Here is a 57127-nt window from a genome sequence, read left to right as displayed (position 1 = left end):
ACGATCTCGGCCCCCAAGGCCGCGGCCGCCTGTTCGACGCCGGTGACAACCTCCTGCCCGTAATCGTTCGACGCCGCCTGCAGGCACAGCTTCTTCACGCCCTCATGCTCGACGAAATACTTCACCGCGCCCGAAGCCTGATCCTGATAGTCGAGATACAGCGAATAATGCAGCGGGTGCAGCGGCTCGGCCGCAATGCTCGCCCCGGTCACCGGGAACAGATGCGGGATCCCGGCCTTGTCCAGGATCTGCATCGCCGCCATCGAGGGCGGCGTGCCGATGGTGCCGATCAGCGCAAACACCCGGTCGCGCTGCACCAGCTTGTTGGCCGCCCGCACCGCCTGGGTGAGGTCGTATTTCATGTCCTCGACCCGCAGGTCGATCTTGCGGCCGTGGACCCCGCCCGCCGCATTCGCCGCGTCAAAGCGCAGCCTCATGCCATCGACGCTCGGCACGCCGCCCAGCGCCAGCGGCCCCGACAGGTCGCCAAGCGAGCCCAGCACGATGGTGTCGTCACTCACGCCCTGCGGATCGGCCCAGGCCAGGCTGGCCGAGGCGATGCAGGCCGCCACAAGCGGAAACAGTCGTTTCATCCGAATTCTCCTCCTCTGTGATGGTGGCCGGCCCGTGCCGGCCACCGGCATCTCCGCCCGCCCTCAGTAGGGCAGGTTCTCCTGAACGATGACCCAGCCGCCCGCCTTGCTCTGCGCCAGGTTCAGCGTGTCGGCGCCCGAATGCTTGGTGGCCGAATAGCTCTGCGTCGGCCCGCCGAACGGATCGACATATTCCGTGATCGCCTCCAGCCCCTTGGTCAGCGTCTCGACCGTCAGCTCCGGCCCCGCGTTCTCCAGCCCCCGCACCATCAGATCGGCCGCGACATAGCCCTGCTGCGACTGGATCGTCGGCACGGCGCCAAAGGACGCCTGATACCGCTTGGCGAAATCGGCCCGCCAGGGATCGCCATCGCCGAAATCCGCGATCTTGAGTGGCGTCACCACGTAAAGCCCGTCGGTCACGCCATCGCTCGCGGCCGCCACCAGCGGCGCATAGGCAACCATGTTCGCCACGATCGGCCTGTCCCAGCCCAGCTTGCGCAGCGTGGCGTACAGCGTGATCGTGTCCTTGATCGTGGTCCCCATCAGCAGCACCTCGCAATCGGCGTTCTTGATCGCCGTCGCGGCACCCGCAAAGTCCACCTCGGTCGTCTTGTGCTTGCCATGCAGGCTGACCGTCGCGCCCTGCGCCTCGATCTCACCCAGCGCGCCCTTGACGACCTCCTCGCCGTAATCCGACGCAACCGTCTGCAGGCAGTATTTGGTCACCCCCTGCCCAGCGAAGTACTTCACCGCCCCGCGCGCCTGGTTCTCGTAGGACACATATTGCGAGAAATGCAGCGCATTCAGCGGCTCGACGACCGACCCGGCGGCGGTCAGCGGAAACAGGTTCGGCACATTGGCCTTGTCCTGGATCTCCATCACCGCCAGCGTCTGCGGCGTGCCGACGTTCAGCAGACCGGCGAAAATATCGTCGCGCTCCACCAGCTTGCGGCCCATCCGCACCGCCAGCGGGATCTGATACTGCCCGTCCTCCAGCAGCAGTGTGATCTTGCGCCCGTGCACACCGCCCGCCGCATTCGCCTCCTCGAGGCGCAGCTTCATGCCGTTCGCCGCATCCACGCCCCACAGCGCCAGCGGCCCCGACAGATCGCCAACAGACCCCACGCGGATCTCCGTATCGCTCACGCCACGCACCTCGGCCGTGGCCAGACCCGCCAGGGCCGACACCACCGCGGCCAGTCCCGCTACCTTCAAGTTCACCATCGTTCCTCCTCCGTTCGGCCGGGCTGGCCGTCAGTACATCTGGTCGATCAGCGCGCCGTATTTCTTCTCGACAAAGCTGCGCTTGAGTTTCATCGTCGGCGTCATCTCGTCGTCTTCCGCGGTCAGCAGGATGTTGATCAGCTTGAACTTCTTGACCTGCTCCACCGGCGAGAAGTTGCGGTTGGCCTTCGCCACCTCGCTCTCGATCAGCTCGACGATCTCGGGCCGGGCGCACAGCGACCTGTAGTCGGTGAAAGGAACCGCCCGGCTTTGCGCGAAATGCTCGACATTCTCCTGATCGATCATGATCAGGCAGGTCAGATACTTGCGCTTGTCCCCGATGATGATCGCATCGGCGATATAGGGCGAGAACTTGAGCGCGTTCTCCATCAGGCTCGGCGTCACGTTCTTGCCGCCCGCCGTGATGATGATGTCCTTCAGCCGGTCGCGGATCCGCAGCGCCCCGTCATTGCCGATCTGCCCGACATCCCCGGTCCGCACCCAGCCGTCGACGATGGTCGAAGCCGTCGCCTCGGGGTTGTTGAGATAGCCTGAGAACAGGCTGGGGCTGCGCACCAGGATCTCGTCCTGCTCGCCCAGCCGCACCTCGACCGAGGGCAGCGCGTGCCCCACCGTTCCGGGGCTCGGCCGCGCGACCGAGGTCATCGTGGTCATGCCCGTCTCGGTCTGGCCATAGGCCTCGGACACTGGCAGCCCCAGCGCCAGATACCATTTCAGCAGATCCGCCGAAATCGGCGCCGCGCCCGACAGCAGGAACTGCGCCCGGTCCAGCCCCAGCAGCTGCTTGAGGTTGCGATAGACCAGCACATCCGCCAGCCGGTACTGCGCCGCCAGCAGCGGCGGAACCGGCCGGCCCTCCAGCAGATACTCCGCGCGGCGGGTGCCCACGCCCATCGCCCAGGCATAGCCCGCGCGTCCCAGCCAGGTCGCCTCGGACATCAGCGTCGCGACCCGCGAATAGAACTTCTCCCAGATCCGCGGCACCGCAAAGATCACCGTGGGTGACAGCTCGCGGATGTTCTGGAACACCGTCTCGGCGCTTTCGGCAAAGTTCAGCCGCGTGCCATGGCCCAGGCACATGCACAGCGACACCATCCGCTCGGCCGCGTGGCACAGCGGCAGATAGGTCAGGATCTCGTCCTCGGGCCCGATCCGGAACGGATCCGGCGAGGCGGTCATCGTATACAGCAGATAGCGGTTCGGGATCAGCGCGCCCTTGGGCGACCCGGTGGTGCCCGAGGTATAGATCAGAACCACGGTATCGTCGTTCTTCCCGCCGTCGATGGCCCGATCCAGCGCGCCCGGATGATCGTTCTGGAACTGCGTTCCGGCCTCGTACAGATGCCCGATCGGCTCGACCCTGGGGTCGCGGAACCCGCGCAGCCCCTTCCAGTCGATGACATAGACCTTGACGATATCGGGCAGCGCGTCGCGCACCTCCAGATACTTGTCCAGCTGCTCCTCGTCCTCGACGATCAGCACCTTTGCGGAACTGTCCTCCAGCATGTGCTTCAGCTGCGGCGCCTGATAGGTCGGATAGACACCGTTGACGACACAGCCCGCGATCTGCGCGCCCATGTCGGCAAAGACCCATTCCTTGTTGTCCTCGCTCAGGATCGCCACCACGTCGCCGCGCCGCAGGCCCAGCGCCATCAGCCCGCCGGCGACCTGCCGCGCATGGCGGTCGTAATCGGCCCAGGTGAAGGCCTCCCAGATGCCGAAATTCTTCTCGCGCATCGCCACGCGGTCGCCCCACGCCGCCACCCGCGCGCGGAACAGCTTGGCCAGGGTGTCATGCCCGTCCACCGAGACGAAATCGTTCCTGACGACAGACTCCACCGCTCACCTCCACGTCTTGCGCTTTTTCCAGCGCTTTTCGCCCCGGACGCCGGCCTCGGCCTGCCCGAGGTAGAATTCCTTGATGTCCTCCGAGGCCAGCAGCTCGCGCGACGGGGCGTCCATCACCACCCGTCCGACCTCCATGATGAAGCCATAGTCGGCCACGGCCAGCGCGGCACTGGCGTTCTGCTCCACCAGCAGGACCGACACCCCCTGCTCGCCGTTGATCCGCCGGATCACGTCGAAGATCGTCTTCATCAGCAGGGGCGACAGACCCAGCGACGGCTCGTCCAGCACCATCAGCCGCGGCCGGCCCATGAAGGCGCGCCCGACCGCCAGCATCTGCTGCTGCCCGCCCGACAGGAACCCGGCCATATCGGCCTTCTTGCGGGCCAGGTCGGGGAAATACGCATAGACCGTCTCGAAATCGCGGGCGACCTCGTCGCGGTCGCGCCGGCCCCAGGCGCCGACCCGCAGGTTCTCTTCCACGCTGAGGAACGGAAACACCTCGCGCCCCTCGGGCACATGGCCGATCCCCTTCGCCGCCACCCGGTCGGGATCGCGGTTCTGGATCTCCTCGCCCGCCAGCAACACCTGCCCCTTGCGGCAGTCGATGGCGCCCGAGATGGTCTTGAGCAGGGTCGTCTTGCCCGCGCCGTTCGCACCCAGAACGGTGACGATCTGCCCTTCCTCCACCGACAGGCTGACCCCGGCAATCGCCATGATCGGACCGTAGAAGGTCTCGACGTTGCGCACGTCCAGCAGCGCCCCCATCAGACCGTCCCCCCGAGATAGGCCGCCTGCACATGGGCGTCGCCCTGCACATCCGCGACCGACCCCACCGCCAGCACCTGCCCGTTGGCCAGCGCCATGCAGCGGTCGGCGATGCGCCCGACCAGGTTCATGTCGTGCTCGACCATCACCACGGTCACGCCCAGCTCTTCCTTGATGTCCTTGAGCCAGAACGACATATCCGTCGTCTCTTCGGGGTTCAGCCCCGAGGCCGGCTCGTCCAGCAGCAGAAGCTGCGGCTCGGCACACAGCGCGCGCGCCAGCTCGACGTTCTTGCGCGCCCCATAGGCCAGGTCGGCCACCTTCTCATAGCGATAGTGCTGCATGTCCAGCAGATCGAGGATCTCCTCGATCTTGCGGCGGTGGGCATGTTCCTCGGCCCGCACCCGGCGGGTGAAGAACCACTCCGACACCCAGCCCGTGCGCACCTTGGAACTGCGCCCCACCAGCAGGTTGTCCAGCACCGTCGCATTCTCGAACAGCTCGATGTTCTGAAAGGTCCGCGCGATCCCCAGATCGACGATCTGGTTCGCCTTGCGCTCCAGCAACGGCTGCCCGCGAAAGCTGATCGACCCGGCATCCGGCCGGTAGATCCGGCTGATCGCGTTGAAGATCGTGCTCTTGCCCGCGCCGTTCGGCCCGATGATCGCATAGATCTCGCCCGGCTCGACGCTGAAGGACACGTCCTTGATCGCCATCACGCCCCCGAAGGACAGGCTCAGGTTCTCGACGACAAGATCGCTCATCTGAACCGTTCCGTCTTCAGATATCGCTTCTGCCGCACGAAGGTGGCGCGCTTGTAATAGGGATAGGTCTCCAGGAAGAGCCGCAGCTTGCGCCAGCGGCCATACAGCCCCTCGGGTTCGAAGACGATGAAGGCCGCGATGATCAGCCCGAACAGGAACTGCTCCAGCCCCGCCGCCTCGGCAATCGCCGGGGGCAGGACTTCCCGCAGCAGCCCGATCACGTTGGGCAGCACGGTGACGAAGACCGCCCCGAAGATCGCCCCCGTGATCGTGCCCAGCCCGCCGACGATGACCATCAGCAGCAGCTTCAGGCTTTCCGGGATGCCAAAGGCCTCGGGCGCCAGGAAGAACAGCAGATGCGCCATCAGCCCGCCGGCCAGCCCGGTGATCGCCGCGCTGAGGAAAAACGCCAGGATCCGCGTCCGCGCGATATCGACTCCCAGCGAGCGCGCCGAGGTCTCGGAATCGCGCACCGCGATCATCCGCCGTCCGGTCGGCGACCGGCGCAGGTTCGCCACCCCCCAGATGCAGAAGACGACCACGGCAAGGATCAGGTAGTACTGCTCCCAGGCCTCGTACAGCTCGTGCCCGAAGATCACCATCGGCGGCACCTGCAGGCCCATGTGGCCGCCCGTCACCGGGGTCCATTCGCCGATGGCCGTCTCGATCAGGATGACGAAGGCCAGCGTCGCGATGGCCAGGTAGAACCCGTGCATCCGCGACACCGCCCGCCCCAGCGCCGCCCCGAGCACGCCGGCCAGCAGTGCCGCCAGCGGCAGCGACAGCAGGAACGGCACGCCCTGCCCCAGAAACACCGAATGGGCATAGGCGCCAATGCCCAGAAAGGCCGCGTGCCCGAAACTCACCTGCCCGGTGAACCCGGTCAGCAGCATCAGGCCAAGCCCGGCCAGGATGTAAACCAGGAAGATCGACAGCTCGCCCAGGAAATACGACCCCAGCAGCAGCGGCGCGACCAGCGCCAGCAGGACCGCCAGCGAAACCCGGATGCGTTCGCCCCGGTCGACCAGATGGTCGATGTCCTGATCGTACGAAGTCTTGAAGAGAACCTGCAAGGGATCACACCTTCTTCGTGAAAGTCTGCGGGATCAGCCCGTCGGGCTTGACGAAAAGGACCACCAGCATGATCGCATAGGCGTAGACGCCCTTGAGCGGCGGGAAGAGAAAGTCGAGGAACGGCTCGGCCACGCCGATCAGCAGGCAGCCCAGCAGCGCCCCGGGAATCGACCCGAACCCGCCCACCACCGCGCCCGCCAGCGCCTTGATCCCAAAGGCGCTCATGCCGGTGTCGACCTGCGTGACCGGCGCCATCATCAGCCCGGCAAAGGCCGCGACCATGGCCGCGATGGCCCAGACGATCGAGATCAGGCGCTTGACCGGAATACGGCTGTAATAGGCGGCCAGCTGGTTCTGCGACGAGGCCTGGATGGCAATGCCGATGGCCGTTCGGCTGAAGAAGAGATACAGCAGCACGCACAGCACCGCCGTCCCCAGGATCACCGCGATCCGGTCCATCCCGACGACGATTCCTGCCACGTCGAAGTCCACCAGGAACGGCACCTCCAGCCCCAGCGGCGACCAGCCCCAGATCATCCCGGCCAGCGAGCGCAGGATCAGCCCGATGGCAACCGTCAGGATAAAGATCGAGGCCTGCGACTCCCCGGCCATCCGCCGCATCACCACCGCGTCCAGCAGAAAGCCGAAGACCCCCAGCGACAGGATGCCCAGCGCCGCCGACACCCAGAAGTTCAGCCCCAGAATCTGCGAGAAGGTCAGCACCATGAAGGCGCCCAGCATCATCAGCTCGCCATGGGCGAAATTGACGATCTCCGTGGCGCGGTAGATGAACACAAAGCCGATGGCGATCAGCGCATAGGCACAGCCCTGCGAGATCCCGATCAGCGTCAGCTGCACCACGTCTGCGAATTCCATGCGGCCCTCCTCCCACGGTGCGCGCGGCGTTCGGGCATGACCTCTCCGGCCCCCGAATGCGGCGATCAGCCGGCCCCGGGGCGACAAGGATGTCCGATGTCCGTGCGCAGGCAGGGCCGCATCCCGCAGCCCGGCCACTCCTCCCTTGCGAGCGCGATCTTGCACTCTTCGGTTACATTCCCTCCGAAAATACACCGGGTCAACATAAATGTAACCGAAGGAAGTAAATTTTTGAAACCGGCCGAACGCCCCGGCCCCGCCACCCGCTACGGGGACCACCTCCGGTCCGGAAAGAGCTAACGCACCAGAAGCACCGACAGGACAGCCCTCAGCGGACGGCGCCGCAGAAGCCTGCCTGTCTCGTCGAAAGCCTTGTCCCTGACCTTAAATATCTTCCATCCACCTTGCGCGAACCACAGCCTTTCGCTTCAAGCCCAAATGAGATTTCTCCCGAGTCGGATATGTGCAGGGATCGCGCTTTGAAAAACCATGTGTAGAATACTTCAGATTATGTCAGGGTTGGCGAAAACCAGGAGAAAATGACAATGTTAGAGAGTTTTGAAGAGTGGTTTGCCATTAGGAACCGAAATAGCGACGAAGATATATGGCCCGGGAAACTGAAGTTCAGCGAAGACGCAGGAATCACGCTCGAAGCCGTTTGTCATCGAGCCGGGAGAGCCGATTCTAACGCTCCCTGCTGTGACGCAGGAACAATTACCGGCTACCTAGATTATCAACGACCCACGACAATCATTGACCCTTGGGTACAGTCGCAAGGTGGCGGCAGTAGTGGCTTGGACACGCCTGTGATGCGAGCCAAGTCGCGCATATTGGCCAGCGCTGTACTCAAGAACATTCATATGGAAAGTTCAAACGAGAAATGCTTCACAGCCATGCATATGGACATGCCTTCATTCAGCACATGGTACGCTCCTCAGCTAGTCAAAACGAGCAATGAGCATATTAAAGATAGCGCCCGCGCATTGTCCGTCGAGATTGGTGGTCCGACACGCGAAGAGTTCCTACTGAAAAGCAAAACGAACGTAATAGTTCAGAGCTTTGCAGCGGCTAATGAGAAGGGAGATGAAACCACGATAACCCAAAGAACATTTCTGACCTTTGAGTTTCCGGACGCCATCGACTATTCTGCTGTTCAAAACCTAATTGCGCGAGTGAATTCGATTTTTTCGTTTCTTCTCGGTCACCGCATGGCTCACAATCCGTATAGAATAAAAACCACCCACACAAGGAAGTGGAATAATCAAGACGAACACATTACAGCTGAGCTATTTTTCCAACCAGCCTTCAAAAGCACGACACATCATGTGAATTGGAACGATGCGATTTTTCGGCGGCAAGATTGCGCCCTCACCCCAGAAGACTTATTGAATGCCGCATCCGATCAGCCAGACGCAATTTTTTATTTGATGAATATGGTCCTTCTATTGGAAAATCCAGAAAAGCTATCTGCGAGCAGTTTTGGCGAACTTGTCGGATGCATTGAAGATTTTGACAATATGATCAACCGAAGCGGGTCGTCGGCGGATGTTAGGAGTGCGAGAAGAGCACTACGAAAAATTGTCAAAGAATACGGACGAAATGATGATTTACGGGCTTTGGATGAACTTATGAGGACACAGCCAAACCGCGTTTCACTAGCGGAACGACTTGACCGCTTACAGGCGAGCTGGTCAAAAAGCGGTTTTCGGGGGCGCATTAAAGCGTCTGAAATCACCAAAATCAGAAATGACGTAGCCCATGGTCGAGCTGTAAATTTGTCTCCCGAAGATTATCAACGGATCATTTGGCTTCAATATGACCTTTGCGCAATATCCCGCTTTCACATCTTTCGCGCGCTCGGCATTCAAGAACAGGAAATTGCGGCTGCCTTTAGACGCTTGGGTTTGAGATACGGCAGATACGCTCCTGAACGCTAAAAATGCCTCTGCTAAGAGGTTTGTTCACAATGGTCCACTTCGCTCTCAGAAAATCCGGTCCTTCATCTTGTAATACGCCCCCACCAGCGGCAGGAACCAGGGCATCCCGTTATACAGCGGGAAGGCAGGCCAGCTCATGCCCGCGGTCGGATTGGCCTCGCCGTCGCCCGTTGCCATCCGCGCCAAGATCTGGCCCATGTGGGTGCCCAGGTGCGCGCCGTGCCCGGAATAGCCCAGCCCGTAGAACACATCGTCCTGCACCCCGGCGCGGGCAACCACCGCCAGCTTGGCCATGGCCAAAGCACTATCTTCCGCACGACCCGCCGAAATCGGCACAACCTGCGGACCTGTCGCGGTTTTTTGGTCACCCCGGGGGCGGTCGCGGGGCCTAGGATAGGACCAGCTTTCAGACCACAGGACGCTGCATGAGCCAGATCGTTTCCCTCAGCACCGCGCCCGCGGCCGAGCCGCTCGACGTCGTGGTCGCCCCCGACCGCATTCTCGACGGCGCCCCGACCTTCCGGCGCTGGGAACTCGACAGCGCCAGGGACGGCCAGGTGCGCACCGGCATCTTCTCGGGCAGCGAGGGCAGCAACGCCTCCATCAAGGGCGAGACCTTCGAATTCTGCCACCTGCTGGAAGGCGAGGTCGAGATCACCGAGACCGGCGGCGAAACCCACACCTACCGCGCCGGCGACAGCTTCCTGCTCAAGCCCGGCTTCACCGGTGTCTGGAAGACCCTCAAGCCCTATCGGAAGATCTACGTCGCCGTCGCGTGACGTCCCGGCCGGAAGAATACAGCGAAAGATCCAATGACCGACTCCCTCACGATCACCGCCTTCGAACCCCGGCACATCCCCGGCGCGCTGCGCCTCTCGCAAGAGGCGTCCTGGCCTCATACGGCGGACGACTGGGCCTTCGCCCTGAACGTCTCCCGCGGCGTCGCCGCGCTCGAGGGCGATCGCGTCGTGGGCACGGCACTCTGTTCCGAATTCGGCGATTTCGTCACGATCAATATGATCATCGTGGACGCGCGCCTGCGCGGCCGCGGTCTGGGCCGGCGCCTGATGAACGAGGTGCTCGCAATCGGCGGCACCCGCGGCATGACCCTCTGCGCCACCGAGGACGGGCGCCCGCTGTATGAAAAGCTGGGCTTCGTCGCCTATGGAGAGATCACCCAGTTCCAGGGCATCGCCACAGACGTCCCGCAAGGAGCCGCCCCCGCGCTGACGCTGCAGGACAAGGCCGACCTCGGCCATGTGATCGCGCTCGACCGCAAGGCCTATGGCGCCGACCGCAGCCGCATGCTGATCCGTCTGGCCGAGACCGGGCGCCTCTACGCCGGCGACGCCGGTTACGTCGCCATCCGCGACTTCGGGCGGGGTCAGGTCATCGGCCCGGTCGTGGCACAGGACGCCGACACCGCCTGGGCGATGATCGCCGCGGTCGCCGAGGCCGGGCGCTTCCTGCGCGTCGACACCACGCCGGCGACCGGTCTGGCAGACAGGCTCACCTCCATCGGGCTGGTGCATGTGGGCGGCGGCACTGCTATGTACAAGGCGCCCGCGCGGCAGGCCGAACACCCCTGGGCCATCTTTGCCCTCGCCAATCAGGCCATCGGCTAGGCCGGGCCCGCGAACCCGAAAGACCCGAAAGGCCATCCCATGACCGATCTCACGGCACGGCTCGACCAGCTGCCCACCCCCTGTCTGGTGCTGGACGAGGCGCGGATGAGGCGCAATGTCCGGCGGCTGGCCGCGCAGGCACAGGCGCTTGGCGTCACCCTGCGCCCGCATCTGAAAACCGCGAAATCGGTCGAGGTCGCCCGCCGCGTCCTGACCGGTGGCACCGGCCCCGCCACCGTCTCGACCCTGGCCGAGGCCGAGACCTTCGCCGCGGCAGGTGTCCACGACATCCTCTACGCCGTGGGCATCGCCCCGCAGAAGCTGCCCCGCGTGCTGGCGCTGCGCGATCGGGGCTGCGATCTGGTGATCCTCGTCGACAGCCTGACCCAGGCCCGCGCCGTGGCCGACGCCGCCCGCGCGGCGGGCAAGCCGATTCCGGCGCTGATCGAGATCGACAGCGACGGCCACCGCGGCGGACTCAGCGCCCGCGATCCCGACCTGATCGAAATCGGCCGGACGCTGCACGACAGCGGCGCCGGCTTGCGCGGCGTCATGACCCATGCGGGCGAAAGCTATGGCGTCAGCGGCCGCGCCGCCCATGCCGAATTCGCGCGCAGGGAACGCGACGCCACCGTCGCCGCGGCCGAGGCGCTGCGCGCCGCCGGCCTGCCCTGCCCCGTGGTCAACGTCGGCTCGACCCCCACCGCCCACGCCGCCGAGGACCTGAGCGGCGTCACCGAACTGCGCGCGGGCGTCTACATGTTCTTCGACCTGTTCATGGCCGGCATCGGCGTCTGCGACATCGACGACCTCGCGCTCTCGGTCCTTGCCACGGTGATCGGCCACCAGCCCGACCGGGGCTGGATCCTGATCGACGCCGGCTGGATGGCCATGTCGCGCGACCGTGGCACGGCGACCCAGGCGGTGGACCAGGGCTATGGCCTCGTCTGCGATGTCCGTGGCAGGGTCTACCCCGACCTCATCGTGAAGGCCGCCAATCAGGAACACGGCATCATCGCCCTGCGCCCTGGCTCTTCGGCCACGCTGCCCGATCTGCCCGTGGGCGCCAGGCTGCGGATCCTGCCCAACCACGCCTGCGCCACCGGGGCGCAGCACGCCAGCTACCATGTGATCCCGGACGGCCCGGACGGAGAACTGCTCGAATGGCCCCGCTTCGGCGGCTGGTGACGGAGGCCCCCATGATCTTCATCGACGAAGCCCGCTCCGCCGAACTCGGCTCGCACGAAATGGCCTATCCCGCCATCCGCGACGCCCTGATCGCCGCGATCCAGCCCGATGCGGCCAGCTATCCCGTGGTCATCGGCCACGCCAGCGATCCGCGCAACCGCTTCACCCTCAAATCCGCCAGCACCGCCGACATGGCCGGGGTCAAGGTCGGCTCCTACTTCCTGACCAACGACGCGGTCGGGCTGCCCCGGCACGGCTCGATGATCCTGCTGTTCGACCAGACCATCGGGCGGATCGGCGCCATCGTGGAATCCGGCCGGCTGAACGCCTATCGCACCGCCGCCGCCGATGCCGTTGCCGCCGACGCGCTGGCCCGCAGCGACTCCAGGGTTCTGACCGTCTTCGGCACCGGCAACCAGGCCGCCTTCGAGGTCGAGGCCCTGGCCCGCATCCGACCGCTCGAACGCATCCTCGTGGTCGGCCGCACGCCCGAAAAGGCCGCGGACCTCGTGGCCCGCCTGACCGCGCAGGGCTTGCCCGCCACGGCGGCCGCCGATGCCGAAAGCGCCTGCCGCAGCGCCGATATCGTCGTCACCGCCACCAGCGCCCAGGCGCCGCTGTTCCAGGCCGAATGGATCCGCCCCGGCACCCACCTGGCCAGCATGGGCTCGGACGGGCGCGGCAAGCAGGAACTGCCAACCGGTCTCTACGACCGGGCGCGGCTGTTCTGCGACCTCCCCGACCAATCGCGCGAGGTGGGCGAATTCCAGCACGCCCCCGCCGGCACACCCCTGACCGCCATCGGCGCGGTGCTCTCGGGCGCCGCCCCGGGACGCAGGGACGACAGCGACATCACGGTCTTCGACAGTTCCGGCATCTCGCTTCAGGATCTCTTCATCGCCGCCGCCGTGATCCGCGCCAACGGCTGAGCCGACACAGGCTTTCCTGCCATTCCCGGCCCCGGATTCGTTCGGATCTGCTGCCCCGCGACGGACTTCCGCAGATTTGCCTGCGCCGGGCGATGTAGCCTGCCGGCCAGCCGCACTTCCGACCGAAAGGCCACGACATGACCGCCGCTTCCGACACCGTGACCGCCGCCAGTCTGCTCGACCGCTTCTACATCGGCGGCGCCTGGACCAAAGCCGCCTCGGCCGAGCGGTTCGGCGTCGTCGATCCGTCCACCGAAGAGGTCATCGCCGAGGTGGCGCTTGGCACGGTGGAAGACACCGACCGCGCCGTCGCCGCCGCGCGCGAGGCCTTCGCCGGCTGGTCCGCGACCCCGCCCGAGGAACGCGCCCGCCTCATCGACCGCCTGCGCGAACTCGTGCTCCAGGACACCGACCGCATCGCCCGGGCGATCTCGGCCGAGATGGGCGCGGCGATCTCCTGGGCCCTCGCCGCGCAGGTGCCTCTGGCCGCCGAACATCTTCGCGTCGCCGCCGAGGTGGCGCGCGCCTATCCCTTCACAACCCGGCGCGGCACCACCGCCGTGCTGCGCGAACCCATCGGCGTCTGCGGGCTGATCACCCCCTGGAACTGGCCTCTCTACCAGATCACCGCCAAGGTCGGCTCGGCGCTGGCGGCCGGCTGCACCTTGGTCCTGAAACCCAGCGAGCTCTCCCCGCTCAGCGCCGCGCTCTTCGCCGAACTGGTGGATCGCGCGGGCGTCCCGGCGGGCGTCTTCAACATGGTCCACGGCACCGGCCCCGTGGTGGGCGCCCGTCTGGCCAGCCACCCCGAGGTCGACATGGTCTCGATCACCGGCTCGACCCGCGCCGGGGTCGAGGTGGCCCGCGCCGCCGCCGCCACCGTCAAGCGCGTGGCGCAGGAACTGGGCGGCAAGTCGCCCAACGTGATCCTGCCCGATGCCGACCTGGCCCGCGCCGTCCCCCCCGGCGTCAATGCGGCCATGCGCAACGTCGGCCAGTCCTGCAGCGCGCCCACCCGGATGATCGTCCCTCGCGACCGGCTGGAAGAGGTCGAGACACTGGCCCGCGCGACAGTCGAGGCGATGGTGGTCGGCGACCCCTCCGATCCCGCAACCACGCATGGCCCCTCCGCCAACCGCGCGCAGTACGAACGCGTGCAGAGGATGATCCAGGCCGGCATCGACCAGGGCGCGCGCCTGATCGCCGGCGGCACCGGACGGCCCGCCGGGCTGAACCGCGGCTTCTTCTCCAAACCCACCGTCTTCTCCGATGTCACCGCCTCCATGCGCATCGCCCGGGAAGAGATCTTCGGCCCGGTCCTGGCGATCCTGCCCTACGACGATGTGGAAGAGGCCGTGGCCATCGCCAATGACTCGATCTACGGGCTGGGCGCCCATGTGCAGGGCACCGACCCCATCCAGCTGCGCAAGACCGCCGCGCGGATCCGGGCGGGCCAGGTGCATCTGAACTACCCGGCCTGGGATCCCCATGCGCCCTTCGGCGGCTACAAGCAATCCGGCAACGGGCGCGAATACGGCCGCGAGGGGCTCGAGGAATACCTCGAGACCAAGGCGATCCTCGGCTACTTCGACTGACCCGCCCCGTCCTTGATGACCTCCCAGCAGTCCAGCCTTTCAGCCACATAGGCGCAAAGGGGATGCGCCTTCCATTGGCTCAGAAAGGCCGCTTTCACCTCCGCGCTTGCCTCGGCCAGCTCCGACAGGCGCGTGGGTCCGCCCCGAGACCTGCGAGAACGACCATCTCGGCACCGTAATAGGCGCCGCCCCCGGGCAGTCGGACCGGATCGGGCCGACGGCGGTAAGCGACAAGAAGGGCGTTGTAGGACATCGGACTGTCGCTTTGCCCCAGTCGGCCAGCCCCCGGACGCGGTAAGCCGCATAGTGCCCAGCGCCGAGGCCGGCGATGAAGTCCTCCAGCATGGTTTCGCTCACCCTTCAAAGCGGAAACCGCAGCCCTCCGCCCCCTCACGGATCCGGGTTCACCGTGAACCCGTCCACCGCGATCACCTGCCCCGACACCAGCCGCGCCGCGTCGGAGGCGAGAAAGACCGCCATCGCGGCGATGTCCTTCGCCTCGACAAACCGCCCCATCGCAGTGCCGCTGGCGTAGCCGGCATAGACCTCGTCCCGTGTCATCCCCTTGGCCGCCGCCTCGCGGACCAGCACGCCCTCCATGCGCGGGCCTTCCACCGAACCCGGGCAGATCGCATTGGCGCGCACGCCGAAGGGCCCCAGTTCCATCGCCAGCGTCTTCATCAGCCCGATCACCGCCCATTTCGCCGCCGCATAGGGCGCGCGGTTGGGATAGCCGTAGAGCCCCGCCGTGGAAGAGGTGACGATCAGGCTCCCCGCCATCTGCGCCTTCATCACCGGCGCCGCATGTTTCGCGCAAAGGAACGCGCCGTCGAGGTTCACCCCCAGGCAGCGGTGCCAGTCCTCCAGCCGGATATCCTCCACCAGGGCGGTGGGCCCCGCGATCCCGGCATTCAGGCAAACGGTATCGACCCCGCCGAACCCGGCGACCACCTCGCCGAACAGGGCCGCCACCGACCCCTCGTCGCTGACATCGCAGACCGTCCGGCCCCAGTCCGCCGGGCAGTCGTCCAGCGCCGTCGCATCCACATCCGCCACCCAGACCCGCGCGCCCGCGGCGCCGAAGGCCTCGGCCATCGCCCGCCCGATGCCCGACGCCCCGGCGGTGATCAGCACCCGGCTCATGGCCGCCGGATCGCCGCGCCCGCACCCTCGGGATAGGGCAGCGCGCCATGCGCCGCCCGCATCAGCGCCAGCCCCTCCAGAACCTGTGGCCCCGGCTCGCAGGACCGCCGCGTCGTCAGGTCGACATGCAGCAGGAAACTCTCCCCCGTCGCCAGCAGCCGCGCGCCCTCATACATCGAATGGAACAGGTGCAGCTTCTTGCCTGCCCCCTGCAACATCTGCGTGCGCACCTCGATCCGCGCCCCGGCGTGCACCTCGTCGATGTGGCGGATATGCGTCTCGGCGGTGAAATAGCTGCCCCCCGCCGCGATATAGGCGGCATCGCAGCCGATCAGCTCCATGAAGCGGTCGGTCGACTGCGCGAAGGCGTCCAGATACCGGCTCTCGGTCATGTGGCCGTTGTAATCGGTCCAGTCGAGCGGCACCGCACGGGCACAGGTCAGCACCGGCCTGGGCTCGGTCAGATCGGCGGCGGTGGCCACCAGTTCGGTCCCCGCCTTCAGCCGCGCGTCATGCCCCTTCAGGATCGCCCCCGCGCCCCAGTCCTGCGCCTTGAGCGCCCGCATCATGGCGACCAGGTTGTTGTCGCGGATGCGCTCCAACTCGCGGATGCTGTAGGCCCCCGACTGTTCGTCCGACTGGCCGGCGATCAGATCGACCAGCTCGTCAGTGAACTCGGGCACATCGGTCAGCTTGGTCCAGGGCCATTGCAGGCAGGGCCCGAACTGCGCCATGAAATGCTTCATGCCCGCCTCGCCGCCCGCCACGCGATAGGTCTCGAACAGCCCCATCTGCGCCCAGCGGATGCCAAAGCCGTACCGGATCGCGTTGTCGATCTCCTCGGTCGTCGCGATCCCGTCCTTCACCAGCCACAGCGCCTCGCGCCAGACGGCCTCAAGGAAGCGGTCGGCGATATGCGCGTCGATCTCGGCGCGGACATGCAGGGGATAGCAACCGATGGAGCGCAGCACCTCCGCCGCCTTTTCCACGAACCCCGCCTCATTCGCGGGCGAAGGCACCAGCTCGATCAGCGGCAAGAGGTACACCGGGTTGAACGGATGCGTCACCACGATCTGCCCCGGAGCGTTCGACCCCTCCTGCAACTGCGAGGGCTTGAACCCCGAGGTCGAGGATCCGATCACCGCCCCCGCATCGCAGACCGCCTGAATCTGCGCGAGGATCTTGTGCTTCAGCCCCAGGTTCTCCGGTACGCTCTCCTGAATCCACGCCGCGCCCTGCACCGCCTCCGCCATATCCGCGTGAAAGGTCATCTGGCCCTCGGGCGGCAGCGGCGCATCCGAAAGCCCCGGCAGAGAGCGCCGGGCGTTCGCCAGCACCTCGCCGATCTTGCGCTCGGCCTCCGGGTCTGGGTCGAACACCCGCACGTCCCAGCCGTTCAGCAGGAACCGCGCGGCCCAGCCGCCGCCGATCACACCGCCACCGATGATAGATGCCACCGTCATTGAACGTTCTCCAACAGTCCCTGCACCGTTTGCAGGCGGCTCACGTCATAGCCCGCCCACTCCATGATCTCTTTCGCCGCCACCAGCCGGTCCGCGGAAATGCCTTGCGGCCCCTTGCGGTCCATGATCCAGCCAAAGCTGCCGTCCGGTGTGCCGATGGCCGCCGTGCGGAAATCGTCATCGACCCAGAGCACCCACCACGTTTGGCCGTCCACTGCGATGCGCCCCGGCGCGACCTGCCGCACGGCCAGCGTCTCCTGATACTGGGCGCATTCGAAACCGGTGCAGGACACGCGCGCCCGCGTCACGCTCCAGCCGCTGCCGGGCGGGCCAAAGACAAAGGCCTCGCCCAGCCGCGCGCGTTCGTCCCCCGCCTCACCCATCCGCGCCACCACATGCCAGACCCCGGCAAACCGCGCCGCGTCGAACCGCAGCGTGGCCCCCATCGGAGTCTTCACGTCACGGTATCCCTGCGGACCCGGCGCACAGGCCGCCAGCGCAAGGACCATCAGGAATGCCGCAATGCGGCGGTGCACGGGCCGTGCACGGGTTGTGCACGCGGAACACCCCCCGTTTTGCTGCACAGCGGCGCTCACCGCGCAGCCCGCTTGACCAGCCCCAGCTTCTTGCGCACCTCTTCCGGCCCGATCACCCGCGCGCCCATCGCCTCGATGATGACCTTCGCCCGCTCCACCAGATCCTCGTTCTTCGCCAGCACGCCCTTGTCCAGCCACAGGTTGTCCTCCAGACCCACCCGCACGTTGCCCCCGGCCAGCACCGCGGCGGCGACATAGGCCATCTGGTTGCGCCCCAGCGAGAAGGCGGAAAACGTCCAGTCCGGCGGCACGTTGTTCACCATCGCCATGAAGGTATTCAAGTCGTCCGGCGCGCCCCAGGGCACCCCCATGCACAGCTGCACCAGCGCCGGTCCCTTCAGCACGCCATCGCTAACCAGTTGTTTCGCATACCACAAATGGCCCGTATCAAAGGCCTCGATCTCGGGCATCACGCCAAGGTCGGTCATCATGCCCCCCATCGCCGTCAGCATCCCCGGCGTGTTGGTCATCACGTAATCGGCCTCGGCGAAATTCATCGTGCCGCAATCCAGCGTGCAGATTTCGGGCAGGCATTCGGCCACATGCGCCACCCGCTCCTCGGCGCTCGCCATGTCGGTCGCGTTCGACACCGGCATCGGCTGCGAGGGCGGTCCGAAATAGATATCGCCGCCCATCCCGGCGGTCAGGTTCAGCACGACATCCACCTCCGCATCGCGGATGCGGTCCGTAACCTCTCGATAATATTCAAGTTTCCGGCTGCCGACCCCGGTTTCCGGATCCCGCACATGGCAATGCACGACCGCCGCCCCGGCCTTGGCGGCTGCGATCGCGCTGTTTGCAATCTGTTCGGGCGACCGCGGTACATGCGGGCTGCGGTCCTGCGTGCCCCCTGATCCGGTCACCGCGCAGGTGATAAAAACCTCTCGATTCATGGTCAACGGCATGGGCATCTCCTTCTGTTCGCGGCGCAGGATGGCGAGGCTTGGGGCGCCACACTTTGCATGATACGAATCATACTTGATGAAATCCGCGAATAACATCCACGTTCCGGCCAACAGCCTGCTCCGCGTCGCGGTGCTCGTGCTGGACGAGACCAACATGCTCTCGCTTGCCGCCGCCATCGACCCGATGCGCGCCGCCAACCGCCTCGCCCCGCGCCGCATGTTCGACTGGACCTATGCCACCGCCACCGGTCACCCCGCCCGGCTCACCGGCGGACTCTCGGTGCCGGGCGATCCGATCGCGCGGCTCGGGGCTTGCGACCTGCTGCTGGTGGTCGCCGGCTTCAACCTCGCCGCCCAGACCACGCCCGCCCTGCAGGCCAGCCTGCGCCGCATCGCAGCATCCGGCGCCACCCTCGGCGGCATCGACGGCGGCCCCTGGATCCTGGCCAGCGCCGGGCTGCTCGACGGCTACTGCGCCACAACCCACTGGGAAGACTTCGAAAGTTTCGCCGTCCGCTTCCCCGGCGTGACGGTCCTGCGCGACCGCTTCCACGTCGACGGCCCGCGCATGACCTGCGGCGGCGCCACCCCCGCCATCGACATGATGCTGCACCTGATCGCAGCGCGCGGCGGCGCCGCGCTCGCCACCCGCGTCGCCGGCGTCTTCATCTACGACGCCGCCCCCGACCCGGCCCGCGCCCAGCGCCGCGACGTCGCCCGCCCCGGCCATTCCGCCCTGACCGCCCGGGCCAGCGCGCTGATGGAGGACACGCTCGACAGCCCGCTGCCCATCGCCGAAATCGCCCGCCGCCTCGGCACCAGCCCCCGCGCGCTGCAGGCGCAGTTCCGCCAGCGGCTGAACACCACGCCCCAGGCCCATGCCCTTGCGCTGCGCCTCGCCGAGGCGCTGCGCCTCGTCACCGACACCACGGCCAGCCTGACTGATATCGCGCTCGCCACCGGCTTTGCCTCGCAGTCGAGCTTCGCCCGCGCCTTCCGCGCCGCCCATGGCCGCCCGGCCCGGGACTTCCGCAAACCCCAGGCTTCTTCGCTTTGAAGATACTCAAAAAACCAGACCGTCCACAAACGAAACGCTGGAAGGTCCGCAGGGCGGGACTTGCCCCGCCGCCCGGCTCAATAGGGCATCGGATGCGCCTTGTGCGCCGCGTCGATCTCGGCCAGCACCTCCTCCGACAACTCGACATCGACCGCCCGCAGCGCCACCTCCAGCTGGTCCATCGTCGTCGCGCCGAAGATGGCCGAGCACATGAACGGCCGCGTCCGGCACCAGGCCAGCGCCATATGCACCGGGTGCAGGCCATGCCGCGCGGCGATGTCGAGATAGGCCGCCACGGCATCGAACACCCGCGGCGTCACCCGCCCGCCCATCTCGGGCACCAGCGACCGGCGCGAGCCGTCGGGGATTGCCCCGTCCTGATACTTGCCCGTCAGCAGCCCCGCCCCCAGCGGCGAAAAGGCGATCAGCCCGACATCCTCCATCACGCTCAGTTCACCCATGTCGGTGTCATAGAGCCGGCAGAGCATCGAATATTCGTTCTGCATCGTCGCCACCCGCGGCCAGCCCCGCGCCTCGGCCACCCGCAGGAATTGCGCCGTGCCCCAGGCGCTTTCGTTGCTCAGCCCGAAATGGCGGATATTACCCTTGTCGACCTGCGCCTGCAGCGCCTCCAGGCTCTCCTCGACATGGTCCAGAACGGCCTGCGCCTCGCCCTTCGGCCGATAGTTCCAGTTCTTGCGGAAACTGTAGGTGCCCCGGTTCGACCAGTGGAACTGGTAGAGGTCGATATAGTCGGTCTGCAGCCGCCGCAGCGAGGCCTCGACCGCCCGCGGGATCGAGTCCTTCGAGATCGGTTCGCCACCCCGCGCCAGGCTGCCCTCCCCGGCGATCTTGGTGGCAAGCACATAGTCGCCCCGCCGCGCCCGGTTGGCCGCGTTCCAGGTCCCGATGATCTCTTCCGTCCGCCCCACCGTCTCGGCCTTGACCGGGTTCACCGGATACATCTCGGCGGTGTCGATAAAGTTGATGCCGGCGGCCAGCGCGCGGTCGATCTGGGCATGGCCTTCGGGCTCGGAGGTCTGGTTGCCGAAGGTCATGGTGCCAAGGCAAAGCTCGGAGACCATCAGGCCGGTGCGGCCCAGCGGGTTCATTCTCATTCTGCGGTCCTTTTCCTGTTTGCGCCGGTCTCTAACATGCCCTGTCCGGGGCCGCCCCCGCTTTTTCGCCCGGGCGTCCGTCCCCTTCCCCGCCCCGGCCGCCACTGCCCGCTTTTCAGGCTGGATCCGCCGCCCGCCCGGCCGCCCCGCCCTTCGGCGACCGCCCGCCGGTGTTTCAGGGCCGCTCCGCCGTTCTCGCCCCGCTTTTCACGCCTGTTCCCGGCCCCTGCCCCGGCTCTTTCGCCCTGCCCACACCCACCACTGCCCTTATTTTTCCCGAAAACCCGGCCCCCTTTCATGACCTGTACACCGACTCGCCCCAGGATCGAGGGTGGTAGGGAGGGGCGTCTTTTGCGGGCAATCGTTAACAAACCGTGCGCACGGCCCCTTGAGAACGAAAAGGGAACATATATCCTCTCCCCATGCCGACTCACCCCCTCCCCCATGCCGCCAGCGGCCCCCGGATCGACCTTGGCGGCGGCGCGGCGCTGGCGCTTGGCCGGGTGCACGAGGCCTGCGGCGCGGCGCGGCGGACGCTGGCGATGTGGCTCGCCGGGCAGATGCACGGCCCCGTGCTCTGGATCGCGCCGGCCTGGATGCCCGACCGGCTGAACCCCGACGGCATCTTCCCCTTTGCCGATCCCGCGCGGTTCCTGCTGGTCACGCCCGAGCGCGCGCCGGATCTGCTCTGGTGCCTGGAAGAGGCGCTGCGCTCGGGCGCGGCGCCGCTGGTGGTGGCCGACCTGCCCGGCCCGCCGGGGCTGACCCCGGTGCGCCGGCTGCACCTGGCGGCGGAACAGGGCGGCCAGCGCGGCGACACCCCGCCGCTCGGCCTGCTGCTGACCCCGGACGACGGCGGCGCGCCGGGGATCGAGACGCGCTGGCACATGGACCCGGCGCACAGCGGCACGCTGCGGCGCTGGCGGCTGGAGCGGCGCCGCGCCCGGATGCAACCGCCGCGCGCCTGGGCCGCCACCCAGCATCGCCCGCGCAGCGGTCTCGCGCTCGATTCCGCTGTCGACAAGGCGGCCGAGGTCGGCCAACCTGCGACCTGAGCACCGGGGGGAGAACCATGCAGGACGCCGATTTCTGGCAGCCCGAGATCGCCAGCGAGACCCGGCCCGACGGCACCGTCTATGTCTGGCAGACCGCGCCCCTGGGCGACTATGCCCGCTGCATGAACGACCGTTTCGCCCATTGGGCCACCACCACGCCCGACCGCGTCTGGATGGCCGAGCGCGGCGCGGACGGCCAGTGGCAGAAGATGACCTATGGCGCGGCATGGGCGCAGATCCGCGCCATCGGCTCGGCGCTTCTGGACCAGGGCCTGGGGCCGGACCGGCCGCTGCTGATCCTGTCGGAAAACTCTGTCGCCCATGCCCTGATGGCCCTTGGCGCACAGCAGGTCGGGGTGCCCTCGGCGGCGCTGGCCCCGACCTATGCACTCTCCACCGGCGACCTCGCCAAGCTGCGCGGGGTGGCGGCGCAGATCACGCCGGGCATGGTCTTTGCCGAACAGGCCGCCCCCTATGCCCGTGCCCTGGCCGCGGTCTTCCCCGATCTGCCCGTGGTCGCGGTGGACGGCGCCCTGCCCGACCGCGCGGTGATCCCCTTCGCGCGCCTCGCCGCCACCCCGCCCAGCGCCGCTATGGAAGCCGCCTGGCGCGCGATCACCCCCGACACGGTGGCCAAGTTCCTGTTCACCTCGGGCACCACCGGCACCCCCAAGGCGGTGATCCAGACCCAGCGGCTGCTCTGCTCTAACCAGAAAATGGTCGCCGCCTGCTATCGTTTCATGGAGCGCGAACCGCCCGTCGTGGTCGACTGGGCGCCATGGAACCACACGGCCAGCGGCACCAAGGTGTTCAACATGGTCATCCAGCACGGCGGCACCTATTACATCGACGCCGGCAAACCCGCGCCGGGGCTGATCGGGACGACCCTTCAAAACCTGCGCGAGATCGCACCGACCTGGTATTTCACCGTGCCGCTTGGCTATCAGATGATGCTCGACGAGATGGAAAACGACCCGGCCCTGCGCCGCAATTTCTTCAGCCGGCTCAAGCTGATGATGTATGCCGGCGCGGGGATGAGCCAGCCGGTCTGGGACCGGCTGACGCGTCTGGCCGAAGCCGAGGTGCCGGGCGGCGTGCTGCTCAACACCGGCTTTGGCGCGACCGAGACCGGGCCCTTCGCCCTCACCCATACCGAAAGACAGGCCAGCGCCGGCAACCTCGGCGTACCTGCACCCGGGCTGATGCTGAAACTCGTACCGCAGGACGGCAAATACGAGGCCCGGTTCAAGGGCCCGTCGATCACCCCCGGCTACTGGCGCGCGCCCGAGCTGACGGCAGCGGCCTTCGACGACGAAGGCTTCTATTGCCCCGGAGATGCCGTGCGTTTTGCCGATCCCGCCGACCCGGCCAAGGGCTTCTATTTCGACGGGCGGCTGGCCGAGAACTTCAAGCTGGCCAGCGGCACCTGGGTCGCGGTCGGCGCGCTGCGGGCGCGGCTGGTCGACGATCTCGGCGGGCTGGCCAGCGACGTGGTGATCGCGGGCGAAAACCGCGACACGCTGGCCGCGCTGATCGTGCCCGACATGGCCGCCCTCAGCGCGCTGGCCGCCACGCCCGACCCGGTCACAGACCCGGCGGTGCGCGCCGAACTCGCCCGCCGCCTGGCCGCCCATGCCGCCCGCGCCACCGGTTCGTCCCTGCGCGTGACCCGCGCGCTGCTGCTCACCGAACCGCTCGATTTCGACCGGGGCGAGATGACCGACAAGCGCTCGATCAACCAGCGCGCGGTGCTGCGCAACCGGGCCGCGCTGGTCGAGAGGCTCTATTCCGACGATCCCGACGTGATTCATGCCGAGAGGGTCGTAAGCCCTTGAGTTTCCGTTTCATCCATTCCTCCGACCTGCACCTCGGCCGCCGCTTCGCCAATATCCCCGAAGCGCCGGACACCAATGTGCGCGGCCGCCTGATGGAGGCGCGCCATGGCGCCATCGCCCGCCTGGCCGCCGCCGCCCGGGATCAGGGGGCGGCCCATGTGCTGCTGGCGGGCGACACCTTCGACACCCCGACCCCCTCGCCGGGTGTGCTGCGCCAAGCGCTGGCCGCCATGGCCGAGGCGGCAGGCCTCACCTGGTGGCTGCTGCCCGGCAACCACGACAACCTGCGCGAGGCCGAACCGCTGTGGGACGCCCTGCGCCGTGACGCCCCGCCCAACGTGCGGGCCCTGACCGATGCCGCGCCGGTCGACCTCGCCCCCGGCGCCACGCTGCTGCCGGTCCCCGTCCTCTGGCGCTCGGCCGGCGAGGATGCAACGCAGACGATGCCCCAGATGCCCAGCCCCGAGGGCGCACTGCGCATCGGCCTCGCCCACGGGGGCGTCACCGATTTCACCGAAAGCGGCGCCAATATCCCGCCCGACCGCGACCGCTCGGCCCGGCTCGACTATCTCGCGCTTGGCGACTGGCACGGGCGCATGGCGGTGGGCGCGCGCGTCCACTATCCGGGCAGCCCGGAACAGGACCGCTTCCGCCACAATCGACGCGGCGTCTGCCTGGCCGTCACGCTCGCCGGCCCCGGCGCGCCGCCCGGGGTGGAGGAGATCGAGACCGGCCATTTCCTCTGGTCCGACACCTCCCTGCCGCTGCTGCCCGGACAGGATGCCGCCGCCGCGCTGGCGGCGCTGCTGCCCGCCACGGGCCAGCGCGACATCCTGCTGCGGGTCACCGCCAGCGGGCGCGCCGGTCTGCCCGCCCAGGCCGCGCTGCACGACGCCGCCACCCGCGCCGCCCCCGATTTCGCCCACTTCGACCTGCGCACCGACACGCTCGCCACCGAATACGAGCTTGCCGACCTCGACCAGATCGACCGCGCCGGTGCGCTCCGGCTCGCCGCCGAGACCCTGCGCGCCGAGGCCGAGGCCGCGCCAGACGGCCGCAACATCGCCGCCGATGCGCTGGCCCGGCTCTATGCCTATGTGCGGGACAACGCCTCGTGAAACTGCGCGCGATCACCCTGGACAACGTCCGCCGCTTCACCCGCCCGGTGCGGATCGAGGGTCTGTCCGACGGGCTGAACGTGCTGTGCGAGCCGAACGAACACGGCAAGTCCACCCTCTTAGATGCGCTGCAGGCGCTGTTCTTCAAGCCCCACCGCTCCAAGGACAGCGACGTGATGTCCCTGCGCCCCCACGCCGGCGGCGCGCCCGAGGTGACGGTCGAGGTCGAGACGCCGGAAGGCCGCTTCGTTCTGTCCAAACGCTGGCTGTCGCGCCCCATGGCAACCGTCACCCGCGACGGCCGGCTGCTGGCCCAGGCCGACGCCGCCGAGGACTGGATCGCCCGGCTGATCGGCAGCGGCGAAGGCGGACCATCCGGTCTGGTCTGGGTGAAACAGGGGGTGACGGGCGTGACGGGTCTCTCCGGCGCCAGCGCGCGTGAAGAGAAGGCCACTCTCGCCGCCCGGCGCGACCTGCTCTCCTCCGTCACCGGCGAGGTCGAGGCGATGACCGGCGGGCGGCGGATGGACGCCGCCCTCGCCCGCTGCCGCGAGGACCTGCGCCGCTATGCCACCGCCACCGGCAAGCCCTATGCCCAGGGCCCCTGGCGCGAGGCGCTCGACCGGGTCGAGGCCCTGCGCGCCGAGACCGCCACCCTGTCCGGGACCGCCGAGGCGCTGCACGCCGCGCTGATCCGGCGCAAGACGCTGCGCCGCGCGCTGGCCGAACTGGAAGCCCCCGAGGCGATGGAAGGCCGCCGCACCCGGCTCGAGGCGGCGCAGAAAGCGTATGACACCGCCCGCCGGCATGCCGAGGCGGTCGCCGCCGCCACCACCCGGCTCGAGGCGTCCCGCATCGCCGTCACCACCGCGCGCGGCCGTCTGGATGACCTGCGCGAGGCGATGGGCGAACATCAGCAGGCCCGCGACGCCGCCGCCGAAGGCAAGGCCCAGGCCACAGCGGCCCGCGGCGCGCATCAGACCGCACGGGCCGCGCTCGACGCCGCGCAGACAGCGCTGGCCCGTGCCGACCAGGATCGCCGCGCGGCCGCCGGGGCCCTGCGCCACGCCCGATTGCGGCAGGCGGCGCGGGAGGGCGCCGCGCGGCGCGCCGAACTGACCCGCCGCATCGCCGAGGCCGAAGCCGCCCGCGAAACGCTGGAAAAGGCCGCCGCTGCCGCGCGGAATGGTCCCGATGCCGGCACCCTGCGCCGGGTCGAGGCTTTGGCCTCGGACCTCGCCACCGCCCGCGCCGTGCGCGATGCCGCCGCCCCGAACCTGCGCGTGCAATACAGCGCGGGCCGCGACGGCGCGATCCGCATCGGCGACACCCCGGTGCCCGGCGACACGGCGATTCCTGTGGCCGACCGGCTGATCCTGACCATCGAGGGCATCGGTCAGTTGGAACTGCGCCCTGGCGAGGCGGGGCGCGACGCCTCTGTCGCCACTGCCGAAACCGCCCTGCAGACCGCACTGGACCGTCTGGGCGCAGCCGATCTCGACGACCTGCGCGCTGCCGCCACGGCCCGCGCCGACGCGGAACGGTCGCTGTCCCAGGCCCAGGCGGTGATGAAGGGCCTCGCCCCCGAGGGCATCGCCCCCCTGCGCGCGGCGCTGGCGCGCATTCCCGAAGCCGACGACGACGGCGAACCCGAGGATCTGGAGGCGACCGAGACCTTGTTGGCCGGGGCCGAAAAGGCCCACGCTGCGGCGCAATCGGCCCGCGACGTCGCCGCAGCGCGCGAATCCGACCTGCGCACCGCCGCCGCCCGGCACGAGGCCGATGCGGCAGGTGCGGTCGACCGCCTGCGCCGCGCCGAAGCCCTGCTCGACCGGGCCGGCGGCGAAGCCATGCAGACCGAGCTTGCCGCAGCGCTTGAAAAGGCGCAGGTCACCTGCGCCGCCGATGAGGCCGCGCTGGCCGAACAGCGCCGCGCCGCGCCCGACATCGCCGCCGCCGAGGCCGCCCTGGCCCGCGCCCGGTCCGTCGAGGAGGAGGCCCGTGCCGAAATCGGCCGCCTGCGCCCCGAGATCGCGGTGCTGGACGAACGCATCGCCCAAGGCGCCGGTGACGCGGTCGAGGAGCGACTGGGCGAAACCCGCGACAAACTCGCCGCCGCCGAAGCGCAGCTGGAGCGGATCGAACACGAGGTCGCGGTGCTCCAGCGGCTTGAAAGCGCGCTGGAAACAGCCCGCGCCGCCGCACGCGACCGCTATTTCGCGCCGGTCGCGGCGGAACTGAAGCCGCTGCTGCACCTGCTCTGGCCCGAGTCCGACCTGACCTGGGGCCAGCACTCGCTTCTGCCTGAATCACTGCGCCGCGACGGCCAGGACGAGCCGATCGACGTGCTCTCGGGCGGGACGCAGGAACAGATCGCCCTGCTGGTCCGGCTGGCCTTTGCCCGGATGCTGGCCCGCGGCGGCCGCCACGCCCCGGTGATCCTGGACGATGCGCTGGTTTTCACCGACGACGACCGAATCGAGCGGATGTTCGACGCCCTGCACCGTCAGGCCGGCGATCTGCAGATCCTCGTCCTTACCTGCCGCCAGCGCGCCTTCCGCGATCTCGGCGGCCGCCGCCTGCGCCTGACCGAGGTCGCCGAGGGCTGAGAGTCTGTCCCGGGGCTCTGCCCCGGACCCCGAGGTATTTGGCAACCAGAGAAGAGGAAAAGGCCGCGTCTGCGCCTTCTCTGGTTCGAAAATACCTCGGGGGGCCGCCCGGCACGGGCGGCGGGGGCAGAGCCCCCTGCCCGCGTCCCGTTCAGCGCATCGGAAAGCGGATGGTTGCGCGCAGGCCGGGGGCATTGTCGGCCAGCGAGAGTTCGGCGCCATGATAGCCGGCGACGGCAGCGACCAATGCGAGGCCCAGGCCATGGCCCGGCGTCGTCCGGCTGCGCTCCAGTCGGTACAGACGGCGCAGCACCTTGTCGCGCTCTTCTGCCGGGATGCCAGGGCCGGTATCGGCGATCTCCAGCAGAACCCCGGTCTCGTCGCGCGCCAGCCGCAGGACGATCGCGGTGCCCTCGGGCGTGTGGCGCAGCGCGTTCTCGATCAGGTTCGACACCGCCTGACCCAGCAGGGTGCGGTTGCCCCGCACCTCGACCGGACCCTCGGGGAGATCGAGCGTCAGGCTGCGCCCGGAATCCTCGGCCGAGGGGGCATAGAGCTCCGCCAGCCCGCGCACCAGCGCCACCAGATCGACCGGCATCAGCTCGGGCCGGGCGCCGCCGCCTTCGATCTGGGCGATCTGCAGCAGGGCCTGGAACACCGCTACCGCGCCATCGGCCTCCGCGATGGCCCGGTCGGCCAGCACAGCCTCGGCGCCGCCCTCCTCGAGCCGGGCTCGCAGATCCTGCAGCAGGGCCGACATCCGCTGCAGCGGGGTCTTCAAGTCATGTGCGATGTCGGCCGAAACCTGCCGCAGCGCGCTGGTCGCCGCCTCCTGCGCCGCTGCCATTCGGTTGATCCGCGCGCCGATGCGGGCGAGGTCGTCGTGCCGCCCAGGCTCTTCCGGGATGCGCGCGTCCAGCGCCCCCTCGCCCAGCCGGGCCAGCGTCGCCTCGATCCGGTCCACCCGCCGCCGCGCGCGTGCCGCAATCACAGCCCCGGCGCCCAAGGAGATCAGCACGGTGGGCGCGAGGCTCATCAGAAGCAGCGTCAGGAAGCTTTCCCGCAGGCGGCGCAGCGGAGTCTGGCTTTCGGCGATGATCAGGATGCCTCCCGCCATCCGCTCGATCTGCGGCAGATAGCCGTCGACGCTCAGCGGCCGCCCCTCGGGCCGCTGGCGGATTTCCACTCCGGTGCGCGAAAGCACCGCGTCGGCGTTCCCGGTCACGCGTCCGTCAGGCGCGATGAAGACGAACACGCGCGAGGCCGGATCGGCTGCATCCGCCTCGGCCGCAACGAGGATCTCCAGCGCGCGGGGCGATCCCGCAACCTGGAACCCGGCAACGTTCTGCACCAGGTTCGCCCGCATCGCCTCTTCCGTCGAGGCGCGCAGGCCAACGTAGGCCAGCCCCAAAGTCACCAGATTGACCGCCGCCACCACGGCGACGATGCCAAAGGCCTGCCGAACCGGGGTCGATCCTGCCAGGCTGCCGAGCGCCACCCCTCAGCCCTCGATCCGGTAGCCGGCGCCGCGCACGGTGCGGATCAATTCGCGCTCGAAGGGTTTGTCGACCTTGGCGCGCAGGCGGCTGATATGCGTCTCCACCACATTCGTCTGCGGATCGAAGTTCAGGTCCCAGACCGCTTCCAGCAGCATGGTGCGCGTCTGCACCCGCCCCTTGCGGCGCAGCAGATGCTCCAGCAGCTGGAATTCCCGCGGCAGGAGGTCGATTTCCTGCCCGTCGCGCGTCACCCGGCGGGTGATCAGGTCCATCTTCAGATCGCCCGCCGTCAGCACCGTCTCGGGCAGCGCCTGCGGCGCCCGGCGGGCCAGCGCGGCGATGCGTGCCGACAGCTCGCCAAAGGCGAAGGGCTTGGTCAGATAGTCGTCCGCTCCGGCCTGCAGGCCCTCGATCCGGTCGTCCACGCCGCCTACGGCCGTCAGGAAGATCACCGGCGCCACGACCTTGGCCGAGCGCAGCGCCCGCACCAGCGACAGCCCGTCGAGCCCCGGCAACATCCGGTCGACGATCAGCAGGTCGTAGGCGCCCTGCATCGCCTGGGCGAGCGCGTCGCGCCCGTCGGCCAGATGGTCGACGACATGGCCCTCCTCGCGCAGTCCCTTGATCACATAGGCGGCCGTATCGGCGTCATCCTCGATCAGCAGAAGTTTCATGTCGCGGCCCCCGGCCTGTTCAGCACGCCGCCGATCTAGGACAGATCGCACGCCCGGTCACGCCTCATGACAGCAATGTGAGAAGCCTGACAAATCTGCAACCTCCCTGCGCTTTGGCTGACAGGTGGCGCCTCCAGATTGGCATCGTCCCCGGCCAAATGGCGCCGGGCAGTGAACAAGGAGACAACAGATGCAAGACCGCGCAATGCAGAAACCGCGCCGCGTCACGTCGCTGGTGGTCGCGGCCCTGATGGGTGCCACCGCAATGGGCACTCTGGCCCCCGTCCTGAGCTCGCCCGCCATCGCTTCGGTGGCCCAACTGCAGACCGACTATGCCGATCTGGTGGCCAAGGTGGCCCCGGCCGTGGTTCTGATCGAGGTCACCAAGAAGGCCCAGATTCAGCCTGCCAACGGTCAGGCGATCCCGCCGGGCTCGCCCTTCGAGCATTTCTTCGAGCAGTTCGGCCTGCCGGGGATGCCCGGAGGCCAGGACGGCCCAGCGCCTGAAATGAGCGGTGTCGGCACCGGTTTCGTCATCAACGCGGATGGGAAGATCGTCACCAACGCCCATGTGGTCGAAGGTGCCGACAAGGTCACCGTCACGCTGGCGGACGGCCGCAAGGTCGATGCCAAGGTGATCGGGTCGGACCCGGCGACCGATATCGCGCTGATCCAGGCCGATGCCAAGGACCTGCCGACCGTCAGCTTCGGCTCGTCCGACACGCTTCGCGTGGGCGAGGGCGTGGTGGCCATCGGCAGCCCCTTCGGCCTCGGCAACACCGTGACCTCGGGGATCGTGTCGGCACTGGGCCGCGACATCCGCTCGGGACCGTTCGACAACTACATCCAGACCGACGCGGCCATCAACAAGGGCAACTCGGGCGGGCCTCTGTTCAACGCCTCGGGTGACGTGGTCGGGATCAATACGGCGATCTTCTCGCCCACCGGCGGTTCGGTCGGGATTGGCTTTGCCGTGCCGGCCGATACCGCGCAGCGGGTGATCGCCGACCTCGAAGGCGACGGCAAGGTCGAGCGCGGCTGGCTTGGCGTCCACATCCAGCCGGTCAGCGACGACATCGCCGCCGCCCTGGGTATGGACAAGGCCAGCGGCGTGCTGATCACGGAGGTCACCAGCGACACGCCGGCCGCCAAGGCCGGGCTGGCCCGCGGCGACATCGTGACCAGCGTCGACGGCAAACCGGTGGTCGAGCCGCGGGATCTGACCCGGCTGATCGCCACGGCCGCACCGGGCAGCGAGGTGACCCTCGGCCTGCTGCACGGCGGCAAGTCCAGCGAGACCAAGGTCACGCTGGGCGAGCGCCCGGCCGATCCGGCCTGACCCCCCAAGGCAGAGTGCGTCCGACCGGACCCCATGGGCGGGCGCGCGGGGCCGGAACCGGCGGCGGAGGGCATCCCCTTCGCCGCCGGACTTATGATAAGGCTATCGACGCCGCGACCGGCGTCACGCTAGTTTCGCGCCACGATGCTCGGCACGCTTTTCACCAATCGAACCTGGCGCCATCTCTTCGCCGCGCAGGTCATCGCGCTGACCGGGACGGGTCTGGCCACTGTCGCGCTGGGTCTGCTGGCCTGGCAGATTGCCGGGGCAGATGCCGGTCAGGTGCTGGGCACGGCGCTGGCGATCAAGATGATCGCCTATGTCACGCTCTCCCCCGTCGCCGCCGCTCTGGCCACCCATCTCCCACGCCGCGCCCTGCTGGTCGGACTCGACCTGATCCGCGCCGCCGTCGCGTTGATGTTGCCCTTTGTCTCTGAGGTCTGGCAGATCTACCTGCTGATCTTTCTGCTGCAGGCCGCTTCGGCCGGATTCACCCCGGCCTTTCAGGCCACCATTCCCGACATTTTGCCCGACGAGGGTGACTATACACGCGCGCTGTCGCTGTCGCGGCTGGCCTATGACCTGGAAAACCTGATCTCGCCGATGCTGGCGGCCGCGCTGCTGACCGTGGTCGGCTTTCCGGTGCTGTTCGTTGGCACCGTCATCGGCTTCGTCGGGGCGGCGGCGCTGGTGGCAAGCGCGAATCTGCCCGCTGCAGGCCATCCTTCAGGACGCGGAATCTGGGACCGGACCACCCGCGGTATCAGACTGTATCTTGCCACGCCCCGGTTGCGCGGGTTGCTGGCCATCACCTTTGCTGCGGCGGCGCCGAGCGCCATGGTGCTGGTGAATACCGTCGTGCTGGTCAAGTCGACCCTCGGCCTTGGCGAAACCGACGTAGCCCTCGCGCTGGCGGCCTTTGGTGGCGGCTCGATGGCCGCGGCGCTGGCGCTGCCGCGCCTGCTCGATCACCTGCGCGACCGTCCGGCGATGCTGTCCGGGGCGGTCCTGGCGGCGCTCGCGATGGCAGCGGGTCCGTTCGTCGCCTCGCTGGCCGGGCTGATGGCGCTCTGGGCTGTGACGGGCTTCGGCTATGGCCTGGCCCTGACGCCCGGCGGCCGGCTGCTGCGCCGCTCGGCCCCATCCGAGGACCGCCCCGCGCTTTTCGCCGCGCAGTTCGCCCTCAGCCACGCCTGCTGGCTGCTCACCTATCCGCTGGCCGGAAGCCTGGGCGCGGCATTCGGGATGGGCGCGACCTTTCTGGCCATGTCCGCTCTGGCGGTGATCGGCACGGTGGCGGCGCTTGCCCTCTGGCCTGCCCGCGCGTGACGCCGGCGGCAGGCCAAATGAAAATGGTGCGGACGGCGGGAATCGAACCCGCACTCCCATACGGGAAACAGATTTTCATCCCACTTCGGCTTTCGCCGCCGCCCCGGACCGGGACGTTCGTGGGCTGGACTATCCCTTCACCATGGCCCGAAGGCGTTAGGCGCCGCCCGTCTAGTCTCTACACCTTCCCCCCTTGGGGGCTTGGCTCGGGATTGGCACGGGGTCACCCCCAGAGCTTTCCCCGAATTTGAGCGGTTCTGCACCTGGGGTTTCCCCCCGGGCACTCCAAATCAAAGTCTGCTGCGTCTACCGGTTTCGCCACGTCCGCGCCGCCACCAAGGAAGCGATAACAACACAGCCCGCGCAACTCAAGTCAGGGCCCGCCGAAATCTGGCGCGGATTTCGGTCTGTGCTCCGACAATGGAAATTGCCCCGTCAGATATCTTTGCCCTTTGGCGCCAGTGGCCCGCCCGGCGCGGCCAGCGAGCGTTCCGACAGCCAGGGGTTCAGCTCCAGTGCGCGGGCCAGCGCGCGCGCCGCCTCGTCCGTGCGGCCAAGCCCCATCAGCGTGAGCGCGCGGCCCGACAGAGCGGCGACATGGTTCGGAGACAGATCAATCGCGCGGTCCAGATCCTCCAGCGCCGGCGCGAAGCGTTGCATCAGGTAATATGCGAAGGCGCGCTGGTTATAGCCCTCGGCATAGTCCGGGCAATACTCGATCAGCCGGTTCAGATCGTCGAGTGCGCCGAGATAATCCGCCCCGCGCAGCTTTTGCATCCCCTCGTCCAGCAGAGATTGTGCCGGCTCGTCCGGCGCATCGGTCCAAAGCAGCCACATCCGGTTGCCCACCTCGCGCCCTGCCATCTCGGTCGGCGCCACCTGCGCCTCGGAAATCAGCGCATCGACCTCGGCCCGGTGGTCCGGCGCCACGGGGCAGCCCTCGGCCAGCGCGGCGGCGGGCAGGAACAGCAGGGGGATCAGAAGGTGTCGCATGCGCCGAATGCTGCCACTCGCCCGGATTCAGTCAAGTCACTTCTTCGAGCGGCCCGAGCGGCCCGTCTTCCTTGACCGCCTGCATGGCGACGTAGGTCGAGGTGCTGGCCACATGCGGCAGGGTCGAGATCTTTTCGGCCAGAACCGCGCGATATTCGCTCATGCTGCGGGTGCGGATCTTCATGAGATAATCGAAGTTGCCCGCGATCAGATGCACCTGTTCGATTTCGCCGATCCGGGTCACCGCCGCGTTGAAGGCTGACAACGCCGCCTCGCGCGTGTCGGAGAGCCTCACCTCGACAAAGGCGACGTGATCCAGCCCCAGGCGGATCGGGTCGATCAGGGCGCGATAGCCCTGGATCACCCCCTCGGACTCCAGGCGCCTCAGCCGCGCCTGCGTCGGGGATTTCGACAGCCCGATGCGCCGCGCGAGGTCGGCGACCGAGATGCGCCCATCGCTGGCGATCACCGCCAGAATCAGCCGGTCGAAACGGTCGAGGTGCGGCCAGTCGTTTTGCACCATCTTTCCCCCTGAAATCGGTCGTTTCGCCCGCAAGCTAACAGAAATCCGGCGAATGTCCCGCAGGTTTGCGGGTATAGAGAGCGTAACGACCGGAGACACCGATATGCCCCAAGCGACGTTGCGCACCCACATCGACAGCGGCAAATACCAGAACGAGGCCGCCGTTCTCGAGGCGCTGACCCTTGCCGCCGCCCTTACACCCGAGGATCGCGCCGCGATCAGCGCAGAGGGTGCGGCACTGGTTCGCGCGATACGCGCCCAGACCTCGCCGGGGCTGATGGAAGTCTTCCTGGCTGAATACGGCCTGTCGACCGACGAGGGCATTGCGCTGATGTGCCTGGCCGAGGCGCTGCTCCGGGTGCCGGACGCCGACACCATCGACGCGCTGATCGAGGACAAGATCGCCCCGTCCGACTGGGGGCGGCACCTTGGCCACTCCGCCTCGCCGCTGGTCAATGCCTCGACCTGGGCGCTGATGCTGACCGGCAAGGTGCTGGACGACGACCGCCCCGGCCCGGCGCAGGCGCTGCGCGGCGCGATCAAGCGGCTGGGCGAACCGGTGATCCGCACCGCCGTCAGCCGCGCGATGCGCGAAATGGGCCGCCAGTTCGTTCTGGGCGAGAACATCGGCGCCGCGATGAAGCGCGCGGCGGCGATGGAGGCCAAGGGGTTCACCTATTCCTACGACATGCTGGGCGAGGCCGCCCGCACCGAGGCCGATGCATCGCGCTATCACCTCAGCTATTCCCGCGCGATCTCGGCCATTGCCGAGGCCTGCACCTATGACGACATCCGTGCCAACCCCGGCATCTCGGTCAAGCTTTCGGCCCTGCACCCGCGCTATGAGGTGGCGCAGGAGGCGCGGGTGTTGCGCGATCTGGTGCCGCGTCTGCGCTCGTTGGCCCTGCTGGCGAAATCGGCCGGCATGGGGCTGAACGTCGACGCGGAAGAGGCGGATCGCCTGGCGCTGTCGCTCGAGGTGATCGAGGCGGTACTGGCCGAGGAGAGCCTGTCTGGTTGGAATGGCTTCGGCGTGGTGGTTCAGGCCTACGGTCCACGCGCCGGTCTGGTGATCGACACGCTCTACGACATGGCGGTGCGGCACGACCGCAAGCTGATGGTGCGGCTGGTGAAGGGCGCCTATTGGGACACCGAGGTCAAGCGCGCACAGGTCATGGGAATGGATGGCTTTCCCGTCTTCACCCGCAAGGCCGCGACCGACATTTCCTATATCGCCAACGCGCGCAAGCTGCTGTCGATGACCGATCGGATCTACCCCCAGTTCGCCACGCACAACGCCCATACGGTCAGCGCCATCCTGCATATGGCGCGGGACGGCCAGCCGTTCGAGTTCCAGCGCCTGCATGGCATGGGCGAGACGCTGCACCGGCTGGTGATGGAGCAGAACAAGACGCGCTGCCGGATCTATGCGCCGGTGGGCGCGCACCGCGACCTGCTGGCCTATCTGGTGCGGCGGCTGCTGGAGAACGGGGCGAATTCGTCCTTCGTCAATCAGATCGTCGATACGGCGGTGCCGCCCGAGGCCGTCGCGGCCGATCCGTGGGACACGCTTGCCGGCACAGAAGGCAGACGGCTGCGGACGGGGGCGGACCTTTTCGCGCCAGAGCGTCGGAACTCGGAGGGGTTCGACCTGAGCCATGCGCCGACCCTGCACCGGATCGAGGACGCACGCGCGCCGTTCAGGACGGCGACGTGGAGCGCCGGGCCCCTCATCGCGGGAGCTGCTGCGCCAGAGCGGGAGGAACCGGTGACCAACCCCGCCGATTCCGCCGACCGCCCGGGCACCGTTGCCGCCGCCTCGACCGCCGATATCGCCACGGCGCTTGAGGCCGCGCAAATCTGGCAGGCGCCGGCGTCCGACCGCGCCGCAGTGCTGAACCGCGCCGCCGACCTTTATGAGGCGCATTTTGGCGAGGTCTTCGCGATCCTCGCCCGGGAGGCGGGGAAATCGCTGCCCGACTGCGTGGCGGAACTGCGCGAGGCGGTGGATTTCCTGCGCTATTACGCCGCCAACATTCCCTCGGGCGACCCGGCGGGCGTCTTCACCTGCATCAGCCCCTGGAACTTTCCGCTCGCCATCTTCACCGGCCAGATCGCCGCCGCGCTGGCGACCGGCAACGCCGTCCTGGCCAAGCCCGCCGAGCAGACGCCGCTGATCGCCCATCTGGCAGTGCGCTTGATGCACGAGGCCGGGGTGCCGGCCTCGGCGCTGCAACTGCTGCCCGGCGATGGCCGGGTGGGCGCGGCGCTGACCGCCGATGCGCGGATCAAGGGCGTCGCCTTCACCGGCTCGACCGAAACCGCACTGAAGATCCGCGCCAGCATGGCCGAGCACATGGAGCCCGGCACGCCGCTCATCGCCGAGACCGGGGGGTTGAACGCGATGATCGTCGATTCAACCGCCCTGCCGGAACAGGCAGTGCAGGCTGTGGTCGAGTCGGCCTTCCAGTCTGCGGGCCAGCGTTGCTCGGCGCTGCGCTGCCTCTACCTGCAGGAGGACATCGCCGACGACGTGCTGCGGATGCTGGCCGGCGCGATGGACGCCCTGTCACTGGGCATCCCTTGGCTGCAGTCCACCGACGTCGGCCCGGTGATCGACGCCGAGGCGCAGGCGGGAATCCGGTCGCATATCGACATCGCCCGCCACGAGGGCCGCGTGCTCAAGGAACTGCCCGCGCCGCAGGGCGGCACCTTCATCGCGCCCACGCTGATCCGCATCGACGGCATCGCCGATCTCGAACGTGAGATCTTTGGCCCGGTGCTGCATGTCGCGCGCTTCCGGGCGGGTGATCTCGACAGGGTCATCGACGCAATCAATGCCACCGGCTACGGGCTGACCTTCGGCCTGCACACCCGGATCGACGACCGGGTGCAGCATGTGACCGAGCGGGTTCACGCCGGGAACATTTACGTCAACCGCAACCAGATCGGCGCCATCGTCGGCTCGCAGCCCTTTGGCGGCGAAGTGCTCTCGGGCACCGGGCCGAAAGCGGGCGGGCCGAACTACATGCCGCGCTTCTGCACCCCCGACCGGCAGGGGGCGGACAGCACCGCGACCCTGCCCGAAACGCCCCCCACGCCGCGCTCGATGCCCGGCCCCACGGGCGAGAGCAATCGCCTGACCTACGTTCCGCGCGCGCCGCTGCTGTGCCTGGGCCCCGGGCCACAGGCGGTGCAGGCGCAGGCGCGGGCGGTCGAGGCGCTGGGAGGACGGACCATCACTCCGACCGATCCTGCCGATCCCGAGGCGCTGACCGACACCGCCGATATCGGCGGCGTGCTCTGGTGGGGGGATGCCGACACCGCGCGCGCCATCGAAGGCGCACTGTCGCGGCGAAAGGGGCCGATCGTGCCGCTGATCCCGGGCCTGCCGGACGTGGCGCGGGTGATGGGCGAGCGGCTGGTCTGCGTCGATACGACCGCTGCGGGCGGTAACGCGGCGCTGCTGGGCGGCGCCAGCTAGCGGCGGGACGCGAAAAAGTCCCGCAGCAGGTCTGCGGCGAGATCGGCGCGGATGCCGTCAACCACCTCGGGCGCGTGATGTGCCTGCGGGTGAGTGAAAACCCGCGCGCCATGGGCCACCCCGCCCGATTTGGGGTCGGCCGCACCGTAGCAAAGCCGCGTGATTCGCGCATTGGCGATGGCGGCGGCGCACATGGCGCAGGGTTCGAGTGTCACCCACAGCGTATGGCCCGGCAGCCGCTCGGACCCGGCGGCGGCGCAGGCGGCGCGCAGGGCAAGGATCTCGGCATGTGCCGTGGGGTCGGCCAGTTCGCGCGTGCGATTGCCCGCGGCGGCGACCACCCGGCCATCGGGCGCGACGACAACCGCCCCGACGGGCACCTCGCCCCGTGCCCCCGCCGCGCGCGCCTCGTCCAGCGCCTGCTCCATATGGGACGTGAAAACCATGCTGCACCCTTACCGGGGCGAAGCGCCGGTGCAAGGCAGAGGCGAAGCCCGACGCGGTTTTCGGCCGTTTTCCGGGAAAGAAAACGGCGCGCCCGACGCGCCCGCTTCCTTTCATCCCGGGATTGCTCTAACGCTCGCCACCATGAGCACCCCGACTCCCCCCGGCGACCGTATCGCCAAGATCCTCGCCCGCGCGGGCATCGCCTCGCGCCGCGAGGCTGAACGCATGATTGCCGAGGGCCGCATCCAGGTGAACGGTGTGGTGATCGACAGCCCGGCCCTGAACGTCGGGCGCGGCGACGCTGTCCTGATCGACGGCAAGCCGCTGCCCGTGCCCGAGCCGGCGCGGCTGTGGCTCTATCACAAGCCGGCAGGACTGGTGACCACGGAACGCGACGAGCTGGGACGGGCGACCATCTTCGACGGCCTGCCCGAGGACATGCCCCGGGTGATGAGCATCGGCAGACTCGACCTCAGCTCGGAAGGTCTGCTGCTGCTGACCAACGACGGCGCATTGAAACGGCGGCTCGAACTGCCCAGCACCGGATGGCTGCGCCGCTACCGGGTGCGGATCAACGGACGCCCGACTGACGCGGATTTCGAACCGCTGCGGCAGGGGCTGACCATCGGCGACGAGAGCTTCCTGCCGATGATCGTGACGCTGGACCGGCAGCAGGGCGCCAATGCCTGGCTGACCGTCGGCCTGCGCGAAGGCAAGAACCGCGAGATCCGGCGGGCGATGGAAGACCTGGGGTTTGCGGTGAACCGGCTGATCCGCCTGTCCTACGGGCCATTCCAGCTGGGCCAGCTGAAACCCGGCGAGGTCGAGGAAGTGCGCCGCAAGGTGCTGCGCGACCAGCTGGGCGAGGCGACGGTCGTCGTGGTGAAGTCCTCGCAGAAACAGGGCTTCGGCCCGCGTCGCGCTGACCTTGGCCCGCGTCCGCAGGTGGCCGAGGAGCCGCGTGTGCGCCAGGACGGCGACGACCGTCCGCGGCGCAAGGGTCCACCCAGGGATGGAGGCCCCGCCCGTTCGGGCGAAGAGGGTCCGCGCAAGTTCACCTCCAGGGGGGCCGCCAAACCGGCGCGCTCCGACAATGAGGGCCGCAGCCGGGCCCCAAGAAACGACGATGCCGCGAAGCCTTTCCGCAAGGGTCCGCCACGGGATGGCGCCCGGCCGGCGCGAAGTGGCGAAGACGGCCCGCGCAAGTTCACCCCGAAATCCGGCCCGAAACCCTCGCGGTCGGGCGACGAGACCCGCAGTCGCGGCCGACGCGACGAGGATGGTGCCAAACCGTTCCGCAAAGGCCCGCCGAGGGATGACAGCAGGCCCGCGCGCTCGGACGCGGACGGGCCGCGAAAGTTCACACCCAAATCCGGCGCCAAGCCGGTGCGGTCGGCTGACGGCGCGGCGCGCAAGTTTACACCGAAATCCGGTGCCAAGCCTGACCGCTCCGGCGCCGAGGGCGGGTCGAGGCCGCCGCGCGGTTCGGCGAAGCCGGGCGGAAAACCCGGCGGCGGCAAGCCGTCCGGCGGCTCGGGTTCGCGCGGGACGGGTGGCAAACCCCGGCCGGGATCGCGTCCGCGCCGTTCTACCCCCTAGCGCGGAAGCGTTCCATCGCATAGGTTTTTTTGCGATGGGTCTGGTTATGTGGGGAACTGCCTTGTCCGGCAACGGTTTGCAGAAGATCGCCTTTGTCCTGCTCTTCGCGCTGATGATGGGCGTGACCACGGGCTGGCTTGGGGGACTCTGATCGATGGCGCAGCGCTTTGGCGGCAAGCATAGTCCGAACGGTCCCATGGGCCCGGAGGACAACAGCTATCGAGGCGCCCGGGTGGAGCCGGCGGGCCTGCGCGCTAATCTGATGTTCCTGCCTCCCCTGGTGCTTGCCCTGCTGTCGTTCGGCGGCGGCGCTTCGGGTCTTGTTCTGGGCCTCGCCGGGGCTGCGGTGCTGGCTCTGGCCGCCTGGCTTCTGCGCGAAGGGCTGCGCGCCGAGGGGGAATACAACGCGCGCAAGATCGCGCGCCGCCCGGCGATGCCGCGCAAGCTGGCGGCCGCCGCACTCAGCGGAGTAGGCGTCGCCATCGCCGCCTACAGCAGCGATCCCGGCGTCCTCGCACCCGTGCTGTTCGGCCTCGTAACATCGGCCCTGCATGTCGCCGCCTTTGGCGCCGACCCGATGAAGGACAAGGGGATGGAGGGCATCGACACCTTCCAGCAGGATCGCGTCGCCCGCGCCGTGACCGAGGCCGAGGCCTATCTCAAGGCCATGTCGGACGCCATTTTGCGCGCCGGCGACCGCAAGCTGGAAACCCGTGTCGCCCGTTTTCAGACCGCCGCGCGCGATCTCTTCCGCAGAGTCGAGGAAGACCCGCGCGATCTGACCGGCGCGCGCAAGTATCTGACCGTCTACCTGATGGGTGCCCGCGATGCGACGGTGAAGTTCGCCGACATCTATGCCCGCACCCCGGACGCCCAGGCCCGTGCCGACTATGAGGCGCTGCTGGACGATCTGGAGCAGAACTTCGCGGCGCAGAAGGGCAAGATGCTGCTGGACGACAAGACCGACCTCGATGTCGAGATCGAGGTGCTGCGCGACCGATTGCAACGCGAAGGCGTGGCGCGGCGATGACTCCCACCCCTTTTCCAACCAAGGAACGTCCCCATGTCTGACAGCGTGCGCCAGAAGGCCGAACAGTCCAAGGATATCGTGGCCGAAGTGACAGCCATCGAACTGCCCGAGCCCAGAAACGAAATCGTGCCGCTGGCCGAGGCGCCGCAGCCGCTGGGAGAGGAAATCCGTCGCCGGATGGCCGAGATCGACATGGGCAACACCAATTCCATCGTCTCCTTCGGTTCAGGCGCGCAGGCAGAGTTGCAGGAAATCAGCCAGGCCATGCTGCAGGACGTGCGCAACAAGGATGTCGGCCCGGCGGGCGACAGCCTTCGCAGCATCGTCACCACGATCCGCGGCTTTTCCGTCAGCGAGCTGGACGTGCGCCGCGAGCGCAGCTTCTGGGAGAAACTGCTGGGGCGCGCCGCGCCATTTGCCAAGTTCACCGCGCGTTTCGAAGAGGTGCAGAGCCAGATCGACAAGGTGACCGACGACCTGCTGGGTCACGAGCACAAGCTGCTGAAGGACATCAAATCGCTCGACCTGCTGTACGAGAAGACGCTGAACTTCTACGACGAACTGGCGCTGTATATCGCGGCCGGCGAGGCGAAGATCGCGGAACTCGACAAAACCGAGATTCCGGCCCGCGAGGCGGCCGTGCAGGCGGCGCCCGAGGGCGATCAGGTGATGAGGGCGCAAGAGCTGCGCGACCTGCGCGCCGCGCGCGACGATCTGGAGCGGCGAGTGCATGACCTGAAGCTGACCCGTCAGGTCACCATGCAATCTCTGCCCTCGATCCGCCTGGTTCAGGAAAACGACAAGTCCCTTGTGACCAAGATCAACTCGACGCTGGTCAATACGGTGCCGCTTTGGGAAACGCAGCTGGCGCAGGCCGTCACCATGCAGCGCAGTGCCGAGGCCGCGGCGGCGGTACGCGACGCGAATGACCTGACCAACGAACTGCTGACCAAGAACGCCGAGAACCTGCGGCAGTCCAACAAGATGATCCGCACCGAGATGGAGCGCGGCGTCTTCGACATCGAAGCGGTGAAGAAGGCCAATGCCGATCTGATCGGCACCATTCAGGACAGCCTGCAGATCGCCGACGAGGGCAAGGCGCGCCGCGCCGCCGCCGAGGAGGAACTCAAGAAGATGGAGGCCGAGCTGCGCGAGACCCTGGCCGCCGCCCGCGCGCGGCGCGATGGCGTCGGCGACACCGCCTCGGGCGCCGTTCCCCGCTAAGCCGTGATCAAGTCGGGCAATACCTGCGCCATCGGGCGCTGCCCTTGTCCCATGGGGAGGAGGGTTTGGCCATCCTGCGTCCCGGGAGGCATCGTGGCCGCCGGGCTGCGCATGGTCTGTGCCACGCTGGCCCTCGCGGCCCTGACTGCCTGCACCGACCCGCCCCGGGTCGCAGACCCCGGCCCTGTGACCCGACCGGTCCAACCTCCAGAGACCGCGGCGCAGCCCTCGGATGCCAGCCTGGAACTGGCGGGCTATTACCGCAGGCTTGAAGCCGACCAGCTGGCCCGCGGCCTGATGCGCACGGACGGTGGCGGGCCGGACACTCCCTTTGACGAAACGGACCTTCTGCGCGACTTCGAAGCGCTCGTGTTCAGCGACGAATACCAACGCGGCGCCGGCTCGGGCGGGCGGCTGAACCGCTGGGCCACTCCGGTGCGGATCGGTCTGGAATTCGGGCCTTCGGTCGGCCAGGACAGGCAGCGCAGGGACCAGAACGAAGTCGCGGCCTATGCCGCACGCCTGTCCAGAGTGACCGGCCATGCGGTCTCGACCGTCCAGAGCGGCGCCAACTTTCACATCCTTGTGGTCGGCGAGGACGACAAGGCCTTTGCCGAACAACGCGCCCGCGAGGTACTGCCGCAGCTGACGCGGTCGGACCTCGCGCTGCTGCGCAACCTGCCGCGCGAATACTACTGCCTGGTGCTGACCGTGCCGAACCTGCAGACCTACACCCATACCGGCGCGATCGTGCTGATCCGTAACGAGCATTCCGGCCTGATGCGGGAAAGCTGTTTTCACGAGGAAATCGCCCAGGGGCTGGGCATTCCCAACGACAGCCCCCGCGCGCGCCCGTCGATCTTTAACGACGACGACGAATTCGCGCTGCTGACCCACCACGACGAACTGCTGCTGAAGATGCTGTATGATCCCCGCCTGAAACCGGGTATGACAGCCGCCGAGGCCCGCCCCATCGCCACCCAGATCGCACGCGAGCTGATGGGCGGGGAATCGTGACATTGTGTTGACCTGAGAAGGACCAGAGCATGGGCATTTTCGACTTTCTCTCCGGCGAGTTCATCGACGTCATTCACTGGGTCGACGATACCCGCGACACCATGGTCTGGCGGTTCGAGCGGCACGGCCACGAAATCAAGTATGGCGCCAAGCTGACGGTGCGCGAGGGGCAGGCGGCAGTCTTCATCCATGAAGGCCAGTTGGCCGATGTGTTCACCCCCGGTCTCTACATGCTCGAGACCAACAACATGCCGATCATGACGACGCTTCAGCACTGGGACCATGGCTTCAAGTCGCCGTTCAAGTCCGAGATCTATTTCGTCAACACGACCCGCTTCAACGATCTGAAATGGGGGACGAAGAACCCGATCATCGCGCGCGACCCGGAATTCGGCCCGGTTCGCCTGCGCTCTTTCGGAACATTTTCGATGCGCGTGACTGACCCCGGCAGGTTCATGACCGAAATCGTCGGCACCGATGGCGAGTTCACCGCCGACGAGATCAGCTTCCAGATCCGCAACATCATCGTGCAGGAGTTCAGCCGTGTGATCGCCGGATCGGGAATCCCGGTGCTCGACATGGCAGCCAATACCGCCGATCTGGGCAAGATCATCGCCAAGGCGATTTCCGAAACGATTGCCGGCTATGGCCTCACCATTCCCGAACTCTACATCGAGAACATTTCGCTGCCGCCCGCGGTCGAGGCCGCGCTGGACAAGCGCACCTCGATGGGCATGGTGGGCGATCTTGGTAAATACACCCAGTTCTCGGCCGCCGAGGCGATGACCGCCGCCGCCGCCAATCCCAGTGGCGGCGGGATGGCCGCCGGGCTGGGGGCTGGCATGGGCATGGCCATGGGCAGCCAGATGGCGCAGGGTGGCCCCTGGGGCGCCCCGCATCAGCCGCAGCCCGGCCCCTGGGGACAGTCGCCGACGCATAGCGCGCCGCCGGCCCCTCCCCCGCCGCCGGTCGAGCATGTCTGGCACATCGCCGAGAACGGCCAGACTTCGGGTCCGTTTTCCAAGGCCTCAATGGGGCGCATGGTGACCGACGGCAAACTGACGCGCGACAGCCTGGTCTGGACCGCCGGTCAGGACGGATGGAAACCGGCGGGCGAGGTGACCGAACTGGTGCACCTTTTCACCATCATGCCGCCGCCCCCGCCGCCTCCGGCTCCGTAAGGCGACGGAAAGTCTTCACATCTACGTAAGAAGGGCACGAACAAGCTTTTCCAAAGGATGTACCGATGACCGCCCCCGCCAGCTATTCCCGCCTGCAGATCGCCTTGCACTGGCTGATCGCCCTGCTGATCGTCGCCGCCTGGTTCACCGACGACGGCATGGGCCGCGCCCTGCACAACCGCCTCGAGTCGGGGGCGACCGGTTTTTCTGGCAATACCCTGCACGTCTGGCTTGGCTCGGCCGTGTTCGTCCTGGTCCTGATCCGCGTGCTTGTGCGCTTTGGACAGGGCGCGCCGGTGCCGGTCGATGGGCCGCGGTTGGCACAGCGTCTGGCGCTTTGGGGTCACCGGCTGCTCTACCTGCTGATGATCGCCGTTCCGGCTCTGGGCGCTTCGGCCTGGTATCTCGGCATCGAGGCGGCCGGAGAGCCGCATGAGCTGACCGCGAACCTGCTGATGATCGTGGCGCTGGGCCACGCGCTTGTGGCCATCTGGCACCAGCTTGTCCGCCGCGACGGCACCTTGACGCGGATGATCCGTCCCGGCGCCTGAACCGGGTTGCCGCCGGCGCGCCAGCCTCTATCTTCTGGCCGGCGCGCCCTGCGGAGCGCACAGCGACCTACAGGCAGGCGATGACCGACGAGAAGATCCCGATCGAACAGCACCGCTTTCCCTGCGATCAGTGCGGGGCAGACATGCGCTTTGACCCGGCCGAAGCCGTGCTGAAATGTGACCATTGCGGCAATGTCGAGCCGATGGGAGGCCCGGCCCGCGCGCCGGTGTTGAAAGAGCTCGATTTCGAGGCCGCAATGGCGCAACGGCTTCCAGAAGCGGAAACCGAGGTCGTTCGCGTCGCGACCTGCCCGAATTGCGGCGCTCAGTTCGAATTCGATCCCGCCGTTCATGCCGCCGAATGCCCCTTCTGCGCGACGCCCGTCGTGGTCGACACCGGCGAGAGCCGCCATATCAAGCCCAAGGGCGTGGTGCCCTTTGCCGTAGACGAGCGCGGCGCCCAGAAGGCTATGGCCGACTGGCTGGGCCGGTTGTGGTTCGCGCCGAACGGCTTGCAGGAATATGCCCGCAAGGGGCGTCGGATGAGCGGCATCTACGTGCCTTATTGGACCTTCGACGCCGACACCAAATCAGCCTATTCCGGCGAGCGCGGGACGATCTATTACGAGACTGTCACCGTGGTGCGCGACGGCAAGCGGGTGCAGCAGCAGGTCGCCAAGATCCGCTGGACTCCGGCGCGCGGTCGGGTCGCGCGGTTCTTCGACGATGTGCTGGTCCTGGCCTCCAAAAGTCTGCCCAAGCGCTATACCGATGCCCTGGAGCCCTGGGACCTGTCGGCGCTGGTGCCCTATCAGCCGCAGTTCCTGGCCGGGTTCCGGGCCGAGGGATATACCGTCACGCTCGAGGAAGGGCATCAGGAGGCCCGCGCCCAGATGGCCCGGGTGATCGAGCGGGACGTGCGCTTTGACATCGGCGGCGACCAGCAACGCATCCACAATATCGACACCGACATTCGCGACGTGACCTTCAAGCACATCCTGCTGCCGGTCTGGCTGGCCGCCTACAAATATCGCGACAAGACCTATCGCTTCGTGGTCAACGGTCAATCGGGAAGGGTGCAGGGCGAAAGGCCGTGGTCGGCGATCAAGATCGCGATCGCTGTCATCCTTGGCCTGATTCTCGCGGCCGGCATCGGCTATCTGGCCGCGCAGCAGCAGTAGGGTGGGGCGGCGCCAATCGCCGCCCGCAGCTCAGGGCCGGACGTAGGCGTAACCGGCTTCCTGCAATTCGATCAGCCGGACGACACCCGAGGGGACCAGCTTGGCTTCGGACATCAGCGGCACGTCGCCCCCCGCCTTCTTCTTCATGGCTTCCAGCGTGTTGCCGCAGGCGGCGAAGGTAAGCCCTTCGTTTTCGAGGCTCATCGCGCCGATGCGGTCGGCCACCGGGCTCTTGCCTTCGACCAGCATGTTCAGGCCCGGCCCATACGTCACGACCTCGATCTGCACGGTATCGCCCTGTTCCTTGTAATAGGCGATCACGTTCTGGACGTTGTTCAGCGCCATGTTCATCACCGCCGGGTCGTTCTCGTCGACATGGACGGCCAGCTTGTGTTCGACACCGGCGGCCCAGGCCGATCCGGCAAGGGTGCAGGCCAGCACGGCGGCGCTCAGGAACTTCTTCATCAGTATCTCCTCCCTGGATGATGGCAGGATGATAGGCAGCGCACAGCCGAAAGCTATACACAAATTCGCATATGTGCGCGCGATCAGGCCAGAACGGCGCCGGGGTTCATGATTCCAAGCGGATCCAGCGCCGCCTTGATGGCCCGCAATGCGGTCAGACGGGCCGGATCGCCATAGCGCTCGAGATCCTTCACCTTGGCCCGGCCGACGCCGTGTTCGGCGCTGAAAGATCCGCCCATCCGCACGACCAAATCGTGAATCGCCGCCCGCACCGCGTCTTTCACATTGGCATAATCGGCGCGCGTACGGCCGGCGGCCGGAAAGAGGTTGAAGTGCAGGTTACCGTCGCCGAGATGGCCAAAGCAGTTGATCCGGAACGACCCGTGCTCTGCCACCATGGCGCGGGCGTCCTCGATGAAGTCGGGCAGCACGCTGAGCGGCAGCGAGACGTCGTGGCTGGTGACAGACCCGATCTTGCGGTTCGCTTCCGGAAGATGCTCGCGCACGGTCCAGAACTCCTGCGCCTGCGCCTCGTTCTGCGCGATCAGCCCGTCGGTGGCGAGGTCGCGTTCCATCGCCGCTTCGAACAGGTCGGTCAGCGCCTGTTCGGGATCCAGCCCCTGAGCCAGACCGACGTCGATCAGCACGCACCACTCCGGCGGGTTGGCCCAGGGCCGGCGGACCTGCGGCAAGACCTCGGCGAGGAATTCGAGACCCTGCCGGTGGATCAGTTCAAAGGCGCTGATCCCCTCACCCAGCCGATCGCGCGCCAGCGACAACATGTCCAGTGCCGCGCGGGGGGATTGCACCGCGATAAGCGCCGTGCCCCGGCCCGCCGGAATGGGCGCAAGCTTCAGCGCGGCGGCGGTGATCACGCCCAGAGTACCTTCCGCCCCCACCAGCAGGTTGCGCAGGTCATAACCGGTGTTGTCCTTGCGCAGGCGGGTCAGCCCGTGCCAGATGCTGCCGTCCGGCAGCACTGCCTCGAGCCCCAGACAGAGATCGCGGGTATTGCCATAGCGCAGCACGTTCACGCCGCCAGCGTTGGTCGCGAGATTGCCGCCGATCCGGCAGGACCCTTCCGAGGCCAATGACAGCGGGAACAGCCGGTTCGCCGCCGCCGCCGCGGCCTGGACATCGGCCAGGATCGCGCCGGCTTCTGCGATGATCACGTTTTCCTCGGGGTAGACCGCGCGGATTGCCGACATGCGCTCCAGCGACAGAACCATCGGCGCGGGGCCTTCAGGCATCACCTGCGCCCCGACCAGGCCCGTTCCGCCGCCATAGGGGATCACGCCGACCCGCGCCTCGCCAGCGGCACGGATGAGCACCGCCACCTCCTCGACCGTTTTCGGCAGCGCAACCAGCCCGGCCTGACCGTGGGCGATATCGCGCGGGTCGACCAGATAGCGCGGCTCGGGCGCGCGGATGCGCTCTTCGGGCAGCAGGGTGCGCAGGTGCGCGGCAAAGCGGGCGTCGGCGGGATTGAGACTCATGCGCAACCCTTGCCCAATCGTCGGCGTCTCTGCAAGCGGGCCTCACGTCCCGCCCGCCACATCGCCCGCCCTGCCTATTCGATCAGATAGCGCGGCATCAGCGTCAGGACGGTGGGCCGCGACGGAAGGGTTCTCAGCGAGATCTCCATGGACGATTCCTCGGTCCGCACCACGTCGAATTCGCCCGCGATGCCGCTCAGGAATTCGTCCAGCGCATAGACCGAAAACCAGTGCATCGGGATGACCAGCGAGGACTTCAGGCGTTTCAGCACCCCGATCATCTCGGGCAGCGGCATGGTATTGCCCCCGTCCACCGGGGCCATCACCACGTCGAGCCGGCCCAGCGCGGCGAATTGAGCGTCGTTCGGGACGTGGTGCAGGTGGCCCAGGTGGCCGATGCACAGCCCCGCCACCTCAAAGACGAAGATCGAGTTGCCATTGTCCTCGGTCCCGCCCCAGCGAGAGCGGATGTCGGTCGAGACATTCCGCACCAGCATCTCGCCCAGATCCAGATGGTGCTCGACGCCCACGCCGAAATCGCCCCAGCCGGGGAGCACATGCGGAATGGCCGGGTCCGGTGCGCTGGTCCAGTGGGTTTCGTGGGCATGGTTCATCGTCACCACATCCGGAATCAGCGGCACGGTGCCGATGAAGCCGGTGTAGTCGGTGACGGCGGTCAGCCCGCCCTGGGTCTGAAGCAGGAAACTGGCGTGCGCGATATAGCTGAGGCGGACCGTATCCGCCGGTAACGGATCGTTCCAGGCGGCCTTCTGGATATATTCCAGCCCCGGCGCGGCATCGGCAATGGCGATGCAATGGCTTGGCGTGCGCGCCGGCTGAGCCGCCAGCGCGGCGGGCAGGACAGTCAAAATGGCAAGACACAGGCGCAGCATGGGCCGAGCATGGCCGCGCCGGCGATTCCTGTCAGTCAAATTCTGCGTGAGGCAGTCTCAGCCGCGGATCACCTTGGCGAAGCTGTTGAAGATCGCGCCGTTTGCGGCCAGAATGGTGCCGTCCTCCAGCGGATCGCCACCGACTGGGATGGATTCGACAAAGCCGCCGGCCTCGCGCAGGATGATGATCCCGGCGGCAACGTCCCAGGCGTTCAGCCCCCGCTCCCAGAATCCGTCAAAGCGCCCGGCCGCCACATAGGCGAGATCCAGCGCCGCTGCGCCCCAACGGCGCACTCCGGCGCAGGCGGGCATCAGACGGGCCAGATCCTGCAGCGTCGCGGGCAAATCGGACTTGCCGCCGAAGGGCACGCCGGTGCCGAAAATGCATTCGATCATCCGGCTGCGGCCCGAGACGCGCAGGCGGGTGTCGTTCATCCAGGCGCCCTCGCCCTTTTCGGCGAAGAACATCTCGTCCTTGGCGGCATCATAGACCACACCGGCGACGACCTGGCCCTTGTGCTCCAGCGCGATCGAGATCGCCCAGTGCGGCAGGCCGTGCAGGAAGTTGGTGGTGCCGTCCAGCGGATCGACGATCCAGCGGCGGGTCGGGTCCTGGCCTTCGCCCGCGCCGCTTTCCTCGCCCAGCCAGCCATAGGTCGGGCGGGCGGCAGTCAGTTCGTCGCGAATGATCTTTTCGGCGGCGGTATCGGCGCGGCTGACGAAATCGCCAGGCCCCTTGGACGACACCTGAAGGTTCTCCACCTCGCGGAAGTCCTTGACCAGCGACCGCCCCGCCTTGCGCGCGGCCTTGATCATGATGTTGAGGTTGGCACTGCCGATCATCTGTTTCATCCCACTGGTCAGGGCGGGCGTATACGCGCCCCGCCGGGCCTTGCCAAGGGCGGTGACGCGCCGGGACGGGTGGCCCACAAATCCCCCCTTGCCAAAGCGCTGCCGTCGCGCGAAGGAACGGAGCATGAACGCCTGCGATCTTACCCTTTGCGGCATCCGCCTGCGCGCGCTTGGCAGCGGGGCGCTCTTCTGGCCCGATGCCGGCCTGCTTTGCGTGTCCGATCTGCACCTCGGCAAATCCGAACGCATGGCCCGGCGCGGCGGCGCGGCGCTGCCACCCTACGAGACCCGCGACACGCTGACGCGGCTTGCCGCCGATCTCGACACGACCGGCGCGCGCACGGTGATCTGCCTGGGCGACAGTTTCGACGAGCTCGACGCGGCCCATGCCCTGCCCGAGGACGAGCGGCTGTGGATCGCGCGCCTTCAGGCCGGGCGGCGCTGGATCTGGATCGAGGGTAACCATGACTCCGGCCCGGTCGATATGGGCGGCACCCATCTGGCCGAGCTGAACCAGCCGCCGCTGGTCTTCCGCCATATCGCGGTTTCAGGCGCCACAGGCGAGATTTCGGGGCATTATCATCCGAAATGCGTCCTGCGCACCCGCGCCCGAAGCATCTCGCGACCGGCTTTCCTCGCGGATCGCGACCGGATCGTCCTGCCCGCCTATGGCACCTATACGGGTGGCCTGCGCAGCGACAATCCGGCCCTGGCGGGACTGATGCGCCCCGATGCGGTGGCCGTTCTGACCGGTCCCGTCACCCATCGCGTGCCGATGCCCCGCGGGGCCTAGCCGTCGGGCCGGCCTTGCGCGCCGCGAGGGGGCATGGGCTGATATCGGCCGGAACGTCAGCCCCGAAGATACCTCCGTGGATTCCGTAAGGTTCCTGAAAGCTTTGCCCGACACATCTCCGCGCAACGAAATTCGCTTTGGAGATCTGTCATGCTTTTGCGCCCCGCCCTCACCGCTCTGGTCCTTCTCACTGCTCTGCCCGCCGCCGCCAGCGACCGCTGCACCGCGCCGAAGGACACCTGGCACCCGGTCGAGGAACTGACCGCCGAACTCACGGCCAAAGGCTGGACCGTGCAGAACGTCAAGACCGATGACGGCTGTTACGAGGTCTATGCCAAGGACGACAAGGGCAAGCGGGTCGAGGCCTTCTTTGACCCGGCCAGCTTCGAGCTCGTCGGTTACGATGACTGACCCGACCGCGCCGATGGTGCGGGTCTGGGATCCGGTCCTGCGCCTCATGCACTGGCACCTTGCCGCCTTCATCCTGCTCGCCTGGCTTACCGCCGATGACATGCGGACGGCGCACGAGGCACTGGGATACGCCGTTGGCGGCCTGATCTTGCTTCGGCTGGTCTGGGGCGTGATCGGGCCGCGCAACGCGCGTTTCGCAAGCTTTGTTCGCGGACCAGCGGCCACGCTGCGTTATCTCGACGACATGCGCAGGGGGCGGGAACGTCGCTTCCTCGGCCATAATCCGGCCGGCGCGGCGATGATCGTCGTCCTGCTGCTGGCAATCGCCACAACCGTCGCCACCGGCATCCTGATGGGCACCGACCGCTTCTGGGGATCGGAGACGATGGAAGAGGCCCACGAAGCCGCCGCGATCCTCATCCTGATCCTGGTCGCCTTTCACATCGGCGGGGTGATCCACGCCAGCCTGCGCCATGGCGAGAATCTCGTCTCGGCCATGATCGACGGACGAAAACCCGAAGGAACCCACGAATGACCCTCCGCCAGTCGCTCGCCGCAATCCGGCGGCACCGCCCCGAGTTGCGAGCGACAGAATTCAACATCCTGCTTGCGACCTATCTGCTCGCCGCCTTCAATGCCGGGTTCTGGACCCGCCTGACCACGATCTTCAAGAATGACCCTTTGCACGTGCTGCTGTTCGCCGTCGCCATATGGGCGTTGACCGTGTTCACCCTGACCCTGGTCAGCGTGCCCCGGATCCACCGCCCGGCGGCCGCTGTCATCGTTCTGCTGGCCGCGGCCTCGGCCTGGTATCAGGATCAGCTGGGGATCCTCTTCGACAAGATCATGATCCAAAACGTGATGAACACAACCGTGGACGAATCGCGCCACCTGGTGACCGGTGCCTATGTCCGCCACATGGTGCTCACCGGCGTGATCCCGGTCCTGCTGCTGTTTGTGCCGAAGATCCGCTATCCCAAGGTGTGTCACATCGTCTGGCAGCTGCCGCTGACCGCCCTGACCGGTTTCGCGCTGACCTTCGGCCTGCTGTTCGTCGATCTCAAGGCCAATGCCGCCGCGATCCGCGAGCATCGCGACCTTATGGGCAGCTACCAGCCCGGCGCCACCATCGCCGCGATCTATCACTATGCGCGAATGGAGATGCGCAGCCAGAACCAGATCGTCACCTCGCTGGGTACCGACGCCGCCAAGGGGCCCCGTCTAGCCGAGAGCAAGAAACCCGTGCTGATGGTCGTCTTTGCCGGCGAAACCGCGCGCGCGCAGAATTTCGCGCTGAACGGTTATGGCCGCGACACAACGCCCGAACTGGCGAAGCTGGATGTCGTCAACTTCACCCACGCCACCTCTTGCGGCACCTCTACCGCAGTGTCGCTGCCCTGCATGTTCTCGAACCTGCCGCGCAGCGGCTACAGCAACGAGGCCTTCATGGCGACCGAAAACCTGCTCGACGTGCTGGGCCACGCCGGTGTCACACCGCTCTGGTGGGACAACAACACCGGCGACCAGTATATCGCGCGGCGCACTGGTGCACACCGGATCGACTCGACCCTCGACCCCGCCGCCTGCGAGATGGGCGAATGCACCGACCAGGCTTTCCTGAAAGTGATCGACGACACGCTGAAAGACATCACTGGCGACACGGTGCTGGTACTGCACATGATCGGCAGCCACGGACCCAGCTATTATCTGCGCTATCCGCCGGAGTTCGCAAAATTCACGCCGGACTGCCGGACCGCCGATCTGGTCCAGTGCAGCCCCGAGGAAGTGGTCAATGCCTATGACAACTCGATCCTTTTCACCGACCATATCCTGGCCAGTTCGATCGAACGTCTGAAGGCGCAGGACAAGGCCGTAACCGGATTGATCTTCCTGTCGGATCACGGCGAGTCGCTGGGGGAAGGCGGCCTGTATCTGCACGCCGCGCCCTGGTTCATGGCGCCAGAGACGCAGACCCGGGTGCCCTTCCTGTTCTGGCTGTCGGACGAGTTCCAAGATGTCATGGACCTGGACGTGGCCTGCCTGCGCAAGAAGGCGGATCGACCGGTCAGCCAGGACAATCTGTTCCACAGCGTGCTGGGCCTTATGGACATAACAACCGCGGCGCGCGACCCGGCACTTGACCTCAGCGCCGATTGCCGCCCCGCGTCGTCCACCACGGCCGAGATCCCCGGACCGGCAAAAATCTGAGTTCCGGCGCCGGGCGGATCAGAGCTCGGCGCCGCGCTCGTCCAGCGCCTCCAGAAGACGCGGCGGGTTGATCGGCAGATGGGTCATCCGCCGCTTCGCCGCATCCGCCACCGCATTCGCCACGCAGGCCAGAGCCGCGACCATCCCAGCCTCGGCCACGCCCTTAACCCCGTAGGGATGGTTGGCATTGGGGATTTCCACCACGACCGGCTCGATCATCGGCAGGTCCGAGGCTACCGGCATCCGGTAGTCGAGCCATCCGGCGTTCTGCAGCACCCCATCGGCACCGTAGACGTAACCTTCGTTCAACGCCCAGCCGATGCCCTGGGCGACGGCGCCCTGAATCTGGCCTTCGACATAGGAGGGGTGAATCGCCTGCCCCGCGTCCTGGGCGGCGACAAATTTCACCACCTTCACCGCGCCGGTCTCGGAGTCGACCTCAACGTCGCAGAACATCGCGCTGACCCCCGGCGCGTGGCCGGTCATGTTCTCGGAATGCGACGCGCCGAAATGCCCGCCCGTTGCACTTGCCTTGGCCGCCAGATCCTCGATCGTCAGCGCTTCGAACCGGCCGACGTTGGTCGAGGACGGGCGCGCCGCGCCGTCCGACCAGTCCACCGCCTCGACCTCCACGCCCCAAATCTGCGCCGCGCGCGCCTTCAGCTGGCCGATCACCGCCTCGCAGGCGCGTACCACGGCGGTGCCCGTTGCGAAGGTCACCCGCGAGCCGCCGGTGATGAAGGAATAGCCGACCGAGGCAGTGTCATGAATTTCGGAATGCACCCGTTCGTAGGGGATCCCGAAGGTCTCGGCCGCCATCAGAGCCATCGAGGCGCGGCTGCCTCCGATATCAGGGCTGCCGGTCGCCACCGAGATCGTGCCGTCAGTGTTGACGAAGACCGTCGCGCTCGAGTCGCCGCCGGCGTTGTGCCAATAGCCGGTCGAGACGCCGCGCCCCTGGTTCGGACCCAGCGGCCGAGCATAGTCGGGATGCGCCTTCAGCCGCTGCAACATCTCGGCAAATCCATCATGGCTCATCTTGCGGTCGCCCACCTGTGGATCGCCGGCCCTGATCGCATTGCGGATGCGCAGATCGAAGGGATCCATGCCGAGCTTCTTGGCGAGGACATCCAGGACACCCTCGCAGGCGAAATTCGACTGCGGGGCGCCCGGCGCGCGATAGGCCGCCGTCATCGCCCTGTTGGAGACCACGTCGACCGCGACGGTTCGCTGGTTCGGGATGGCGTATTGCGCGAAGACGCAGAGACAGCCGTTGATGAAGGGCGATCCCGGGAAGGCGCCGGAGTTATAGGCCAGTTCTGCCTCGCCGGCGACGATGGTGCCGTCCTTCTTCGCGCCGATCTTCACCCGCACCCGGGTGTCCGAGCCGGGGCCGGTGGCGCGAAAGACCTCTTCCCGGGTCATTACCATGCGCACGGGGCGACCGGCCTTTTTCGACAGCATCATCGCCACCGGTTCGAGATAGACCTTGGTCTTACCGCCGAACCCGCCGCCGATCTCGGCCGCGGTCGCACGGATATCGCCGGCGCGCATGCCGGTGAACAGCGCGGTCAGGTCGCGCATCTGGAAGTGACCCTGGCTCGACACCCAGAGATGCGCGGTGCCGTCGCCGGCATATTCCGCGACGCAGGCATGCGGTTCGATATAGCCCTGGTGCACCGGGTCGTTGCGGAAGGTCTCTTCGACGATCACATCCGCCTCGGCAAAGCCGCTGGCGACATCCCCCACAGTCGATTCCCACCGGCGCGCGATGTTCGACGGACGGGAGGGTTTCGGCGTCACGTTGCGGGTGAACATGTCCTCGTGCACCAGCGGCGCGTCCTCGGCCATCGCCTCTTCCAACCCGGTAACATGGGGCAGCACCTCGTACTCCACGGCGATCAGCGCCAGCGCCGCCTTGGCGGTCGCCTCGTCACGCGCGGCCACGGCGGCAAGGGGATGGCCGTGATAGTACGCCTTTTCGCGCGCCATCACGTTGCGCAGGTCATACCAGACGTTTCGCTCCAGCCGCTCGGGGCCTGAGAACTGGAACGGAAGGTCAGGGAAATCGGAGCCGGTCACGACCGCGAGCACACCGGGCAGCGCCTCGGCACGCGTCGGGTCGATGGAGAGTATGCGCGCATGGGCATGCGGGCTGCGAAGCATCTTGCCCCAGAGCACGCCGGGCGGGTGGTAATCGCTGCCATAGCGCGCCGTACCCGTTACCTTGGCCACCCCATCGGGGCGGACGGGCCGGGTGCCGACATAGCGGAAGGCCGGCTTGGGTGCGATCTCGTTCATGGCGCTGGATCCTTCTGGCAGCGGGCACGCGGCCCAGAACTCAGCTTGCCCCAGAGCCGCACGGCAATCAACGGGACGCGGGGTGACGGCCGCTATTTGCCGCTTTGGGTCTCGGCCATCGCGAAAATGTCCTCGATGGCCTCGAACACCGCTTCGGGCTGTTCGTAGAGCGCGAGCTGCCCCGCCTCGGGCAGCACCCGCACCTCGACATTGGGTCGGCCCGCCATGCAGGCGACGACACGTTGCGCCGACACCACCGGGTCATGCGCGCCATTGATGCAGATGGTCGGCGCCAGCCGGGCGTCGATCTCGCGGCTCCAGTCCCGCACGATGAAATGGCTGTCTGTGGCAAATCCGGCCGGCCCCTGCTCGACCGAGAATCGGAAGCCGGCATAAAGCACCGGCGCCAGATCAAGCCGTTGGATCATGTCGTTTTCCTGGGTACCTGGCTTGAAGAGCGCCGAGAGGAACTCTTCGACACCCTTGCCGTCGACCTGGGCGATCCCCGCCCGAAGGACCGTCGGCAACAGCGCCGGGGCAAAGCGCGCCGTATAGGCGACCACCCGCTGCCGCGCTGCCATGTCGGTGAAATCCTTCAGACGGGTGAACGGCACCGGCCCCGAAACCGCCACCAGACCGGCCACACGGCGGCCCAGACGCCGCGCGAGGGCATGGCCATAAAGTCCGCCGCCCAGTTGCGTGAGGATCACCGGCCGGACGAGGCCATAATGGTCGATGACCCGCGCCACGTCCTCGGCGTGGATGTCTATCGCCTGTTCATAGCGGGGAACGGCCGTCGTCCGGCCAAACCCGGGCCGCACCGGCGCGATGACGCTGAGACGGCGGCGTCGGAAGGCATCGCGCAGATAGGTCAGCGGGGCCATGCCGTCGATCATGCCGTGGATGTAGATCACCGCGCGCGAGCCGCGCGCGTCGAGGCGGAACACCTGCGTCGTGCGTCCTCCGCCAGTTGTGAGCAGTTCTTCGGGCAACGTCGCCACGGCCGCGTTGCGTGCCTCGGCGTTCAGCTGATTGATCAGGAAGACGATCAAGCGGATCAGGTCGACCTGTCCCGGCGCCCCGGTCTTGGCCAGAACCGCCTTGGCCTGGTTGCGCACCGTGTGCTCGGACCGGCCCGAATGCTCTGCGATCTGCCGCAGGCTGCGCCCGGCGAGGAGTTGGCGGACGATTTCGACTTCGGCGCGCGAGAGGCCGAAAGAGGCGACCAGCATGGCCTCGACCGAAGCGCTCCACTGGTATTCCATCGCCTCGACGACCACTGCCGGGGCGCCGGAGATGAGCCCCGGCTCGAGTCGGGCCATCAGATGCCGGGGCGGCAGCGCCGTGGCAAGTACCACGGGCGCTGCATCTGGTTCGCCTTCTTGCCCCGCACGGATTAGATGCGCCAGTACCTCGGTAGACGGCGCGCTCAACTCGGCCTGCAGCGCGGCCAGATCCAATGCCGCTCCCAGCATTTCCTTCGCGACCGCGCTGGCCGCCAGCACGCGTCCGTTCAGATCCAGAACAAGGGCAAAACCAGCCGAAGTTGCAATCCGGTCCAGTGGCTTCTGCGGCTCTGACCGCCGTCCAATCTGTTCGAGAATTTCGTAGGCCCGGACAAAGTGTGCGCTCAACTCCGGATCGATCTCGATCGCATCCGGCGGCGTGTCCGAGGTCGCAACATCGCGCGCGGCGAGGGCCGCCTCGATATGCGTGTCCCAGGCGTCCATGAAGGCATCGTATAGTTCGGGCCGGATCACCGATTCGTAAATCGCGGCGATCACGCGATCACGTGTGTCTCCTCCCGCCATGTATGGTCTCGGACTGTCGTCTATCTGTCCTCTCCCCCCGTCTGCAGCATCCGTCCGTTTTCGCAGGTCGCAGCGCTTTTGATCCAAATGGGTCATGACCCCGCGCGCCGACGGCGTTAACCTTTTAACATCGTTCCTTTCGTGAGTGACGATGAGGGCGTGATTGTTTCACGTCTTTCATTATCCAGGCCATTGCGGTCTGATCTATTTCTTTGACTTGCATCCGCCGCTCCGGTTCTGCCGGGGCGGCAATTTTTCAACTGTTTACGGTTATCATCGGTTCCCCGATCCCTCAGATCAGCCAAAACAAGGCCAGAGCCGCGCGACATGCTGGCTTTGAATTCTTCAATTTACAAGGTTGCCCGGCATCAAATAGAGCCCGAAACCATACTGTCACAACCCTGACGGGCGCCTTCCGCAAGCAGATTTTCCTAAGCGAGAATTTTGACTGCGAATTGCTCAGAAGATTGGCAGATCGCCTCAGG

At 67.4% G+C, this 57127-nt stretch carries 50 protein-coding genes (2 of these 50 cut by a window edge); 25 read left to right on the top strand and 25 right to left on the bottom strand.

Translation table 11 applies throughout. The features are described from left to right. The 7 genes from ACFO5X_RS13940 to ACFO5X_RS13910 form a co-directional block, all read right to left on the bottom strand. Positions 1–593, bottom strand: the 5' portion of a protein-coding gene (locus tag ACFO5X_RS13940) for an ABC transporter substrate-binding protein (RefSeq protein WP_380718092.1). 568 nt of this gene lie to the left of the window's left edge; the window shows 593 of its 1161 coding nt (coding positions 1–593); its start codon is at positions 591–593; its stop codon lies off the left edge, out of view. A gap of 63 nt (positions 594–656) precedes the next feature. Continuing rightward, the gene (locus ACFO5X_RS13935; RefSeq protein WP_380718091.1) at positions 657–1820 is read right to left on the bottom strand and encodes an ABC transporter substrate-binding protein; all 1164 of its coding nucleotides are present in this window, start codon (positions 1818–1820) and stop codon (positions 657–659) included. A 30-nt stretch (positions 1821–1850) separates the two neighbouring features. Beyond that, the gene (locus tag ACFO5X_RS13930; RefSeq protein WP_380718090.1) at positions 1851–3680 is read right to left on the bottom strand and encodes an AMP-dependent synthetase/ligase; all 1830 of its coding nucleotides are present in this window, start codon (positions 3678–3680) and stop codon (positions 1851–1853) included. A 3-nt stretch (positions 3681–3683) separates the two neighbouring features. After that, positions 3684–4454, bottom strand: a complete 771-nt coding sequence (locus ACFO5X_RS13925) for an ABC transporter ATP-binding protein (protein WP_380718089.1) — start codon at positions 4452–4454, stop codon at positions 3684–3686. Continuing rightward, positions 4454–5218: an ABC transporter ATP-binding protein gene (locus tag ACFO5X_RS13920; RefSeq protein WP_380718088.1), complete on the bottom strand. Its 765-nt coding sequence runs from the start codon at positions 5216–5218 to the stop codon at positions 4454–4456. The genes ACFO5X_RS13925 and ACFO5X_RS13920 overlap by 1 nt, the downstream gene beginning before the upstream one ends. Then, positions 5215–6291 (bottom strand): branched-chain amino acid ABC transporter permease, encoded by a 1077-nt coding sequence (locus ACFO5X_RS13915; protein WP_380718087.1) that lies wholly within the window; start codon positions 6289–6291, stop codon positions 5215–5217. Before ACFO5X_RS13915 ends, ACFO5X_RS13920 begins: the two co-directional genes overlap by 4 nt. A 4-nt stretch (positions 6292–6295) precedes the next feature. Continuing rightward, positions 6296–7168, bottom strand: a complete 873-nt coding sequence (locus ACFO5X_RS13910; protein ID WP_380718086.1) for a branched-chain amino acid ABC transporter permease — start codon at positions 7166–7168, stop codon at positions 6296–6298. A 545-nt stretch (positions 7169–7713) separates the two neighbouring features. On the opposite strand from ACFO5X_RS13910, the gene ACFO5X_RS13905 reads away from it, so the two are divergent. Next, entirely contained in the window at positions 7714–9105 is a 1392-nt protein-coding gene (locus tag ACFO5X_RS13905) for an ApeA N-terminal domain 1-containing protein (RefSeq protein WP_380718085.1), read from the top strand. A gap of 45 nt (positions 9106–9150) precedes the next feature. Here the strand turns inward: ACFO5X_RS13905 and ACFO5X_RS13900 are convergent, their stop codons facing one another. Further along, positions 9151–9399: a hypothetical protein gene (locus ACFO5X_RS13900; protein WP_380718084.1), complete on the bottom strand. Its 249-nt coding sequence runs from the start codon at positions 9397–9399 to the stop codon at positions 9151–9153. 131 nt (positions 9400–9530) lie between these two features. On the opposite strand from ACFO5X_RS13900, the gene ACFO5X_RS13895 reads away from it, so the two are divergent. The 5 genes from ACFO5X_RS13895 (at position 9531) to ACFO5X_RS13875 (ending at position 14442) form a co-directional block, all read left to right on the top strand. Next, positions 9531–9884 carry a cupin domain-containing protein gene (locus ACFO5X_RS13895; protein WP_380718083.1) on the top strand — a complete coding sequence of 118 codons (354 nt, stop codon included), beginning with the start codon at positions 9531–9533 and terminating at the stop codon, positions 9882–9884. Positions 9885–9917: 33 nt separating this feature from the next. Continuing rightward, positions 9918–10730 carry a GNAT family N-acetyltransferase gene (locus ACFO5X_RS13890; protein WP_380718082.1) on the top strand — a complete coding sequence of 271 codons (813 nt, stop codon included), beginning with the start codon at positions 9918–9920 and terminating at the stop codon, positions 10728–10730. 39 nt (positions 10731–10769) lie between these two features. Beyond that, a complete protein-coding gene (locus ACFO5X_RS13885; protein WP_380718081.1) occupies positions 10770–11918 on the top strand; it encodes a DSD1 family PLP-dependent enzyme in 1149 nt (382 codons plus the stop codon). An 11-nt stretch (positions 11919–11929) separates the two neighbouring features. Then, positions 11930–12847, top strand: a complete 918-nt coding sequence (locus ACFO5X_RS13880; RefSeq protein WP_380718079.1) for an ornithine cyclodeaminase family protein — start codon at positions 11930–11932, stop codon at positions 12845–12847. A gap of 137 nt (positions 12848–12984) precedes the next feature. Continuing rightward, on the top strand, positions 12985–14442 hold the full coding sequence (locus tag ACFO5X_RS13875) for an aldehyde dehydrogenase family protein (RefSeq protein WP_380718078.1): 1458 nt from the start codon (positions 12985–12987) through the stop codon (positions 14440–14442). Between the two features lie 390 nt (positions 14443–14832). On the opposite strand, the gene ACFO5X_RS13870 is transcribed toward ACFO5X_RS13875, so the two are convergent. From ACFO5X_RS13870 to bcoG, 4 genes are all read right to left on the bottom strand, one after another. Then, positions 14833–15585, bottom strand: coding sequence for an SDR family oxidoreductase (locus ACFO5X_RS13870; protein WP_380718077.1), 753 nt, complete (start codon positions 15583–15585; stop codon positions 14833–14835). After that, positions 15582–17048 (bottom strand): carnitine 3-dehydrogenase, encoded by a 1467-nt coding sequence (locus tag ACFO5X_RS13865; protein ID WP_380718076.1) that lies wholly within the window; start codon positions 17046–17048, stop codon positions 15582–15584. Before ACFO5X_RS13865 ends, ACFO5X_RS13870 begins: the two co-directional genes overlap by 4 nt. Beyond that, on the bottom strand, positions 17045–17506 hold the full coding sequence (locus ACFO5X_RS13860; RefSeq protein WP_380718075.1) for a lipocalin family protein: 462 nt from the start codon (positions 17504–17506) through the stop codon (positions 17045–17047). The genes ACFO5X_RS13865 and ACFO5X_RS13860 overlap by 4 nt, the downstream gene beginning before the upstream one ends. 134 nt (positions 17507–17640) lie before the next feature. Beyond that, entirely contained in the window at positions 17641–18549 is a 909-nt protein-coding gene (gene bcoG / locus ACFO5X_RS13855; RefSeq protein ID WP_380718074.1) for a 3-dehydrocarnitine:acetyl-CoA trimethylamine transferase BcoG, read from the bottom strand. Positions 18550–18625: 76 nt separating this feature from the next. Between bcoG and ACFO5X_RS13850 the strand changes: the two genes are divergently transcribed. Next, positions 18626–19606 carry a GlxA family transcriptional regulator gene (locus tag ACFO5X_RS13850; RefSeq protein ID WP_380718073.1) on the top strand — a complete coding sequence of 327 codons (981 nt, stop codon included), beginning with the start codon at positions 18626–18628 and terminating at the stop codon, positions 19604–19606. A 77-nt stretch (positions 19607–19683) separates the two neighbouring features. Here the strand turns inward: ACFO5X_RS13850 and ACFO5X_RS13845 are convergent, their stop codons facing one another. Beyond that, the gene (locus ACFO5X_RS13845) at positions 19684–20724 is read right to left on the bottom strand and encodes an aldo/keto reductase (RefSeq protein WP_380718072.1); all 1041 of its coding nucleotides are present in this window, start codon (positions 20722–20724) and stop codon (positions 19684–19686) included. Positions 20725–21146: 422 nt separating this feature from the next. On the opposite strand from ACFO5X_RS13845, the gene ACFO5X_RS13840 reads away from it, so the two are divergent. Genes ACFO5X_RS13840 through ACFO5X_RS13825 form a run of 4 tightly spaced genes read left to right on the top strand, consistent with a single transcriptional unit; the run spans position 21147 to position 27341 of the window. Then, complete coding sequence (locus ACFO5X_RS13840; protein ID WP_380718071.1) at positions 21147–21779, top strand: ImuA family protein; 633 nt, start codon at positions 21147–21149, stop codon at positions 21777–21779. Between the two features lie 17 nt (positions 21780–21796). Continuing rightward, positions 21797–23614, top strand: a complete 1818-nt coding sequence (locus ACFO5X_RS13835; RefSeq protein ID WP_380718070.1) for a feruloyl-CoA synthase — start codon at positions 21797–21799, stop codon at positions 23612–23614. After that, on the top strand, positions 23611–24732 hold the full coding sequence (locus ACFO5X_RS13830) for a metallophosphoesterase family protein (protein ID WP_380718069.1): 1122 nt from the start codon (positions 23611–23613) through the stop codon (positions 24730–24732). Before ACFO5X_RS13835 ends, ACFO5X_RS13830 begins: the two co-directional genes overlap by 4 nt. Continuing rightward, the gene (locus ACFO5X_RS13825; protein WP_380718068.1) at positions 24729–27341 is read left to right on the top strand and encodes an AAA family ATPase; all 2613 of its coding nucleotides are present in this window, start codon (positions 24729–24731) and stop codon (positions 27339–27341) included. The genes ACFO5X_RS13830 and ACFO5X_RS13825 overlap by 4 nt, the downstream gene beginning before the upstream one ends. 151 nt (positions 27342–27492) lie before the next feature. Here ACFO5X_RS13825 and ACFO5X_RS13820 read toward each other — a convergent pair whose 3' ends face one another. Continuing rightward, positions 27493–28839 carry a sensor histidine kinase gene (locus ACFO5X_RS13820; RefSeq protein WP_380718067.1) on the bottom strand — a complete coding sequence of 449 codons (1347 nt, stop codon included), beginning with the start codon at positions 28837–28839 and terminating at the stop codon, positions 27493–27495. Between the two features lie 3 nt (positions 28840–28842). Continuing rightward, entirely contained in the window at positions 28843–29514 is a 672-nt protein-coding gene (locus tag ACFO5X_RS13815; protein ID WP_380718066.1) for a winged helix-turn-helix domain-containing protein, read from the bottom strand. Positions 29515–29704: 190 nt separating this feature from the next. On the opposite strand from ACFO5X_RS13815, the gene ACFO5X_RS13810 reads away from it, so the two are divergent. Together ACFO5X_RS13810 and ACFO5X_RS13805 are read left to right on the top strand one after the other, a co-directional pair. Then, entirely contained in the window at positions 29705–30853 is a 1149-nt protein-coding gene (locus ACFO5X_RS13810) for a Do family serine endopeptidase (RefSeq protein WP_380718065.1), read from the top strand. A gap of 144 nt (positions 30854–30997) precedes the next feature. After that, a complete protein-coding gene (locus tag ACFO5X_RS13805; protein WP_380718064.1) occupies positions 30998–32182 on the top strand; it encodes an MFS transporter in 1185 nt (394 codons plus the stop codon). Positions 32183–32617: 435 nt separating this feature from the next. Here the strand turns inward: ACFO5X_RS13805 and ACFO5X_RS13800 are convergent, their stop codons facing one another. Then, complete coding sequence (locus ACFO5X_RS13800) at positions 32618–33175, bottom strand: tetratricopeptide repeat protein (protein ID WP_380718063.1); 558 nt, start codon at positions 33173–33175, stop codon at positions 32618–32620. 31 nt (positions 33176–33206) lie between these two features. Then, on the bottom strand, positions 33207–33698 hold the full coding sequence (locus ACFO5X_RS13795; RefSeq protein ID WP_380718062.1) for an Lrp/AsnC family transcriptional regulator: 492 nt from the start codon (positions 33696–33698) through the stop codon (positions 33207–33209). 103 nt (positions 33699–33801) lie between these two features. On the opposite strand from ACFO5X_RS13795, the gene putA reads away from it, so the two are divergent. Next, on the top strand, positions 33802–37182 hold the full coding sequence (gene putA, locus ACFO5X_RS13790) for a bifunctional proline dehydrogenase/L-glutamate gamma-semialdehyde dehydrogenase PutA (protein WP_380718061.1): 3381 nt from the start codon (positions 33802–33804) through the stop codon (positions 37180–37182). Here putA and ACFO5X_RS13785 read toward each other — a convergent pair. Next, positions 37179–37628 carry a nucleoside deaminase gene (locus ACFO5X_RS13785; RefSeq protein ID WP_380718060.1) on the bottom strand — a complete coding sequence of 150 codons (450 nt, stop codon included), beginning with the start codon at positions 37626–37628 and terminating at the stop codon, positions 37179–37181. The two genes, putA and ACFO5X_RS13785, sit on opposite strands and share 4 nt — an antisense overlap. A gap of 142 nt (positions 37629–37770) precedes the next feature. Here ACFO5X_RS13785 and ACFO5X_RS13780 point away from each other — a divergent pair, with 142 nt between their 5' ends. The 7 genes from ACFO5X_RS13780 to ACFO5X_RS13750 all read left to right on the top strand — a co-directional run bounded on the left by ACFO5X_RS13780 (position 37771) and on the right by ACFO5X_RS13750 (position 45412). Further along, positions 37771–39228 carry a pseudouridine synthase gene (locus ACFO5X_RS13780; RefSeq protein WP_380718059.1) on the top strand — a complete coding sequence of 486 codons (1458 nt, stop codon included), beginning with the start codon at positions 37771–37773 and terminating at the stop codon, positions 39226–39228. 154 nt (positions 39229–39382) lie between these two features. Beyond that, a complete protein-coding gene (locus tag ACFO5X_RS13775) occupies positions 39383–40258 on the top strand; it encodes a 5-bromo-4-chloroindolyl phosphate hydrolysis family protein (RefSeq protein WP_380718058.1) in 876 nt (291 codons plus the stop codon). 33 nt (positions 40259–40291) lie between these two features. Continuing rightward, the gene (locus ACFO5X_RS13770) at positions 40292–41482 is read left to right on the top strand and encodes a toxic anion resistance protein (RefSeq protein WP_380718057.1); all 1191 of its coding nucleotides are present in this window, start codon (positions 40292–40294) and stop codon (positions 41480–41482) included. A 93-nt stretch (positions 41483–41575) separates the two neighbouring features. Further along, on the top strand, positions 41576–42499 hold the full coding sequence (locus ACFO5X_RS13765; RefSeq protein ID WP_380718056.1) for a DUF2927 domain-containing protein: 924 nt from the start codon (positions 41576–41578) through the stop codon (positions 42497–42499). A gap of 29 nt (positions 42500–42528) precedes the next feature. Next, positions 42529–43680, top strand: a complete 1152-nt coding sequence (locus tag ACFO5X_RS13760; protein WP_380718055.1) for an SPFH domain-containing protein — start codon at positions 42529–42531, stop codon at positions 43678–43680. A 65-nt stretch (positions 43681–43745) separates the two neighbouring features. Beyond that, positions 43746–44231 (top strand): cytochrome b, encoded by a 486-nt coding sequence (locus tag ACFO5X_RS13755; RefSeq protein ID WP_380718054.1) that lies wholly within the window; start codon positions 43746–43748, stop codon positions 44229–44231. An 80-nt stretch (positions 44232–44311) separates the two neighbouring features. Further along, positions 44312–45412 (top strand): TFIIB-type zinc ribbon-containing protein, encoded by a 1101-nt coding sequence (locus tag ACFO5X_RS13750; RefSeq protein WP_380718053.1) that lies wholly within the window; start codon positions 44312–44314, stop codon positions 45410–45412. A 30-nt stretch (positions 45413–45442) separates the two neighbouring features. Here the strand turns inward: ACFO5X_RS13750 and ACFO5X_RS13745 are convergent, their stop codons facing one another. The 4 genes from ACFO5X_RS13745 to ACFO5X_RS13730 form a co-directional block, all read right to left on the bottom strand. Then, on the bottom strand, positions 45443–45877 hold the full coding sequence (locus tag ACFO5X_RS13745) for a DsrE family protein (protein ID WP_380718052.1): 435 nt from the start codon (positions 45875–45877) through the stop codon (positions 45443–45445). 83 nt (positions 45878–45960) lie between these two features. Then, positions 45961–47373 (bottom strand): FAD-binding oxidoreductase, encoded by a 1413-nt coding sequence (locus ACFO5X_RS13740; protein WP_380718051.1) that lies wholly within the window; start codon positions 47371–47373, stop codon positions 45961–45963. 74 nt (positions 47374–47447) lie between these two features. Further along, complete coding sequence (locus ACFO5X_RS13735) at positions 47448–48266, bottom strand: MBL fold metallo-hydrolase (RefSeq protein ID WP_380718050.1); 819 nt, start codon at positions 48264–48266, stop codon at positions 47448–47450. Positions 48267–48323: 57 nt separating this feature from the next. Beyond that, positions 48324–49109 carry an inositol monophosphatase family protein gene (locus ACFO5X_RS13730; protein ID WP_380718114.1) on the bottom strand — a complete coding sequence of 262 codons (786 nt, stop codon included), beginning with the start codon at positions 49107–49109 and terminating at the stop codon, positions 48324–48326. Positions 49110–49242: 133 nt separating this feature from the next. Between ACFO5X_RS13730 and pdeM the strand changes: the two genes are divergently transcribed. From pdeM to ACFO5X_RS13710, 4 genes are all read left to right on the top strand, one after another. Next, a complete protein-coding gene (pdeM, locus tag ACFO5X_RS13725; RefSeq protein WP_380718049.1) occupies positions 49243–49911 on the top strand; it encodes a ligase-associated DNA damage response endonuclease PdeM in 669 nt (222 codons plus the stop codon). 150 nt (positions 49912–50061) lie between these two features. Beyond that, a complete protein-coding gene (locus tag ACFO5X_RS13720) occupies positions 50062–50322 on the top strand; it encodes a PepSY domain-containing protein (RefSeq protein WP_380718048.1) in 261 nt (86 codons plus the stop codon). Further along, entirely contained in the window at positions 50315–50857 is a 543-nt protein-coding gene (locus tag ACFO5X_RS13715; RefSeq protein ID WP_380718047.1) for a cytochrome b/b6 domain-containing protein, read from the top strand. The genes ACFO5X_RS13720 and ACFO5X_RS13715 overlap by 8 nt, the downstream gene beginning before the upstream one ends. Continuing rightward, positions 50854–52530 (top strand): phosphoethanolamine transferase, encoded by a 1677-nt coding sequence (locus ACFO5X_RS13710; RefSeq protein WP_380718046.1) that lies wholly within the window; start codon positions 50854–50856, stop codon positions 52528–52530. Before ACFO5X_RS13715 ends, ACFO5X_RS13710 begins: the two co-directional genes overlap by 4 nt. Before the next feature lie 18 nt (positions 52531–52548). Here ACFO5X_RS13710 and ACFO5X_RS13705 read toward each other — a convergent pair whose 3' ends face one another. The 3 genes from ACFO5X_RS13705 to ACFO5X_RS13695 form a co-directional block, all read right to left on the bottom strand. Further along, entirely contained in the window at positions 52549–54831 is a 2283-nt protein-coding gene (locus ACFO5X_RS13705; protein WP_380718045.1) for a xanthine dehydrogenase family protein molybdopterin-binding subunit, read from the bottom strand. Positions 54832–54923: 92 nt separating this feature from the next. Further along, positions 54924–56642 (bottom strand): bifunctional helix-turn-helix transcriptional regulator/alpha/beta hydrolase, encoded by a 1719-nt coding sequence (locus tag ACFO5X_RS13700; protein ID WP_380718044.1) that lies wholly within the window; start codon positions 56640–56642, stop codon positions 54924–54926. A 480-nt stretch (positions 56643–57122) separates the two neighbouring features. After that, a protein-coding gene (locus tag ACFO5X_RS13695) for a MarR family winged helix-turn-helix transcriptional regulator (RefSeq protein WP_380718043.1) crosses the window boundary here: on the bottom strand, positions 57123–57127 show its final stretch. The gene runs 541 nt beyond the window's last position; 5 of the gene's 546 nt are visible here — the last part of the coding sequence; its start codon lies off the right edge, out of view — the gene reads right to left on this strand; it ends in the stop codon at positions 57123–57125.

The organism is Seohaeicola nanhaiensis (assembly GCF_042654245.1).
GTDB lineage: Bacteria > Pseudomonadota > Alphaproteobacteria > Rhodobacterales > Rhodobacteraceae > Seohaeicola_A > Seohaeicola_A nanhaiensis.
Note: the sequence above shows the minus strand (reverse complement) of the source record. Positions and strands in the feature narration are given on the sequence as shown.

Excerpts from the sequence above, each read along its gene's own strand:
- ACFO5X_RS13810 (WP_380718065.1), top strand. The coding sequence starts at position 29,705 with ATGCAAGACCGCGCAATGCAGAAACCGCGCCGCGTCACGTCGCTGGTG.
- ACFO5X_RS13885 (WP_380718081.1), top strand. The coding sequence starts at position 10,770 with ATGACCGATCTCACGGCACGGCTCGACCAGCTGCCCACCCCCTGTCTG.
- ACFO5X_RS13715 (WP_380718047.1), top strand. The coding sequence starts at position 50,315 with ATGACTGACCCGACCGCGCCGATGGTGCGGGTCTGGGATCCGGTCCTG.
- ACFO5X_RS13865 (WP_380718076.1), bottom strand. The coding sequence starts at position 17,048 with ATGACGGTGGCATCTATCATCGGTGGCGGTGTGATCGGCGGCGGCTGG.
- ACFO5X_RS13700 (WP_380718044.1), bottom strand. The coding sequence starts at position 56,642 with ATGGCGGGAGGAGACACACGTGATCGCGTGATCGCCGCGATTTACGAA.
- ACFO5X_RS13735 (WP_380718050.1), bottom strand. The coding sequence starts at position 48,266 with ATGCTGCGCCTGTGTCTTGCCATTTTGACTGTCCTGCCCGCCGCGCTG.
- ACFO5X_RS13875 (WP_380718078.1), top strand. The coding sequence starts at position 12,985 with ATGACCGCCGCTTCCGACACCGTGACCGCCGCCAGTCTGCTCGACCGC.
- pdeM (WP_380718049.1), top strand. The coding sequence starts at position 49,243 with ATGAACGCCTGCGATCTTACCCTTTGCGGCATCCGCCTGCGCGCGCTT.
- ACFO5X_RS13905 (WP_380718085.1), top strand. The coding sequence starts at position 7,714 with ATGTTAGAGAGTTTTGAAGAGTGGTTTGCCATTAGGAACCGAAATAGC.
- ACFO5X_RS13920 (WP_380718088.1), bottom strand. The coding sequence starts at position 5,218 with ATGAGCGATCTTGTCGTCGAGAACCTGAGCCTGTCCTTCGGGGGCGTG.
- ACFO5X_RS13835 (WP_380718070.1), top strand. The coding sequence starts at position 21,797 with ATGCAGGACGCCGATTTCTGGCAGCCCGAGATCGCCAGCGAGACCCGG.
- ACFO5X_RS13800 (WP_380718063.1), bottom strand. The coding sequence starts at position 33,175 with ATGCGACACCTTCTGATCCCCCTGCTGTTCCTGCCCGCCGCCGCGCTG.
- ACFO5X_RS13740 (WP_380718051.1), bottom strand. The coding sequence starts at position 47,373 with ATGAGTCTCAATCCCGCCGACGCCCGCTTTGCCGCGCACCTGCGCACC.
- ACFO5X_RS13795 (WP_380718062.1), bottom strand. The coding sequence starts at position 33,698 with ATGGTGCAAAACGACTGGCCGCACCTCGACCGTTTCGACCGGCTGATT.
- ACFO5X_RS13705 (WP_380718045.1), bottom strand. The coding sequence starts at position 54,831 with ATGAACGAGATCGCACCCAAGCCGGCCTTCCGCTATGTCGGCACCCGG.
- ACFO5X_RS13755 (WP_380718054.1), top strand. The coding sequence starts at position 43,746 with ATGACCGCCCCCGCCAGCTATTCCCGCCTGCAGATCGCCTTGCACTGG.
- ACFO5X_RS13850 (WP_380718073.1), top strand. The coding sequence starts at position 18,626 with ATGAAATCCGCGAATAACATCCACGTTCCGGCCAACAGCCTGCTCCGC.
- ACFO5X_RS13780 (WP_380718059.1), top strand. The coding sequence starts at position 37,771 with ATGAGCACCCCGACTCCCCCCGGCGACCGTATCGCCAAGATCCTCGCC.
- ACFO5X_RS13935 (WP_380718091.1), bottom strand. The coding sequence starts at position 1,820 with ATGGTGAACTTGAAGGTAGCGGGACTGGCCGCGGTGGTGTCGGCCCTG.
- ACFO5X_RS13880 (WP_380718079.1), top strand. The coding sequence starts at position 11,930 with ATGATCTTCATCGACGAAGCCCGCTCCGCCGAACTCGGCTCGCACGAA.
- ACFO5X_RS13840 (WP_380718071.1), top strand. The coding sequence starts at position 21,147 with ATGCCGACTCACCCCCTCCCCCATGCCGCCAGCGGCCCCCGGATCGAC.
- ACFO5X_RS13710 (WP_380718046.1), top strand. The coding sequence starts at position 50,854 with ATGACCCTCCGCCAGTCGCTCGCCGCAATCCGGCGGCACCGCCCCGAG.
- putA (WP_380718061.1), top strand. The coding sequence starts at position 33,802 with ATGCCCCAAGCGACGTTGCGCACCCACATCGACAGCGGCAAATACCAG.
- ACFO5X_RS13770 (WP_380718057.1), top strand. The coding sequence starts at position 40,292 with ATGTCTGACAGCGTGCGCCAGAAGGCCGAACAGTCCAAGGATATCGTG.
- ACFO5X_RS13870 (WP_380718077.1), bottom strand. The coding sequence starts at position 15,585 with ATGAGCCGGGTGCTGATCACCGCCGGGGCGTCGGGCATCGGGCGGGCG.
- ACFO5X_RS13845 (WP_380718072.1), bottom strand. The coding sequence starts at position 20,724 with ATGAGAATGAACCCGCTGGGCCGCACCGGCCTGATGGTCTCCGAGCTT.
- ACFO5X_RS13745 (WP_380718052.1), bottom strand. The coding sequence starts at position 45,877 with ATGAAGAAGTTCCTGAGCGCCGCCGTGCTGGCCTGCACCCTTGCCGGA.
- ACFO5X_RS13730 (WP_380718114.1), bottom strand. The coding sequence starts at position 49,109 with ATGATCGGCAGTGCCAACCTCAACATCATGATCAAGGCCGCGCGCAAG.
- bcoG (WP_380718074.1), bottom strand. The coding sequence starts at position 18,549 with ATGCCGTTGACCATGAATCGAGAGGTTTTTATCACCTGCGCGGTGACC.
- ACFO5X_RS13890 (WP_380718082.1), top strand. The coding sequence starts at position 9,918 with ATGACCGACTCCCTCACGATCACCGCCTTCGAACCCCGGCACATCCCC.
- ACFO5X_RS13925 (WP_380718089.1), bottom strand. The coding sequence starts at position 4,454 with ATGGGGGCGCTGCTGGACGTGCGCAACGTCGAGACCTTCTACGGTCCG.
- ACFO5X_RS13900 (WP_380718084.1), bottom strand. The coding sequence starts at position 9,399 with ATGGCCAAGCTGGCGGTGGTTGCCCGCGCCGGGGTGCAGGACGATGTG.
- ACFO5X_RS13895 (WP_380718083.1), top strand. The coding sequence starts at position 9,531 with ATGAGCCAGATCGTTTCCCTCAGCACCGCGCCCGCGGCCGAGCCGCTC.
- ACFO5X_RS13750 (WP_380718053.1), top strand. The coding sequence starts at position 44,312 with ATGACCGACGAGAAGATCCCGATCGAACAGCACCGCTTTCCCTGCGAT.
- ACFO5X_RS13805 (WP_380718064.1), top strand. The coding sequence starts at position 30,998 with ATGCTCGGCACGCTTTTCACCAATCGAACCTGGCGCCATCTCTTCGCC.
- ACFO5X_RS13815 (WP_380718066.1), bottom strand. The coding sequence starts at position 29,514 with ATGAAACTTCTGCTGATCGAGGATGACGCCGATACGGCCGCCTATGTG.
- ACFO5X_RS13910 (WP_380718086.1), bottom strand. The coding sequence starts at position 7,168 with ATGGAATTCGCAGACGTGGTGCAGCTGACGCTGATCGGGATCTCGCAG.
- ACFO5X_RS13775 (WP_380718058.1), top strand. The coding sequence starts at position 39,383 with ATGGCGCAGCGCTTTGGCGGCAAGCATAGTCCGAACGGTCCCATGGGC.
- ACFO5X_RS13785 (WP_380718060.1), bottom strand. The coding sequence starts at position 37,628 with ATGGTTTTCACGTCCCATATGGAGCAGGCGCTGGACGAGGCGCGCGCG.
- ACFO5X_RS13720 (WP_380718048.1), top strand. The coding sequence starts at position 50,062 with ATGCTTTTGCGCCCCGCCCTCACCGCTCTGGTCCTTCTCACTGCTCTG.
- ACFO5X_RS13760 (WP_380718055.1), top strand. The coding sequence starts at position 42,529 with ATGGGCATTTTCGACTTTCTCTCCGGCGAGTTCATCGACGTCATTCAC.